Annotated in this window: 48 protein-coding genes, 1 pseudogene and 1 riboswitch; of the genes and pseudogenes, 32 read left to right on the top strand and 17 right to left on the bottom strand. The window is 72.0% G+C overall.

Annotation, left to right across the window (positions count from 1 at the left end; genetic code table 11):
- The first annotated feature begins 58 nt into the window (after positions 1 to 58).
- The 7 genes from ACFPFQ_RS23565 to ACFPFQ_RS23595 all read left to right on the top strand — a co-directional run bounded on the left by ACFPFQ_RS23565 (position 59) and on the right by ACFPFQ_RS23595 (position 5788).
- Positions 59 to 709 (top strand): riboflavin synthase, encoded by a 651-nt coding sequence (locus ACFPFQ_RS23565; RefSeq protein ID WP_379622353.1) that lies wholly within the window; start codon positions 59 to 61, stop codon positions 707 to 709.
- Complete coding sequence (locus ACFPFQ_RS23570; RefSeq protein ID WP_379622355.1) at positions 706 to 2010, top strand: bifunctional 3,4-dihydroxy-2-butanone-4-phosphate synthase/GTP cyclohydrolase II; 1305 nt, start codon at positions 706 to 708, stop codon at positions 2008 to 2010. Before ACFPFQ_RS23565 ends, ACFPFQ_RS23570 begins: the two co-directional genes overlap by 4 nt.
- 31 nt (positions 2011 to 2041) lie before the next feature.
- Complete coding sequence (gene ribH, locus ACFPFQ_RS23575) at positions 2042 to 2524, top strand: 6,7-dimethyl-8-ribityllumazine synthase (RefSeq protein WP_379622357.1); 483 nt, start codon at positions 2042 to 2044, stop codon at positions 2522 to 2524.
- A gap of 56 nt (positions 2525 to 2580) precedes the next feature.
- Positions 2581 to 2985, top strand: a complete 405-nt coding sequence (locus tag ACFPFQ_RS23580; protein WP_379622446.1) for a PH domain-containing protein — start codon at positions 2581 to 2583, stop codon at positions 2983 to 2985.
- 73 nt (positions 2986 to 3058) lie between these two features.
- The gene (locus ACFPFQ_RS23585) at positions 3059 to 3964 is read left to right on the top strand and encodes a crotonase/enoyl-CoA hydratase family protein (RefSeq protein ID WP_379622359.1); all 906 of its coding nucleotides are present in this window, start codon (positions 3059 to 3061) and stop codon (positions 3962 to 3964) included.
- Positions 3965 to 3994: 30 nt separating this feature from the next.
- On the top strand, positions 3995 to 5011 hold the full coding sequence (locus ACFPFQ_RS23590) for a dihydroorotate dehydrogenase (protein WP_379622361.1): 1017 nt from the start codon (positions 3995 to 3997) through the stop codon (positions 5009 to 5011).
- A gap of 69 nt (positions 5012 to 5080) precedes the next feature.
- Positions 5081 to 5788: an HAD-IA family hydrolase gene (locus ACFPFQ_RS23595; RefSeq protein WP_379622363.1), complete on the top strand. Its 708-nt coding sequence runs from the start codon at positions 5081 to 5083 to the stop codon at positions 5786 to 5788.
- 32 nt (positions 5789 to 5820) lie between these two features.
- Here ACFPFQ_RS23595 and ACFPFQ_RS23600 read toward each other — a convergent pair whose 3' ends face one another.
- Positions 5821 to 6561: a DUF2786 domain-containing protein gene (locus tag ACFPFQ_RS23600; protein WP_379622365.1), complete on the bottom strand. Its 741-nt coding sequence runs from the start codon at positions 6559 to 6561 to the stop codon at positions 5821 to 5823.
- Positions 6562 to 6811: 250 nt separating this feature from the next.
- Between ACFPFQ_RS23600 and uvrC the strand changes: the two genes are divergently transcribed.
- The 9 genes from uvrC (at position 6812) to ACFPFQ_RS23645 (ending at position 15783) form a co-directional block, all read left to right on the top strand.
- Entirely contained in the window at positions 6812 to 8854 is a 2043-nt protein-coding gene (gene uvrC / locus ACFPFQ_RS23605; protein ID WP_379622367.1) for an excinuclease ABC subunit UvrC, read from the top strand.
- Positions 8851 to 9732: an RNase adapter RapZ gene (gene rapZ, locus ACFPFQ_RS23610; protein ID WP_379622369.1), complete on the top strand. Its 882-nt coding sequence runs from the start codon at positions 8851 to 8853 to the stop codon at positions 9730 to 9732. Before uvrC ends, rapZ begins: the two co-directional genes overlap by 4 nt.
- Before the next feature lie 50 nt (positions 9733 to 9782).
- Positions 9783 to 10796, top strand: coding sequence for a gluconeogenesis factor YvcK family protein (locus ACFPFQ_RS23615; protein ID WP_379622371.1), 1014 nt, complete (start codon positions 9783 to 9785; stop codon positions 10794 to 10796).
- Between the two features lie 44 nt (positions 10797 to 10840).
- A complete protein-coding gene (gene whiA, locus ACFPFQ_RS23620) occupies positions 10841 to 11824 on the top strand; it encodes a DNA-binding protein WhiA (RefSeq protein WP_379622373.1) in 984 nt (327 codons plus the stop codon).
- A gap of 201 nt (positions 11825 to 12025) precedes the next feature.
- Entirely contained in the window at positions 12026 to 13039 is a 1014-nt protein-coding gene (gene gap / locus ACFPFQ_RS23625) for a type I glyceraldehyde-3-phosphate dehydrogenase (RefSeq protein ID WP_379622375.1), read from the top strand.
- A complete protein-coding gene (locus ACFPFQ_RS23630) occupies positions 13036 to 14208 on the top strand; it encodes a phosphoglycerate kinase (protein ID WP_379622377.1) in 1173 nt (390 codons plus the stop codon). Before gap ends, ACFPFQ_RS23630 begins: the two co-directional genes overlap by 4 nt.
- Before the next feature lie 14 nt (positions 14209 to 14222).
- Positions 14223 to 15008, top strand: a complete 786-nt coding sequence (tpiA, locus tag ACFPFQ_RS23635; RefSeq protein ID WP_379622448.1) for a triose-phosphate isomerase — start codon at positions 14223 to 14225, stop codon at positions 15006 to 15008.
- A gap of 187 nt (positions 15009 to 15195) precedes the next feature.
- On the top strand, positions 15196 to 15432 hold the full coding sequence (secG, locus tag ACFPFQ_RS23640) for a preprotein translocase subunit SecG (RefSeq protein ID WP_379622379.1): 237 nt from the start codon (positions 15196 to 15198) through the stop codon (positions 15430 to 15432).
- 9 nt (positions 15433 to 15441) lie between these two features.
- The gene (locus ACFPFQ_RS23645; protein WP_379622450.1) at positions 15442 to 15783 is read left to right on the top strand and encodes an RNA polymerase-binding protein RbpA; all 342 of its coding nucleotides are present in this window, start codon (positions 15442 to 15444) and stop codon (positions 15781 to 15783) included.
- Positions 15784 to 15865: 82 nt separating this feature from the next.
- On the opposite strand, the gene ACFPFQ_RS23650 is transcribed toward ACFPFQ_RS23645, so the two are convergent.
- Together ACFPFQ_RS23650 and ACFPFQ_RS23655 are read right to left on the bottom strand one after the other, a co-directional pair.
- Positions 15866 to 16471: a hypothetical protein gene (locus ACFPFQ_RS23650; RefSeq protein ID WP_379622381.1), complete on the bottom strand. Its 606-nt coding sequence runs from the start codon at positions 16469 to 16471 to the stop codon at positions 15866 to 15868.
- 152 nt (positions 16472 to 16623) lie between these two features.
- Positions 16624 to 16821, bottom strand: coding sequence for a hypothetical protein (locus ACFPFQ_RS23655; protein ID WP_379622383.1), 198 nt, complete (start codon positions 16819 to 16821; stop codon positions 16624 to 16626).
- Positions 16822 to 16825: 4 nt separating this feature from the next.
- Between ACFPFQ_RS23655 and ACFPFQ_RS23660 the strand changes: the two are divergent.
- Positions 16826 to 17032 (top strand): annotated as a pseudogene (locus ACFPFQ_RS23660) (hypothetical protein); the annotation flags it as partial.
- Between the two features lie 70 nt (positions 17033 to 17102).
- Here ACFPFQ_RS23660 and ACFPFQ_RS23665 read toward each other — a convergent pair.
- Positions 17103 to 17591 carry a glutathione peroxidase gene (locus ACFPFQ_RS23665; protein ID WP_379622385.1) on the bottom strand — a complete coding sequence of 163 codons (489 nt, stop codon included), beginning with the start codon at positions 17589 to 17591 and terminating at the stop codon, positions 17103 to 17105.
- Between the two features lie 144 nt (positions 17592 to 17735).
- Here ACFPFQ_RS23665 and ACFPFQ_RS23670 point away from each other — a divergent pair, with 144 nt between their 5' ends.
- Together ACFPFQ_RS23670 and ACFPFQ_RS23675 are read left to right on the top strand one after the other, a co-directional pair.
- Positions 17736 to 18533 (top strand): SAM-dependent methyltransferase, encoded by a 798-nt coding sequence (locus ACFPFQ_RS23670; protein ID WP_379622386.1) that lies wholly within the window; start codon positions 17736 to 17738, stop codon positions 18531 to 18533.
- A gap of 135 nt (positions 18534 to 18668) precedes the next feature.
- Entirely contained in the window at positions 18669 to 19928 is a 1260-nt protein-coding gene (locus tag ACFPFQ_RS23675) for a TrpB-like pyridoxal phosphate-dependent enzyme (protein ID WP_379622388.1), read from the top strand.
- 12 nt (positions 19929 to 19940) lie between these two features.
- Here ACFPFQ_RS23675 and ACFPFQ_RS23680 read toward each other — a convergent pair whose 3' ends face one another.
- Both ACFPFQ_RS23680 and ACFPFQ_RS23685 read right to left on the bottom strand, forming a co-directional pair.
- Entirely contained in the window at positions 19941 to 21281 is a 1341-nt protein-coding gene (locus ACFPFQ_RS23680) for an FAD-dependent oxidoreductase (RefSeq protein WP_379622390.1), read from the bottom strand.
- Between the two features lie 11 nt (positions 21282 to 21292).
- The gene (locus ACFPFQ_RS23685) at positions 21293 to 21757 is read right to left on the bottom strand and encodes a hypothetical protein (RefSeq protein ID WP_379622392.1); all 465 of its coding nucleotides are present in this window, start codon (positions 21755 to 21757) and stop codon (positions 21293 to 21295) included.
- Between the two features lie 54 nt (positions 21758 to 21811).
- Between ACFPFQ_RS23685 and ACFPFQ_RS23690 the strand changes: the two genes are divergently transcribed.
- Positions 21812 to 22420, top strand: a complete 609-nt coding sequence (locus ACFPFQ_RS23690) for a PadR family transcriptional regulator (RefSeq protein WP_379622394.1) — start codon at positions 21812 to 21814, stop codon at positions 22418 to 22420.
- A gap of 48 nt (positions 22421 to 22468) precedes the next feature.
- Here the strand turns inward: ACFPFQ_RS23690 and ACFPFQ_RS23695 are convergent, their stop codons facing one another.
- The 7 genes from ACFPFQ_RS23695 to tkt all read right to left on the bottom strand — a co-directional run bounded on the left by ACFPFQ_RS23695 (position 22469) and on the right by tkt (position 30945).
- On the bottom strand, positions 22469 to 22933 hold the full coding sequence (locus ACFPFQ_RS23695) for a hypothetical protein (protein WP_379622396.1): 465 nt from the start codon (positions 22931 to 22933) through the stop codon (positions 22469 to 22471).
- A complete protein-coding gene (pgl, locus tag ACFPFQ_RS23700; protein ID WP_379622398.1) occupies positions 22882 to 23643 on the bottom strand; it encodes a 6-phosphogluconolactonase in 762 nt (253 codons plus the stop codon). The genes ACFPFQ_RS23695 and pgl overlap by 52 nt, the downstream gene beginning before the upstream one ends.
- A complete protein-coding gene (gene opcA / locus ACFPFQ_RS23705; protein ID WP_379622400.1) occupies positions 23640 to 24608 on the bottom strand; it encodes a glucose-6-phosphate dehydrogenase assembly protein OpcA in 969 nt (322 codons plus the stop codon). The genes pgl and opcA overlap by 4 nt, the downstream gene beginning before the upstream one ends.
- A gap of 25 nt (positions 24609 to 24633) precedes the next feature.
- Positions 24634 to 26184 (bottom strand): glucose-6-phosphate dehydrogenase, encoded by a 1551-nt coding sequence (gene zwf, locus ACFPFQ_RS23710; RefSeq protein WP_379622402.1) that lies wholly within the window; start codon positions 26182 to 26184, stop codon positions 24634 to 24636.
- Positions 26185 to 26265: 81 nt separating this feature from the next.
- Positions 26266 to 27711 (bottom strand): glucose-6-phosphate isomerase, encoded by a 1446-nt coding sequence (locus ACFPFQ_RS23715; RefSeq protein WP_379622404.1) that lies wholly within the window; start codon positions 27709 to 27711, stop codon positions 26266 to 26268.
- Positions 27712 to 27732: 21 nt separating this feature from the next.
- Positions 27733 to 28848, bottom strand: a complete 1116-nt coding sequence (tal, locus tag ACFPFQ_RS23720) for a transaldolase (protein WP_379622408.1) — start codon at positions 28846 to 28848, stop codon at positions 27733 to 27735.
- A gap of 9 nt (positions 28849 to 28857) precedes the next feature.
- Positions 28858 to 30945, bottom strand: coding sequence for a transketolase (gene tkt, locus ACFPFQ_RS23725; protein ID WP_379622410.1), 2088 nt, complete (start codon positions 30943 to 30945; stop codon positions 28858 to 28860).
- Between the two features lie 309 nt (positions 30946 to 31254).
- On the opposite strand from tkt, the gene ACFPFQ_RS23730 reads away from it, so the two are divergent.
- A complete protein-coding gene (locus ACFPFQ_RS23730) occupies positions 31255 to 32223 on the top strand; it encodes a heme o synthase (protein ID WP_379622452.1) in 969 nt (322 codons plus the stop codon).
- An 86-nt stretch (positions 32224 to 32309) separates the two neighbouring features.
- On the opposite strand, the gene ACFPFQ_RS23735 is transcribed toward ACFPFQ_RS23730, so the two are convergent.
- Both ACFPFQ_RS23735 and ACFPFQ_RS23740 read right to left on the bottom strand, forming a co-directional pair.
- A complete protein-coding gene (locus tag ACFPFQ_RS23735; RefSeq protein ID WP_379622412.1) occupies positions 32310 to 33977 on the bottom strand; it encodes an AMP-binding protein in 1668 nt (555 codons plus the stop codon).
- Between the two features lie 32 nt (positions 33978 to 34009).
- Positions 34010 to 34627, bottom strand: coding sequence for a TetR/AcrR family transcriptional regulator (locus ACFPFQ_RS23740; protein ID WP_379622414.1), 618 nt, complete (start codon positions 34625 to 34627; stop codon positions 34010 to 34012).
- 66 nt (positions 34628 to 34693) lie between these two features.
- Here ACFPFQ_RS23740 and ACFPFQ_RS23745 point away from each other — a divergent pair, with 66 nt between their 5' ends.
- The 7 genes from ACFPFQ_RS23745 to ACFPFQ_RS23775 all read left to right on the top strand — a co-directional run bounded on the left by ACFPFQ_RS23745 (position 34694) and on the right by ACFPFQ_RS23775 (position 44840).
- Positions 34694 to 35845, top strand: a complete 1152-nt coding sequence (locus tag ACFPFQ_RS23745; RefSeq protein ID WP_379622415.1) for an acyl-CoA dehydrogenase family protein — start codon at positions 34694 to 34696, stop codon at positions 35843 to 35845.
- Positions 35846 to 35853: 8 nt separating this feature from the next.
- The gene (locus tag ACFPFQ_RS23750; protein ID WP_379622416.1) at positions 35854 to 37440 is read left to right on the top strand and encodes an AMP-binding protein; all 1587 of its coding nucleotides are present in this window, start codon (positions 35854 to 35856) and stop codon (positions 37438 to 37440) included.
- Positions 37441 to 39039: an acyl-CoA carboxylase subunit beta gene (locus ACFPFQ_RS23755; protein ID WP_379622418.1), complete on the top strand. Its 1599-nt coding sequence runs from the start codon at positions 37441 to 37443 to the stop codon at positions 39037 to 39039.
- A gap of 5 nt (positions 39040 to 39044) precedes the next feature.
- Positions 39045 to 41012: a biotin carboxylase N-terminal domain-containing protein gene (locus ACFPFQ_RS23760; protein WP_379622420.1), complete on the top strand. Its 1968-nt coding sequence runs from the start codon at positions 39045 to 39047 to the stop codon at positions 41010 to 41012.
- On the top strand, positions 41009 to 42508 hold the full coding sequence (locus tag ACFPFQ_RS23765) for a class I adenylate-forming enzyme family protein (protein ID WP_379622422.1): 1500 nt from the start codon (positions 41009 to 41011) through the stop codon (positions 42506 to 42508). Before ACFPFQ_RS23760 ends, ACFPFQ_RS23765 begins: the two co-directional genes overlap by 4 nt.
- A complete protein-coding gene (locus ACFPFQ_RS23770; RefSeq protein WP_379622424.1) occupies positions 42505 to 43251 on the top strand; it encodes an enoyl-CoA hydratase/isomerase family protein in 747 nt (248 codons plus the stop codon). The genes ACFPFQ_RS23765 and ACFPFQ_RS23770 overlap by 4 nt, the downstream gene beginning before the upstream one ends.
- A gap of 36 nt (positions 43252 to 43287) precedes the next feature.
- A riboswitch (ZMP/ZTP riboswitch) is annotated at positions 43288 to 43379 on the top strand.
- Positions 43380 to 43400: 21 nt separating this feature from the next.
- Positions 43401 to 44840, top strand: a complete 1440-nt coding sequence (locus ACFPFQ_RS23775; protein ID WP_379622426.1) for a glycine hydroxymethyltransferase — start codon at positions 43401 to 43403, stop codon at positions 44838 to 44840.
- Here ACFPFQ_RS23775 and ACFPFQ_RS23780 read toward each other — a convergent pair.
- Entirely contained in the window at positions 44813 to 45433 is a 621-nt protein-coding gene (locus ACFPFQ_RS23780) for a TetR/AcrR family transcriptional regulator (RefSeq protein WP_379622428.1), read from the bottom strand. The genes ACFPFQ_RS23775 and ACFPFQ_RS23780 overlap by 28 nt on opposite strands.
- A gap of 93 nt (positions 45434 to 45526) precedes the next feature.
- Between ACFPFQ_RS23780 and ACFPFQ_RS23785 the strand changes: the two genes are divergently transcribed.
- Genes ACFPFQ_RS23785 through ACFPFQ_RS23795 form a run of 3 tightly spaced genes read left to right on the top strand, consistent with a single transcriptional unit; the run spans position 45527 to position 47555 of the window.
- Positions 45527 to 46429, top strand: coding sequence for an AurF N-oxygenase family protein (locus ACFPFQ_RS23785; protein ID WP_379622430.1), 903 nt, complete (start codon positions 45527 to 45529; stop codon positions 46427 to 46429).
- Positions 46430 to 46434: 5 nt separating this feature from the next.
- On the top strand, positions 46435 to 47271 hold the full coding sequence (locus ACFPFQ_RS23790) for an SDR family NAD(P)-dependent oxidoreductase (RefSeq protein ID WP_379622432.1): 837 nt from the start codon (positions 46435 to 46437) through the stop codon (positions 47269 to 47271).
- A gap of 2 nt (positions 47272 to 47273) precedes the next feature.
- Positions 47274 to 47555: a DUF4873 domain-containing protein gene (locus tag ACFPFQ_RS23795; RefSeq protein WP_379622434.1), complete on the top strand. Its 282-nt coding sequence runs from the start codon at positions 47274 to 47276 to the stop codon at positions 47553 to 47555.
- A gap of 242 nt (positions 47556 to 47797) precedes the next feature.
- On the opposite strand, the gene ACFPFQ_RS23800 is transcribed toward ACFPFQ_RS23795, so the two are convergent.
- The gene (locus tag ACFPFQ_RS23800; protein ID WP_379622436.1) at positions 47798 to 48238 is read right to left on the bottom strand and encodes an SRPBCC family protein; all 441 of its coding nucleotides are present in this window, start codon (positions 48236 to 48238) and stop codon (positions 47798 to 47800) included.
- A gap of 157 nt (positions 48239 to 48395) precedes the next feature.
- Here ACFPFQ_RS23800 and ACFPFQ_RS23805 point away from each other — a divergent pair.
- On the top strand, positions 48396 to 49422 hold a 1027-nt coding region (locus tag ACFPFQ_RS23805), incomplete at its 3' end, for an aromatic amino acid lyase (RefSeq protein WP_379622438.1).

Below are 49422 nucleotides of genomic sequence, written 5' to 3' on the forward strand. Positions count from 1 at the left end.
CGCGTGGTTGCACATGAATACCGGTGTCGGGCCGGGTGGTCGGAAGGGGAACGCGGAGATGTTCACGGGAATCGTCGAGGAGATCGGCGAGGTCCTCGCGGTGCGGGAGAGCGCGGAGGTGGTGGTGCTCACCGTGCGCGGCCGGCTCGTCACCTCGGATGCCGCGCACGGCGACTCGATCGCGGTCAACGGTGTCTGCCTCACCGTGATCAACCCGGACGGCAGCGACGACGGCACGTTCACCGTGGAGCTCGTGCCCGAGACGCTCAAGCGCTCGAGCCTGTCGGCCACCACCACCGGCGCCAAGGTCAACCTCGAGCGGGCGATGCCCGTGAACGGGCGGCTCGGCGGCCACATCGTGCAGGGCCATGTCGACGGTGTCGCGGTGCTGATGTCGCGCTCGCCCGCCGACCGCAGCGACGAGCTCGTGTTCAGCCTCGCCCCGGATCTCGCCCGCTACGTGGTGGAGAAGGGCTCCATCACCGTGGACGGCGTGTCGCTGACGGTGGCGGGAGTGACGAGCGACACGTTCACTGTGGCGCTCATCCCAACGACGCTCGCTCATACGACGCTCGGAATCCGGCAGCCGGGAGATACCGTCAACCTGGAGGTCGATGTCGTCGCGAAGTACGTCGAGCGGCTGACCTCCGGGTACCTGCAGCGCACCGTGCGGGCTGCAGAGGCCGACGAGGAGGCCCCAGTCAAGTGAATGCACCCGTGGACAGCCGGTTCGGTGACTTCGTGTCCATCGAACGAGCGCTCGAGGACCTGCGCGCCGGCAAGCCGGTGGTCGTCGTCGACGACGAGGACCGCGAGAACGAGGGCGACCTGATCTTCGCTGCCGAGAAGGCAACGCCGGAGCTGGTGTCGTTCGTCGTGCGCTACACCTCGGGCTACGTGTGCGTGGCGCTCACCGAGAGCGAGTGCGACCGCCTCGACCTGCCGCCGATGCACCACACCAACTCCGACTCGTTCCGCACGGCCTTCACCGTGACGGTGGACGCGAAGGCCGGCATCAGCACGGGCATCTCGGCGGCCGACCGGGCCCACACCATCCGGCTGCTGGCCGATCCCGCCGCTGGGCCCGGCGACCTCGTGCGCCCCGGCCACGTGTTGCCGCTGCGCGCCCGCGAGGGCGGGGTGCTGCGCCGGCCCGGCCACACCGAGGCCGCCGTGGACCTCGCGCGGCTGGCCGGGCTCTCCCCGGCGGGCGCGCTCTGCGAGATCGTCTCGCAGAAGAACGAGGGCGACATGGCCCGCGCCGACGAGCTCGGCGTGTTCGCGGCCGACCACGACCTCGCGCTCATCACCATCGCCGACCTGATCGCCTACCGCCGCCGCATCGAGAAGCACGTGGTGCGCGTGGCCCAGGCCCGCATCCCCACCGCGCACGGCGAGTTCATCGCCTACGGCTACGACTCGCTGCTCGACGGCATCGAGCACATCGCGATGGTGCGTGGCGACGTCGCCACCCCGGAGAGCACCGGCGAGGACGTGCTGGTGCGCGTGCACTCCGAGTGCCTCACCGGTGACGTGCTCGGCTCGCTGCGCTGCGACTGCGGCCCGCAGCTCGACGCCGCGCTGGCCAAGGTGGCCGAGGAGGGTCGCGGCATCGTGCTCTACATGCGCGGCCACGAGGGCCGGGGGATCGGCCTGCTGCACAAGCTGCAGGCCTACCAGCTGCAGGAGGCAGGCGCCGACACCGTCGACGCGAACCTGGCACTGGGCCTGCCCGCCGATGCCCGCGACTACGGCATCGGCGCGCAGATCCTCGTGGACCTCGGTGTGAAGTCGATGCGGCTGCTCACCAACAACCCCGACAAGCGTGCCGGGCTGGAGGGCTACGGTCTCACCATCACCGGACGGGTGCCGCTGCCGGTGCGGGCGAGCCAGGAGAACCTGCGCTACCTCCGCACCAAGCGCGACCGGATGGGCCACGACCTGCCCGACCTGGGCGACGGCGCGGCCACCGACGCGGGCACCCCGGTGGCGGACGGTACCGGTACGTGACGCTGGAGGACGACATGAACGGGCGTGCAGGGTGAGCGGGGAAGGTCGCCCGGACGTCGCGGAGGCTCCTGATGCCTCCGGGCTGACGCTGGGGATCGCGGCGGCCACGTGGCACGCCGACATCGTGGACGCGCTGCTGGAGCGGGCCGTGGCCACCGCAGGCGAGGCCGGGCTGGCTGAACCGACCGTGGTGCGCGTGCCCGGCACGGTGGAGCTGCCGGTGATCTGCCAGGAGCTCGCCCGCACCCACGACGCCGTGGTGGCGCTGGGCGTGGTCATCCGCGGTGGCACCCCGCACTTCGAGTACGTGTGCGACGCCGTCACGGCGGGGCTGACGCGCGTCTCGCTCGACGAGCGCACCCCGGTCGGCAACGGCGTGCTCACCTGCGACACCCACGAGCAGGCCGTGGCGCGGTCGGGTGTGCCCGGCTCGTCGGAGGACAAGGGTGCCGAGGCGTGCCTCGCCGCGCTGCAGACGGCACTGGCCCTGCGGGTGCTGCGGGTGCAGCTGTGACCAGCCCTGAGTCGACCAACCCCGCGGCGCCGGTGGTGGTGCGCCCGTTCAAGGTCATGATCCTGGCGTGGGCAGGCGCGGTGATCACCGTGGCGCTGTTCACCGTGATCGCGGTGCTGCTGCGCAACAGCGACACGGGTGTGTACTTCCGGTTCGCCGACCAGGTGTCGCTGGTGGTGATGGGCCTGCTGATCGCAGGCGGGCTGCTGCTCATGGCCCGCCCGCGGGTGCGCGCCGACGCCACCGGCATCGAGGTGCGCAACGTGCTGAGCAGCCGCCGCATCGAGTGGGTGGACGTGCGGCGCATCGCGTTCCCCGACGGCGCCCCGTGGGCCCGGCTGGACCTGCCCGACGACGAGTACCTGCCCGTGCTCGCCATCCAGGCCGTGGACGGCACCCGGGCCGTGGAGGGCATCCGCAAGGTCCGGGCGCTGCACGCCGCGGCTCGCGCCGAGCACTGAAGCGAAATCCCGAGCACCGATACCTCGAGCACCGATACCTCGAGCACCGGAACCCCGAGCCGAACGGACGAGCATGGCCGACGCCGCACCCGCACAGGTCACCACCGAGCTGACCGACCGGGTACTGACGATCACGCTGAACCGCCCCGATCGGCTCAACGCCTTCACCGCGCAGATGGCGGTGGAGCTGATCGCCGCGTTCGACCGCGCCGACGCCGACGACGAGGTGCGCGCGGTGGTGGTCACGGGCGCCGGGCGCGGCTTCTGCGCGGGGGCCGACCTGGCCGGCGGCGGCGCCACGTTCGACTACGAGCGCCGCGACCCGGAGCGGGCCGGTTACGAGACCCTCGACCCGGAGCGTGACGGCGGCGGACAGGTCTCGCTGCGGATCTTCGAGAGCACGAAGCCCGTGATCGGCGCGATCAACGGCGCGGCCGTGGGCGTGGGCGCCACCATGACGTTGCCGATGGACGTGCGGCTCGCGTCGAGCGCGGCGCGGATCGGGTTCGTGTTCGCCCGCCGCGGGATCGTGCCGGAGGCGGCGTCGAGCTGGTTCCTGCCGCGGCTGGTGGGCATCAGCCGGGCCGTGGAGTGGGCGATGACCGGGCGGGTCTTCGACGCCGCCGAGGCGCTGGCCGGTGGGCTGGTGCGCTCGGTGCACGAGCCCGACGACCTGCTGCCCGCCGCGTACGCGTTGGCCGCGGAGATCGTGGAGAACACCGCGCCGGTGTCGGTGGCGCTGGCCCGCCAGCAGATGTGGCGGATGCTCGGCGCCGACCACCCGATGGAGGCCCACCGGGTGGACTCCCGGCTGATGATCGAGCGTGGCCGCGGTGCCGACGCCGCGGAGGGGGTGAGCGCGTTCCTCGAGAAGCGCGCCGCGCAGTTCCCCGACCGGGTGTCCTCGGACATGCCCACGGCCTACCCGTGGTGGGCCGAGCGCAAGTTCACACCCCTTCCCGACGGGCGCAGCGGCTGAGCGGGCCGCGGCGCACGTAGCATCGTGGTCGTGCTGCGAGCCCGTGAACAGGCCCATCGGAACGGCGAGAGCGTGCGGCTCGGTGACATCGTGCTGCGCAACCGGCTCGTCACCTCGTCGAGCCTGCTCGGCTACGGGGTGTCGAGCTCCAACTTCTACGGCATGAGCCCGATCGCGAAGTTCGTGTCGCTCGCCGAGTTCGGCGCCGTGACCACCCGCACGCTGACGGTGGAGCCGCGCGAGGGCCACTTCACCACGCGGGAGGACTGGGCCCCCCACGAGCTGCCCGGCCTGCTCAAGCGCTACGGCACCGTGCTGCGGGGCACCGACGGCGGTTGGATCAACGCCTTCGGCTGGTGCAACGTGGGGATCGAGGCGTACCTGCGCGACTACTACCCGCGCACCCGCGACCAGCGCGTGATCATCTCGCTCGGCGGGTTCTCCGCCGAGGAGTTCGTGACGCTCGTGGATCGGGTCAACGAGGTGGTGCCGGCGGGTGACATCGCCGCCGTCGAGTTCAACGTCTCGTGCCACAACGTGAACTTCGACTTCACCACGATCCTGCAGGACGTGCTCGACGAGGCTGTGCCGCGCAGCAACCACCCGGTGATCCTCAAGCTCTCGCCCGACTACGACTACCTGCGCAACGCCCAGCAGGCGGCCGCCGCAGGTGTCTCGGCACTCACGGCGATCAACACGGTGAAGGCGCTGCGGCTCGACCCCCGCACCGGCAAGCCGCTGCTGTCGAACCGTTACGGAGGGCTCTCGGGGCGCGCGATCAAGCCGATCGGGCTGCGGGTGGTGTCGGAGCTGCGCGAATCCGGCGTGACGTTGCCGATCATCGCGACGGGCGGCATCCGCAGCGTGGACGACTGCCGCGAGTACTTCTGGGCCGGCGCCGACGCGGTGAGCCTCGGCAGCGCCACCTGGCTGGCGAGCTACCCCGGGTACGCCCTCGCGCCGCTGCGCGGGCTGCACGTTCGGCGCGTGCTGAACGCCGTTCGGCGCTACGGTGTGCAGGCGTCTCACTCCGTAGCGTTGCGCTGAGGAACGATCTTCACCCGTACGTTGGCGCCGGCCTCCCGGTCGGCCCACAACAGGTGAGGGGGGTGGCGGGTGCACCCGGACGTCCGACCCGATCCGACGCGGGCTCCCGGCCGCCGTCCGCGCGTGGTGCTGTTCGACGTGTTCGAGACGATGTTGCAGGTGGACGCGCTGGCGAGCCGGTTCGTGGATGTGGGACGACCGGCGCACGAGTGGGAGCTGTTCTTCACCCGCACGCTGCGTGACGGCATGGCGCTGACGCTCACCGGCGCCGCCCCACCGTTTGCCGAGGTGGCGCGGGCGGCCCTGCGCACGACGGTGGACCACACGCTGTCCGACGCCGCACTCGACCACGTGCTCGACGGCTTCCAGCACCTGCCGCCGCACCCCGACGTGGAGCCGGCGCTGGTGGCGCTCGCGCGCGCCCGGATCCCGGCCCACGCCTTCACCCACGGCACGGCGGCCACGGCCTGCGCCGCCCTGGACAGCGCTGGCCTGCGCACCTACCTGCGGGGCGTGTTCTCCGCCGAGGAGATCCGCTCGTTCAAGCCGCCCGCCAAGGTCTACCACTGGGCCTGCCGCCAGGTGGAGATGCCGGCCGAGCGCGTGGCACTGGTGGCCGCGCACTCGTGGGACGTGCACGGCGCGATGCACGCCGGGCTGATCGGCGGGCTCGCCACCCGGCTGGAGGGTGCGGTGCCGGCGGTGGTGGCCACCCCGCACGTGTCGGCGCACCGCCTCGACGATGTGGTGGCGCAGCTGCTCGCCCTCCCCGTGTAGCGCTGTGTCCCCGTGGGCGGGGTGGGGCCTGGTCACGCTCCCACCGCCCGCAGCCGCCGCGGGGGCACGCGCTCCTGCCCGATGTCGGCCTGGCGCCCCGCCGCCGTGCCCGCGGGGAAGCCGGAGCCCGTGAGCGACTGGCGGCGCGCGGCCCCCAGCGAGGGGAACGCCTCGGTGAAGGCCTGCTCCACCCGGGTGGACCGATCGGCGAGCACCAGAGCCACGGAGCGTCCGCCCGCGGGCGAGCTGGGGTGCGCCCGGCGCGACTCGGCCTCCGCGCGCGCGAGCGACTCCGCGGCATCGAGGCGCCGGTGCACCTCGACGGCGAACCCGTGCAGCCACGAGCGCCGGTAGGCGGCCACCGACTCGCCTGCCCGGTGTGGGCGCTGGCGCGCGAGCTGGGACCCGGCCTGCAGGAGCAGCGACGTGTAGAGCAGCTCCACCCGCTCGCGGTCGCTGGCGAACCCGATGACCGTGACGGCCTCCACCCGCCCGCCCCATGCCGCGTGCATCACCGACCGGCAGCGCAGCGCCGCGGCGATCCAGGCCAGCAGGCGGGCCTTGCCGCCGCTGTAGGGATCCTCCATCGCGATCCGCAGCGCGCCGACCTCGTCCTGCTCCGGCCGGGCGTCGGCCAGCAGTGCGGCGTCGATGCCGTGGCGCGCCATCAGCTCGACGGCCTTGTCGGTGTAGGTGGCGGCCTCCTCGGCCGTGGCGGCCCGATCGGCCTTCGCGAGCAGCTTGCGGACCGTGTCGAGCTTGTCGGCTCCCATCGGTGACCTCCCGGGTCGAGCGGCGTGCGGAACCTTGAATCGAACGTGTGTTCGTACGGGGGATTCCTATCATCGGGCTCCGACAGGACGCGGGAGAACGCTCCCGGCGCGCCGGGACCGTTCCGGGTGAAACGGGAGCCACCCGGTGACACCGGCACGTGTCACGCGCCACTACACCAGCGTGACGGCGCGCCGTCTGCCTGGGTCCCCGGCTCGGCGTGTCGGGGGTGCGTCCTACCCTGAAGGGGCCATGCCGGATCCCTCCACTTATCGCCCAGCGCCCGGGTCGATTCCCGAGGCGCCAGGCGTCTATCGCTTCTCCGATCAGCACGGTCGGGTCATCTACGTCGGCAAGGCCAAGAGCCTGCGACAACGGCTCAACTCCTACTTCGCCGACCTGTCCGGGCTGCACCCGCGCACGCGCCAGATGGTCACCACCGCGTCGCACGTCCAGTGGACCGTGGTGGGCACCGAGGTCGAGGCGCTGCAGCTCGAATACAACTGGATCAAGGAGTTCGACCCGCGGTTCAACGTCCGCTACCGCGACGACAAGACCTATCCCGTCCTGGCCGTCACGATGCACGAGGACTACCCGCGGCTGCACGTCTACCGTGGCCCCCGCAAGAAGGGCGTGCGCTACTTCGGGCCCTACGCCCACGCGTGGGCCATCCGCGAGACGCTCGACATGCTGCTGCGCGTCTTCCCGGCCCGCACCTGCAGCTCCGGGGTGTTCCGCCGCCACGGCCAGATGGGCCGCCCGTGCCTGCTCGGCTACATCGACAAGTGCTCGGCGCCCTGCGTCGGGCGGGTCGATGCGGAGGAGCACCGCGACATCGTCGAGGACTTCTGCGACTTCCTCGCCGGCCGCACCGACCACCTGGTGCGCCAGCTCGAGCGCAAGATGACCACGGCGGCCGAGGGGCTGGAGTTCGAGCGGGCCGCGCGGCTGCGCGACGATATCGGGGCGCTCAAGCGCGCCATGGAGAAGCAGGCCGTGGTGCTGGGCGACGGCACCGACGCCGATGTCGTCGCGTTCGCCGAGGACGAGCTGGAGGCCGCCGTGCAGGTCTTCCACGTCCGCGGCGGGCGCGTCCGTGGCCAGCGCGGCTGGGTGGTCGACAAGGTCGAGCCCACCGACACCGCGCAGCTGGTGGAGCGCTTCCTCACCCAGTTCTACGGCGAGCAGGCTGGGCTCGCCGGCTCGGCCGACGACGCCAACCAGCCGGTTCCCCGGGAGATACTCGTGCCCGAGCTGCCTGCGGAGCTCGCTGCGCTCACCGAGTGGCTCGAGACCCTGCGGGGCTCGAAGGTCCAGATCCGGGTGCCGCAGCGCGGCGACAAGCGGGCGCTCGCCGAGACGGTGGCGCGCAACGCCGCCGAGGCGTTCACCCAGCACAAGCTGCGCCGGGCCGGGGATCTCACCGCCCGGTCGGCGGCGCTGCAGGAGATCCAGGACGCGCTCGGGCTCGACTCGGCGCCGCTGCGCATCGAGTGCGTCGACGTCTCCCACGTCCAGGGCACCAACGTCGTCGCGTCGCTGGTGGTGTTCGAGGACGGGCTGGCCCGCAAGTCCGACTACCGCCGCTTCGAGATCCGCGACGGTGCGGCGGGCGGCGACGTCGCGTCCATCGCCGAGGTGGTGCGCCGCCGGTTCCGCCGGTACCTCAGCGAGACCGCTGATGACCCCGCGCCCGACTCCGGGTCCGATTCCGAACACGAGGTCGACGCCGTCCCGCAGCACCGCCCCGGCATCGATCCCGACACCGGACGCCCCCGGCGCTTCGCCTACCCGCCCAACCTCCTCGTCGTCGACGGCGGGCAGCCCCAGGTGGAGGCGGCCGCCGACGTGCTGGCCGAGCTGGGCATCACCGACGTCGCGATCTGCGGGCTGGCCAAGCGCCTGGAAGAGGTCTGGTTGCCTGCCGAACCCGACCCCGTCATCCTCTCGCGCACCAGCGAGGGGCTGTACCTGTTGCAGCGGATCCGGGATGAAGCGCACCGCTTCGCCATCACCTACCACCGCCAGCGTCGTTCGAAGGGCATGACCAGCTCCGCGCTCGACGCCGTTCCGGGGCTAGGTCCGGCGCGCAGCGCGGCGCTGCTGCGCCACTTCGGATCGGTGCGCAAGCTGCGCGCCGCGAGCGCCGACGAGATCGCCGCACTCCCCGGTTTCGGGCAGCGCACCGCCGCCGCCGTGCTGAGCGCGCTCGGCGGTCCCGACGCCGGCGGCCCCGACCATGGCGCTGGAGATCCCGCCACTCCAGAGCCTGCACCCGACGGGAGCGTCCAGTGACCGAAGACGATCGCACGGGCATCGAGGTGGCACTGGTCAGCGGCCTGTCCGGCGCCGGGCGCAGCACCGCAGCGAAGGTGCTGGAGGACCTCGGCTGGTTCGTGGTCGACAACCTCCCGCCCGAGCTGATCGCCACGATGGTCGACCTCGGCGCCCGCGCGCGTGGCGAGATCACGCGCATCGCGGTGGTCATGGACGTGCGCAGCCGGGCGTTCTCGGCCGACCTCGGCGCCGTCATCAAGGACCTCGACGCGCGCGGTTACAAGCCGCGCCTGCTGTTCCTCGAAGCCACCGACGCCGTGCTGGTGCGCCGCTTCGAGCAGGTGCGGCGCAGCCACCCCCTGCAGGGCGACGGCCGCCTCGTCGACGGCATCAACGCCGAGCGCGAGCTGCTGCGACCGCTGCGCGAGTCGGCCGACCTCGTCGTCGACACCTCCGCCGTGGCCGTCCCGCAGCTGCGCGCCACCCTGGAACGCACCTTCGGGGGCGAGTACCAGCAGGTCACCCGCATCACCGTGCTGTCGTTCGGCTACAAGTACGGCCTGCCGATGGACTCCGACCTCGTCGTCGACGTCCGGTTCCTGCCCAACCCGTTCTGGATCCCGGAGCTGCGCGAGCTCACCGGCCGCGACGAACCGGTGCGCGACTACGTCCTGAGCCAGGACGGCGCAGGCGAGTTCATCGACCGCTACCTGGAGCTGCTCTCACTCGTCGGCGCCGGCTACCGCCGCGAGGGCAAGCGCTACCTCACCGTCTCGGTCGGCTGCACCGGTGGCAAGCACCGCAGCGTCGCCATCAGCGAGGAGATCGCCCGACGCCTCGCCGACGCCGACGGCGTCACGGTCAGCGTCGCCCACCGCGACCTGGGGCGCGAATGACGGCGCCGCGACCTGGGGCGCGAATGACGGCGCCGCGACCTGGGGCGCGAATGACGGGCCCGCGCGCGGTCGCGCTCGGCGGCGGCCACGGCCTGCACAGCACCCTGTCGGCGCTGCGTCTGATCACCGACCGGCTCACGGCCGTGGTCACCGTAGCCGACGACGGCGGCTCGTCGGGCAGGCTGCGTCGTGAGCTGGGCCTGCTGCCCCCCGGCGACCTGCGGATGGCGCTCGCCGCGCTCGCGGCCGACGACGCCTCCGGTGCCTTGTGGGGCACGCTCGTGCAGCACCGGTTCGGCGGCACCGGGGCACTGGCCGGGCACGCCGTGGGCAACCTGCTGCTCGCCGGGCTGATGGACACCCTCGGCGACCCGGTCGCGGCGCTCGACGAGGTGGGCGCGCTGCTCGGGGCCCGCGGGCGGGTGCTGCCGATGAGCTGCGCCCCGCTCGACATCGAGGCCGAGGTCATCGGGCTGGGCGTGGATCCGCTGGAGCGCCACCGGATCCGCGGGCAGGTCGCCGTGGCCTCCACGCCGGGCCGCGTCCAGCAGGTGTGGCTGCGCCCGGACGAGCCGGTGGCGTGCCCGGAGGCCGTGCAGGCCGTGCTGGACGCCGACGTGCTGCTGCTGGGTCCGGGGTCCTGGTTCACCAGCGTGCTGCCCCACCTGCTCGTTCCCGACCTGCGCGACGCGATCCTGGCCAGCCCGGCCCGGCGCGTCGTGGTGCTGAACCTCGCCCCCGAACCGGGGGAGACCGCCGGGTTCTCACCCGAGCAGCACCTGGCCGTACTCTCGCAACACGCGCCGGCCCTGCGGGTCGACGCCGTCCTCGCGGACGTCGCCGCTGTGCCGGTACCCGACCGGCTCCAGCGAGCGGCCGCAGCGATGCTCTCCCCGGGCGGGCGGGTCCACCTGGCCCCGGTCGCCGTCGCAGATCCGGCGGTGCCGCGCCACGACCCGGCGGCACTGGCCGCAGCACTCGTTGCGGCGCTCTCCGAGCTCGGTCCGGCGCCCGTCGTCGGCCCGTCCGGTGGGGCGAAGGCCGCCGCCGAGAGGAGGACGTGAACCATGGCTCCCACTCCCGTGTCCCACTCCCGGAGGTCGATCCGATGGCGATGACAGCTGCGGTCAAGGACGAGCTGTCACGGCTGGTCATCACGAAGCCGTGCTGCCGGCGAGCGGAGGTCGCGGCGCTGCTGCGGTTCGCCGGCGGGCTGCACATCGTCGGTGGCCGCGTCGTGATCGAGGCCGAGGTCGACACCGGCTCGGTGGCGCGTCGCCTGCGCCGCGACATCCACGAGCTCTACGGCCACACCTGCGAGGCACACGTCATCACCGCGGGCGGGCTGCGCCGCAGCGCCCGCTACGTGATGCGCGTCGTGCGCGACGGTGAGGGCCTGGCCCGCCAGACCGGGCTGCTCGACGCCCGCGGCCGGCCGGTCCGGGGCCTCCCGCCGCCCGTCGTGTCCGGTGGCGTCTGCGACGCCGAGGCGGCCTGGCGGGGCGCGTTCCTGGCCCACGGCTCGCTCACCGAACCCGGCCGCAGCTCCGCGCTGGAGGTCACCTGCCCCGGCCCGGAGGCCGCGCTGGCACTGGTCGGCGCCGCGCGCAGGCTCGGCGTCACGGCGAAGGCGCGCGAGGTCCGTGGTGCCGACCGCGTGGTCGTGCGCGACGGCGACGCCATCAGCGCGCTGCTCACCCGCATGGGCGCCCACGAGAGCGTCATGGCGTGGGAGGAGCGGCGGATGCGGCGCGAGGTGCGCGCCACCGCCAACCGGCTCGCCAACTTCGACGACGCCAACCTGCGCCGCTCGGCCCGCGCGGCCGTGGCCGCGGCGGCCCGGGTCGCCCGCGCGCTGGAGATCCTCGGCGACGACGTCCCGCAGCACCTGCTCGCCGCCGGTCGGCTGCGCGCCGAGCACACGCAGGCATCGCTGGAGGAGCTCGGCCAGCTCGCCGAGCCGCCCATGACGAAGGACGCCGTGGCCGGGCGGATCCGGCGCCTGCTGCACATGGCCGACAAGCGCGCCGCGGATCTCGGCATCCCCGACACCGAGTCGGCCGTCACCGCGGAGATGCTCGAGGAGGGCTGATCCGGGGCGCCCCCGGTACGGGCCGCGCCCCCCGCCGGGGTGGTTCCGGTGAGGGAAATCATCGAGGTGTATCGATTCCGAAGCCAGGTCGATTCGAAGCGGATTCGGACGCTAGGGTTGTGCCCAAGGCCCCGTCGACGATGACCGGTCGTGAACCGACCTTGGGGCATTCCGTGGTGACACCATCGAGGAGGCACGAGCGTGACTGTGCGCGTGGGCGTGAACGGTTTCGGACGGATCGGGCGCAACTTCTGGCGGGCGGTGGACGCGCAGCGCGTCGCCGGTACCAGTGACATCGAGATCGTGGCGGTGAACGACATCACCGACAACGCGACGCTCGCGCACCTGCTCAAGTACGACTCGATCCTGGGCCGGCTGCCCTACACCGTGTCCTCGACCGAGGACGAGATCATCGTCGACGGCAAGGGTTTCAAGGGTCTCGCCGTGCGCGACCCCGCCGAGCTGCCGTGGAAGGACCTCGGCGTCGACGTCGTGGTGGAGTCCACCGGCATCTTCACCAAGCGGGAGGCGGCGGCCAAGCACCTGGAGGCCGGTGCGAAGAAGGTGGTGATCTCCGCGCCCGCCACCGGTGAGGACCTCACGGTCGTCAAGGGTGTCAACGATGGTGACTACGACGGGTCGCAGGACATCGTGTCCAACGCCTCGTGCACGACGAACTGCCTGGCGCCGATGGCGAAGGTCCTCGATGACCTGGTGGGGATCCAGACGGGTCTGATGACCACGATCCATGCCTACACCCAGGATCAGAACCTGCAGGACGGCCCGCACAAGGACCTGCGGCGGGCGCGGGCGGCGGCGATCAACATCGTGCCGACCTCGACGGGTGCGGCGAAGGCGATCTCGCTGGTGCTGCCGCACCTGAAGGGCAAGCTCGACGGGTTCGCGTTGCGGGTGCCGATCCCCACGGGCTCGGCCACCGACCTGACGGCGATCGTGGGTCGGGAGACCACCGCCGAGGAGGTGAACGCGGCGATGAAGGCGGCCGCGGAGGGCCCGCTGAAGGGGATCCTGCTCTACACCGAGGACCCGATCGTGTCGTCGGACATCGTGACCGATCCGCACTCCTGCATCTTCGACGCCGGGTTGACCAAGGTGATCGGCAACCAGGTCAAGATCGTGGGTTGGTACGACAACGAGTGGGGTTACTCCAACCGGCTCGTGGACATCACGGCGCTGGTGGCATCGAAGCTGTGAAGACCGTCGACGACCTGATCAACGAGGGCGTCGAGGGGCGCACGGTGCTGGTCCGCTCGGATCTCAACGTGCCACTCGACGGGGATCGCATCACCGACGACGGCCGCATCCGGGCGTCGTTGCCCACCATCCAGGAGCTCTCCGGCGCGGGCGCGCAGGTGATCATCGTCGCGCACCTGGGCCGGCCCAAGGGCGGGCCGCAGCCGGAGTTCTCGCTCGCCCCGGTCGCGGCGCGCCTCGGCGAGCTGCTCGGGGCTCCCGTGCGGATCATCGAGCTCGCCAAGGGCACCCCGGATCTGGCGGCCGGCGACGTCGTCCTGCTGGAGAACATCCGGTTCGACCCGCGCGAGACCAGCAAGAACGACGACGAGCGGGCGGAGCTGGCCCACGAGCTGGCCGAGCTCACCGGCGACGACGGCGCGTTCGTCTCGGACGGGTTCGGGGTCGTGCACCGCAAGCAGGCATCGGTCTACGACGTGGCGCAGGAGCTGCCCGCCTACGCGGGCGGGCTGGTGCTCGCCGAGGTCGAGGTGGCCCAGCGGCTGACGAGCGAGCCGCAGCGGCCCTACGCCGTGGTGCTCGGCGGCTCCAAGGTCTCGGACAAGCTCGCGGTGATCGAGGCGCTCCTGCCGAAGGTCGACGCGCTGCTGGTCGGCGGCGGGATGTGCTTCACGTTCCTCGCCGCCCAGGGTTACGGCGTCGGCTCGTCGCTGCTGGAGCGCGACCAGATCGGCACCTGCCGGGCGCTGCTGGAGTCGGGCAAGATCGTGCTGCCCAGCGACGTGGTGGTGGCCGACGCGTTCGCCGCCGACGCCAAGACCGACACGGTGGCGATCGACGCGATCCCCGACGGCTGGATGGGCCTCGACATCGGCCCGGCGTCGGTGGCCGAGTTCGCCGAGGTGCTCGGGCGCGCGAAGACGGTGTTCTGGAACGGCCCGATGGGCGTGTTCGAGCTGGCTCCGTTCGCCGAGGGCACCCGCGGCGTGGCGCAGGCGATCGTCGACGGGGACGCGTTCAGCGTCGTCGGTGGCGGCGACTCGGCCGCGGCCGTGCGCGCGCTGGGCCTGCCGGAGGACGGCTTCTCGCACATCTCGACCGGCGGCGGCGCGTCGCTGGAGTACCTGGAGGGCAAGTCCCTCCCCGGCCTGGTCGTCCTGGAGCAGTAGAAATGGCAGCACAAGTGGCGAAGAAGCCACTCATCGCCGGCAACTGGAAGATGAACCTCACGCACCTCGAGGCCATCGCCCTGATGCAGAAGTACGCCTTTGCGTTGCCGGAGAAGTACTACAAGAAGGTCGACGTCGCGGTCCTGCCGCCGTTCACCCACATCCGCAGCATCCAGACCATGATCGACGGTGACGGGCTGCTGATGGTGCACGGCGCGCAGGACATCTCGCCGTTCGACTCCGGTGCCTACACCGGTGACGTCTCCGGCGTGATGCTCGCGAAGCTGGGCTGCAAGTACGTCGTCGTCGGGCACTCGGAGCGCCGGGAGATCCACGGCGAGACCGACGCGCTGGTCGGCAAGAAGGTCCAGGCGGCCATCCGCAACGGCATCGCTCCGATCCTGTGCGTCGGTGAGGGCCTCGACGTGCGGGAGTCCGGCGAGCACGTCGCGCACTGCACGGCGCAGCTCGCGGCCGCTCTCAAGGGCATCACGGCGGAGCAGGCGAAGGACCTCGTCGTCGCCTACGAGCCGGTCTGGGCCATCGGCACCGGCCGCGTGGCGAGTGCGGCCGACGCGCAGGAGGTCTGCGCGGCATTGCGCCAGACGCTGGCCGCGCTCTACGACGAGTCGTTCGCCGCGGGTGTGCGCGTGCTCTACGGCGGCTCGGTCAAGGCCAAGAACGTGGGCGAGATCGTGGCCGAGAAGGACGTCGACGGTGCCCTCGTCGGGGGCGCGAGCATCGACGTCGAGGAGTTCCCGCAGCTGTGCGCCATCGCGGCGGGCGGGCCCCTGCCGTAACGCGCCACCCCCTTCCGTCGAGAACGTGGTTGCCGTGATCATCAGGCCCTGTTGATCACCGTAGGTGCGTTCTCGACGGGACGGCTGGTGTGACCCCGGTCAACGTTGCGGCCCGGCACGGGTATCGTGGGTTCTCCCGAGCGGCGCTTCGGCCCGCTCCGCATGTGTGACGACGAATGAGGATGGGATGCAACTCGCCCTGCAGATCGTACTGATCGTTTCCAGCGTTCTGCTGGTGCTGCTGATCCTGCTGCACCGAGGTCGCGGCGGCGGTCTGTCCACCCTCTTCGGCGGCGGCGTGCAGTCCAGCCTGTCGGGCTCCAGCGTGGTCGAGAAGAACCTCGACCGCTTCACGCTGTTCGTGGGCGCGATCTGGATCATCGCTATTGTCGGCACCGGTCTGCTCGTCAAGGTAGGGGTGTAAGAGATGGCCATGTCTGGCGGCAACGCTATTCGCGGCACCCGAGTCGGTGCCGGCCCCATGGGGGAGTCCGAGCGCGGCGAGACCGCTGCGCGCGAACGCATCTCCTACTTCTGCGCGAGCGGGCACGTCACCACGCCCTCGTTCGCCGCAGAGGCCGACATCCCCGATTCCTGGGACTGCCCGCGCTGCGGTCTCCCGGCCGGTCGCGACGGTCAGAACCCGCCGGCCGCGCCGCGCACGGAGCCGTACAAGACGCACCTCGCCTACGTGAAGGAGCGCCGCAGCGACGCCGACGGCGCGGCCATCCTCGAAGAGGCGCTGGGCAGGCTGCGGGCCTCCCGCGAGCTGTAGCTCCACCCGCTCCACGCGAGCCCCGGCCGATCCGATCGGTCGGGGCTCGCGTGCGTCCGGGCCACCGTCCGGGCCACTGGGACTACTTGAGGATGCCGAGCTGCTGGCCGATCCCCACCACGAGCCGGGCGGCCGTGGTGCCCGCCGGCACGGCCGACGCCGACACCGTGACGGCGCGGTTGTCGCGCACCACCCCCGCGTAGACGCTGCCGCCGGCGAGCCGGCACACGAAACCGTCGTTGCCGGGGCCGGGCGCGCGGGAGCCGGTTTCGCAGACCTCGGCGATCGTGTCGAGCTCGGCGGCCGGGTCACCGGTGAAGCGGGTGACGTCGACGGCGACGAAGTCGGGCCCCGGCAGCACGCCCGAGCCGCCCGCCGGCGAGGCAGCGACGGTGGGGGCGGGCGCCGCAGCGGGGTCGTAGACGCAGCGGGTGTCGCTCGCGGTGGAGGGGTCGGCGGTCCAGGCCACCCCGGTGGTGACGGCCAGCGCGGCGGTGTCGAGCATGCACGCGGCCGGGGGAGCGGGCGTCGCCGCGGCCTTCGGCGCCGCGCCGTTGCCGTCGACGCCTGCGGTACAGCCCGCGATCACGGTCGCGCCCGCGATCAGGGCTGTGATCAGGGCCGGCACCCGGGCCGTGCCGCGGGCTGGCGCCCGGGCTGGGCCCCGGCGGCTCCGTTCGTCCTCCACGGGATCACCATGCCACGATCGGGTCCCGAACGTGGATGTGGATCACAGCTCCAGCGGTGGGAAGGCGACGGGGCGCAGCTCCTGCCAGGCGCCGCCGGGCCACGGCCGCCCCGATCCCGCTCGCACCGCCGGTGACGAGCACCACCCGCGGATCAGACATCGGCGGTCCGCGGCGACGTCAGCCCGATCCGCCGCCCGTAGGCCTTGCCGAGGACCTTGGCCAGCGCCGGCGTGACGACGATGAGCACGACGCTCAGCACGGGCACCAGGTCGACGGGCAACGTGAACGCCATGACCACCCGCAGCGCCGAGTCGAGCAGCAAGCCCGCACCCCACAGGCCGGTCACCACGCGGATGCCGTGGCGGAACCGCGGATCGGCCACCCAGCGGTGGTCCCAGTCGGAGACGGGTCCCGAGCTGCTGGCCGCGCTGCTGGAGCACCGGCCCGACGTCGCGGTGGTCGACGTGCGGCTGCCACCGACCCACACCGACGAGGGCCTGCGCGCCGCGCTCGCCGCCCGCCGCGAGCTGCCCGGGCTGCCGGTGCTCGTGCTGTCGCAGTCCGACGACGACAACCGCCGCGTGCTGGCGGTGCTGGCCTACCTGCAGCGGGAGACCTGAGCCCCCGGCCTCACCTCGGGAGGGCGGCCTCGATGCCCTGCACGACCTCGTCGGAGGTGGGCTCGGTGCGCGGGCGGAACCGGTGCACCACCGTGCCGTCGGTGCCGATGAGGAACTTCTCGAAGTTCCACTGCACGTCACCCGCGGTGCCCTCGGCGTCGGCGGTGGCGGTGAGCTCCTCGTAGAGCGGGTGCCGGTCGGGGCCGTTGACGTCGACCTTCTCGGTCATCGGGAACGTCACACCGTAGGTGGTGGAACAGAAGCTCTGGATCTCCTCCGCGGTGCCCGGCTCCTGGCCCCGGAACTGGTTGCACGGCACGCCGAGCACGGTGAGGCCCCGGTCGCCGTAGCGCTGCTGCAGCTCCTCCAGCCCGGTGTACTGGGGCGTCAGCCCGCACTTCGAGGCGACGTTCACCACGAGCACCGCGCGACCGCGCAGCGCCTCCAGATCGAGCGGGGAGCCGTCGAGTGCGGCGATCTTCGCGTCCTGCAGCGTCATGGTTGCAGCGTAGGCTCCGCGGCGATCGGCGGACCGGGCGTCGCTGCGTCGTCGGTCACGTCCGGTCGGCAGCGGGGCGGGTTCTGGCGGCGGGTTCACCCGGATAGGGTCGGGTCGACGAGCAGCAGTATCGAGGAGGACGCGTTGACCGACGAGCAGATCCCCGACATCCGGTCCGATGTGCCACACGGCGCCCGGATCTGGAACTACTGGCTCGGCGGCAAGGACAACTACGCGGCCGACCGCGCGGTGGGTGACGCCGTGCTGGCGGCCTTCCCGCAGACCAAGGCCTACGCGGTGGAGTCGCGCCGGTTCCTGGTGCGGGCGGTGCGCCACCTCGCGGGCGAGGCCGGCATCCGGCAGTTCCTCGACATCGGCACCGGCCTGCCGACGATGCAGAACACCCACGAGGTGGCCCAGGGCATCGCGCCGGAGTCGCGCATCGTCTACGTCGACAACGACCCGCTGGTGCTGGCACATGCCCGCGCGCTGCTCGTCAACACCACGCCGGAGGGCGTCACCACCTACATCGACGCCGACTACCGCGACCCCGCGAAGATCATCGCAGGCGCCCGCGACGTCCTGGACTTCACGCAGCCGATCGCGGTGCTGTTCATGGGGGTCTTCGGTTACCTCAAGGAGGCCGCCGATGCCCGCGCGGTGATCGCCGGCATCATGGACGTGGTCCCCTCCGGCAGCTACATGGTGCTGTGGGACGGCACCGACACGAGCGAGGCCGTCATCGCCGCGAGCAAGGCGCAGGCGGAGATGGGCTCGCCCTACGAGCTGCGCACCGTCGCGGAGATCGAGGGCTGGTTCGCCGGCTTCGAGCCGGTCGAGCCGGGCATCGTCACCGTCACGCGCTGGCGCCCCTCCCTTGCCCCCGTCGGCGGCGAGGTGGTCCCGATCGACGCGTACGGCGGCGTGGCCCGCAAGCCGTAGCGGTGTGCCTGCAGACCGACGTCGCATGCCGTCGCCGGTCCTCGCACACGCTCCACACCCTGCGAGGACGGGTCGCGGTGTGCGAGGTGGGGGCGGGGCTACCGCGCCGTGACGGGGGCCACTAACGTGCCGCGAATGACGCGTTGGACGATGGCGCCCGACAAGATCCCCACCTCCTGGTTCAACGTGGTGCCCCACCTCGCGAACCCGCCGCAGCCGCCGCTGCACCCGGGCACGCGCGAGCCGGTCGGCCCTGACGACCTGGCGCCGCTGTTCCCGATGGCGTTGATCGGGCAGGAGGTCAGCGCCGAGCCCTGGATCGACGTCCCCGGCGAGGTGCTCGACATCCTGCGGCTGTGGCGTCCGACGCCGCTGGTGCGGGCCGTCCGGCTGGAGAAGGCGCTCGGCACGCCGGCGCGCATCTACTTCAAGGACGAGTCGGTGTCGCCCTCGGGCAGCCACAAGACCAACACGGCCGTGCCGCAGGCGTTCTACAACAAGCAGGAGGGCATCACCCGCATCTCCACCGAGACGGGCGCGGGGCAGTGGGGCACGGCGATGGCGTTCGCGTGCGCCCAGTTCGACCTCGAACTCAAGGTCTACATGGTGCGGGCCTCCTACGACCAGAAGCCCTACCGGCGCATCGCCATCGAGACGTGGGGTGGCTCGGTCGTCCCATCGCCGGTGGACGAGCCGGATCACCCCGGCTCGCTGGGGTCTGCGATCTCCGATGCCGTGCGTGACTGCGGGGGCCGCGCCGACACCCACTACGCGCTGGGTTCGGTGCTCAACCACGTGCTGCTGCACCAGACGGTGATCGGTATCGAGGCCAAGGAGCAGCTGGAGCTCGCGGGGGAGCGGCTGCCCGACGTCGTGATCGCGCCGTGCGGCGGCGGGTCGAACCTCGGTGGGATCGCCTTCCCGTTCGTCCCCGACACCGGCGTGCGGCTGCTGGCCGTGGAGCCGCTGTCGTGCCCGACGCTGACGCAGGGCCGGTTCGAGTACGACTTCGGCGACACGGCGGGCCTCACGCCGCTGATGGCCATGTACACGCTCGGCCACGACTTCGTGCCGCCGTCCATCCACGCGGGCGGGCTGCGCTACCACGGTGACTCGCCGCTGATCTCCCAGCTCGTGCGCGACGGCCGGATGGAGGCCGTCGCCTACCCGCAGGGCAAGGTCTTCGAGGCCGCGGTGCAGTTCGCCCGCACGGAGGGCAAGATCCCGGCTCCCGAGTGCGCCCACGCCGTGCGGGCCGCGATCGACGAGGCGCTGGCCGCGAAGGAGACCGGCGAGGAGAAGGTGATCCTCTTCAACTACAGCGGCCACGGCTTCCTCGACCTGTCGGCCTACGACGACTACAACAACGGACGCCTGCCCGACGAGCAGGGCTGACGCTCCGGGGGATCACTCGAGCCGGTCGTGGCCGCGGTCGGCGCTCGTCGCCGCGGCCATCTTCCGCTTGAGCGGGGGCAGGTGGTTCACCAGCCGCATGCCCGTGCGCATCCCCGCCAGCGCGAGCCGGCCGCCGATGCCGGACCGGTAGATCGCCGCGTCGGCGTCGAAGCGCTCGAGGGACTTCGCGACGAGGTCCCAGGCATAGCCGTGCATCTGCTGCTCGTAGGCGCCGACGGCGTCGAGCACGGTGCGCTCCCCGCGCTCGGCCGCGATGAGCCCCTCGGCGAGGATCCGGGCGTCGCGCAGCGCCGTGTTGGCGCCGACACCCAGCCCGGGGGTCATCGTGTGGATGGCGTCGCCGATGAGCGTGACGGTGCTGCTCGCCCACGGCGGCACCCGGTCGGTGGTGCGGATGTTGAGCGGGAAGCAGGTGCTCGGATCCGACCCCGCGACGAGCGCGCGCAGGTCCGGGTGCCAGCGCTGCGTGCGGTCGAGCATGATCGCGTGCAGTGCGGGCCCGTCGAGGCTCATGAAGTCGGCGGGCAGCCTGCGGCGGTGGGAGGAGAAGCCGAGCATGATGTAGTCGCGCGTGTTGTCGAAGTTCAGCCCGGGCCAGGCGCGCAGGAGGTCGGCGTCGTTGCCGCCGATGCCCTGCTTGACGCCGTCGGCGTCCCACGGGAACTCCATGACATGGATGATCATGCCGTCGCCGCCGGGCGCGGTGACCATCGAGACGCCGCGCAGCACCTTCGGCGGCAGCAGCGCGCGGGTCTGCTCGGTGAGCGGCAGCTTGGCGGTGATGCCGAAGAGATCCGTCTCCTGCAACGTGGCGTGCGGCAGGTACTGCCGGCGCACCGGTGAGCCCGTGCCGTCGGCACCGACCAGCACGTCGCCGGTGGCGGACGTGCCGTCGGCGAAGTGAGCGGTGACCGTGCCGTCGGCGTGCTGCTCGTAGCGGGTGAACTTCTTGTCGAAGGAGACGATGTCCTCGATGCCGGTGAGCAGCACCTGGCGCAGCGTCATGCGGCTCACCGAGCGCTCGGCGCCGGGGTCGTCGGCTGCGGCGGTGTCGAAGCCGCCGAGGCTGAGCAGCTCGCCGTACTGCTCGGTGTACATCGAGAACCAGTTCGGGGTGATGGCGGTGGTCGCGACGAAGGTGTCGAACAGCCGCTCGGGCAGGCAGGCGTGCAGCGCCCGCGAGCCGTCGGGCGAGATGCCGACGCGGTAGCCGAACAGGCCGTCGTTGCGGGTGCGGTCGCGCTCGTACACGGCGACGCTCACCCCGGCGGTGCGCAGTGCCTGCGCGAGGCAGAGGCCGCCGGTGCCGGCGCCGATGATCAGGACATGCATGGCGGTGCTCCTCAGATCGCGGTGCGGGTGGGGTCGTCGACGGTGGGCATGACGCCCTCGCGGTGGGCGCGGCGCACGTCCTCGACGTAGGCGCGGGAGAACAGCGCCGACAGGATCGCGATGCCGCCGCGGTGGATGCGGATCTCGCCGCTGGCGACCGAGCCGGTGAGCCGGATCTGGCGGGCGCCCTTTCCGGCCGGCCGCTCCCCGTCCTTGACGCGGCCGCGGCCGGTCCAGGTCAGGTCCCAGGTCTCGACGGTGGCATCGCTCGGCACGAGCAGCTTGACCATGGCGTGGTCGACGTCGAGGTGGATCTCGATGGGGTCGGCGGGCTCGCCGATCTGCGGGGAGCGCAGGTCGAGCACGACGGCGCCGCGCCGGGCGCGAACGTCGAATCGGCTCGCGGTGGTCCAGTGGCCCAGGTGCTTGGCGACGCTGTGGTCGGCGTGGATGCGGACGGTCTCGGTGTTTGCCATGGGCGAATAGTGGCATAGAAACTAGTCGTCATGCAACTAGTGTAGGTTCAGGTGGTGTCGACGACGTTCCGACGATCTCCCCTCGCCCTCACGATCCTGGGCGTGCTCGAGACCGGCCCGCTGCACCCGTACGGCATCCAGCAGCTGATCAAGCAGTGGGGCAAGGACCAGGTCGTCAACGTCGGGCAGCGCGCCACGCTCTACAAGATGATCACCAGGCTCGTCGAGGCCGGGCTCATCGCCGTGCAGGGCACGGGCCGCGACCAGCTCTACCCGGAGCGCACCACCTACGAGATCACCGACTCCGGGCGCGCGGCATCGCGGCAGTGGCTCGACGAGATCCTCTCGACGCCGCGCAACGAGTACCCCGAGTTCCCGGCGGCGCTGTCGTTCCTCGCGCTGGTGACACCGCAGACCACGCGCACGCTGTTGCAGGCGCGGCGGGAACGGCTCGCCCAGCGGGTGGCGGAGCTCGACGCGGCGATCGTCACCGAGACCGAGGCGTACGGCCTGCCGCGGGTGACGATGCTCGAGTCGGAGTACGTCCGTGCCGTCACCGATGCGGAGCTGCGCTGGGTGGACGCGATCGTCGAGGGCCTCGGCGACGGAACGCTGGCCTGGAGCGACGCCACCTTCGAGGCGATCCCGCGGCTGCCCTCCTGACCCCGCCGTCCGGGGTCGCCGCTGCCCCCGTACGGCGCCGGGGAAGTACTACGAGTGCAGCAGCCCCAGCAGCGTGCCCGGTCCCACGGTGGTGGCTCCGCAGGCCTGCACCCGCTCCCGCAGCCCACGATCCGCGGTCACCACCGTGACGGGACCGGTCAGCTCAGCCGCCAGCGCCGCGATCGCGCTGTCGCCGTCGTGCTCGGCGCGATGCACCCGCAGCCGCGGGTGCTCGGGGATCGCGGCGGTCCGGGCCGCACCTTCGAGAACGAGGTGCACCACGCCGTCCGGGCTCACCAGCGTCGCGAGCCCGCCACCGTCCAGGGCAGCGACGAGCCGCGCGGCCAGCCGGGTGGCGGCCCCGGCCCGGTCGCGCCACCAGCCGTCCGGGCGGGAGCCGACGACGTTGGCGGCGTCGGCCACGAGATGCCCGGCGACGAGCTGCACTCCTCGTAGCCGGGTCAGGCCCGGTGCCCCGGAAGCTCGCTCGCTGCCGCCCGGTCGATCAGCCACAGCGTCCGCTCCGCGCCGACCGCGCCTGCGACCGGGACGTCCACCTCGGCGGCACCGCCCAGCGCCGCTGCCACGGCCGGAGCCTTGCCCGCGCCCGCCGTGACCAGCCACACCTCGGCGGAGCGGCGGATGGTGGCCAGTGTCAGCGACACCCGGGTGGGCGGTGGCTTCGGGCAGTCGTGCACGTCGACGACGGTGCGGGTGGTCTCGTGCACGGCGGGGGAGTCGGGGAACACCGACGCGGTGTGGCCCTCCTCGCCCATCCCGAGCAGCACGACGTCGAACAGCGGATCGCGCGGGGAGCCGGCGAGCAGTGCTGCGTAGTCGGCGGCCGCGGCCTCGGCGCCGTCCGGGCCGGTGCCGGTGTCGGCGCCCATCGGGAACACCTTCGCCGGGTCGACGGGCACATGGTCGAGCAGCGCGGCCCTGGCCTGGGTCTCGTTGCGCTCCGGGTCGCCCGGCGGCAGGAACCGCTCGTCGCCCCAGAAGAACTCCACCCGAGCCCAGTCGACGGCGTCGCGGGCCGGCGCGGCGCGGATCTGCTCCAGCATGCCGATGCCCACGCCGCCGCCGGTCAGCGCGATCCGTGGCGTGCCGCCCGCGGCCTGCAGGTCGGTGAGCCGCGTGATGAGCCGCGCCGCCGCGGCCGCCGCGAGCACGTCGGCGCCGGAATGGATCACGACCCTGGCCCCGTTCACGGCCCCGCTCATGATGAGGTCACGTTCAGCGCCGGCACCTTGATGGGGGTGCGGCCCCGTCCGATGGAGCTGACACCGCCGAGCGCTTCCCCGTAGATCTCGTCGGGGTCGAGCCTGCGCAGCTCCTCGGCGAGGCAGTCACGCACCTCACGACGGGCCAGCGCGACGAGCCGGTCGGGCTGGCCCGGCTGGCGCAGTGCCCCCGTCTTGCCGTCGGGACGGACGAGCTCCACCGGGCCGGACGCGCGCTCCAACCGCACCGACACCAGGCCCGGCCCGCTCTGCGCAGGCGACCGCTTGACCTTCGTGCCCAGCCGCACCTGCAGCCAGCCCGCCATCAGGTCGGTGGACGGCGAGACCGCCTCGCCCGCCACCACGGCGCCCGTGACGGGCTCGTGCGGCGGGTGGTCCAGCGCCGTGGCGAGCAGGGCGCGCCACGGCGTGAGCCGCGTCCACGTCAGGTCGGTGTCGCCCTCGACGTGGTGGGCGCGGCGCTGCTCGAACGCCTTGAGCGGGTTCTTCGACGCCAGCGCGTCGGTGATGCGACGCTGGGCGAGGCGGCCCACGGCGTCCTGCGACGGGTTGGCAGGCGCCTCACCGGGCCACCAGGCCACCACCGGGGCGTCGGGCAGCAGCAGCGGCATGACCATGCCGGCACCGGCGTCATCGGCGGCGAGCGCGCCGTAGCCGCGCAGCACCACCACCTCGCTGGCGCCGGCGTCGCCGCCGACACGGATCTGCGCGTCGAGCCGCGCCGCGGCCTTGCGCTGCCCGCGCGCCAACACGATCACGCGGCAGGGGTGCTCGCGGCTGGCCGCGTTGGCCGCGGCGATGGCGTCCTCGATGGCGGCACCGTCATCGGTGATCATCACGAGCGTCAGCACGCGGCCCAGCGCGAGCACGCCACCGTGCTCGCGCAGCTCGACGATCTTCTTGTTGACCGCCGAGGTGGTGCTCGACGGGAGGTCGACGATCATGTCCAGCTCCTGGTGTCGTTACTGGTCACGGCCGGCGCCACGTGCGACCGGTGCGGGCGAGCATCGCGTTGGCCGACTCCGGGCCCCATGACCCCGCGGGGTAGGGATCCGGACCGTCCTTCTGTGCCGCCCAGTGCTCGATGACCGGGTCGAGGATCTCCCAGGACCGCTCCACCTCGTCGTTGACGGGGAACAGGCTCGGCTCGCCCAGCAGCACGTCGAGGATCAGCCGCTCGTAGGCCTCGGGGGAGGCCTCGGTGAACGCGGTGCCGTACCCGAAGTCCATCGTGACGTCGCGCACCTCCATGGTGCTGCCCGGCACCTTGGACCCGAACCGCATGGTGACGCCCTCGTCGGGCTGCACCCGCACCACGAACGCGTTCTGGCCGAGCTCCTCGGTCATCGTCGCGTCGAAGGGCAGGTGCGGGGCCCGCTTGAAGATCACCGCGATCTCGGTGACGCGGCGGCCCAGCCGCTTGCCCGTGCGCAGGTAGAACGGCACGCCCGCCCAGCGGCGGGTGTCGATCTCGCAGGTGATCGCGGCGTAGGTCTCGGTGCCGGACTCGGGGTTGAACCCCTCCTCCTCCTTCAGCCCCGGCACGAGCTCGCCGCCCTGCCAGCCGCCGTCGTACTGGCCGCGGGCAGTGGTCTCGTCCAGCGGCCCGATGAGCTTGGTGGCGTTGAGGACCTTGATCTTCTCCGCGCGCAGCTCGTTGGAGGAGAAGGACGTGGGCTCCTCCATCGCGATGAACGCGAGCAGCTGCAGCAGGTGGTTCTGGATGACGTCGCGGGCGGCGCCGATGCCGTCGTAGTACCCGGCGCGCCCGCCCAGCCCGATGTCCTCGGCCATCGTGATCTGCACGTGGTCGACGTAGTGGGAGTTCCAGATCGGCTCGAACAGCTGGTTGGCGAAGCGCAGTGCCAGGATGTTCTGCACCGTCTCCTTGCCGAGGTAGTGGTCGATGCGGAACACCGAGTCCTCGGGGAACACGTCGTTGACGATCGCGTTGAGCTCGATCGCGCTCTTGAGGTCGTGCCCGAACGGCTTCTCGATGACGACGCGGCGCCACTGGTCACCCGGCTGCGCCGACAGTCCGGAGCGCGCGAGCTGCTTGCACACCACCGGGAACGCGCCGGGCGGGATCGACAGGTAGAACGCGTGGTTGCCGTTGGTGCCGCGGATCCGGTCGAGCTCCTCGACGGTCTGTTCGAGCCGGTCGAACGCGTCGTCGTCGTCGAAGCTGCCCTGCACGAAGCGGAAGCCCTCGGCGAGGCGATCCCACACCGACTGGTTGAACGGCGTGCGCGCGTGCGCCTTCACGGCCTCGTAGACGACCTGGCCGAAGTCCTGGGTCTCCCAGTCGCGGCGCGCGAACCCGGTGAGCGCGAAGCCCGGCGGCAGCAGTCCGCGGTTGGCGAGGTCGTAGATGGCGGGCATCAGCTTCTTGCGTGAGAGGTCACCGGTCACACCGAAGATCACCAGGCCACACGGGCCCGCGATCCGCGGCAGCCGCTTGTCGCGCGCGTCGCGCAGCGGGTTGCTCCACGCCTGCGCGCCGGTCGTGTCGGCACTCATCGCTCTCCCTGGTCGTGCATGTCTGGTGGCGGTTCGGTGGTGGCGGTGCTCGGGGTTCCGGCGGCGATCATTGCAGCCGGGTCACAGCTCCTGCACGGCACGCACCAGCGTGACGAGCCCGACCACCCGGTCGGTGAGGTGCAACCGCAGCACGGTGGCGCCGTCGCGGGTCAGTGCGGCGGCGTCGGCACGCGCGCTGGCCTGCTGGAACGCACTGAAGGGGTCGCCACCGGGATCGTCGCTGCCATCACCGTCACCGTCCGATCCGGTGACCTGGCAGACGGCCGTGGCCGTGGCCAGCGCCCGCTCGGCCCACCCGAACGCGGTGATCCGCCCGGTGCGCCGCGTCAGCTCGGGGCGCAGCAGCGCGGCCGAGGCGTCGTCGTGGCGGTCGAGGTAGGCGTGCACGGCCACGCCGGGATGCGCCTCGCCCGCTGCGAGCAGGGCTCTCAGCGCGTCGGCGACGGTGGCCGTGCCCGGGGGCAGCCAGTCGCCGAACACCTCGACCATGCCGTCGGTGAAGGTGGGCCGGTCGGCGGTGGCGGTGGGTGACCCGGACTCGGGCGGGGCCGGGGTGTCGCCGGTCAGGTGCGCCGCGGCCGCCACGGCGTGCTGCCAGAGCAGCATCTGCGCGGCGGGGGAGCCCGCGGTGACGATGTCGGCGCCGCTGTCGTCGCCGCCACCGTCGTCGAAGGCGATGGTGCGCTCGGCCCACCCGGGTGCGCCTGGCGACTCGACGACCACGGGCAGCAGCGCCCGGCCGAGTCCGGCGGCCAGCAGCCCGGCCACCCACTCGGCCAGCGGCTCCCGGCCGTCCAGTGCGACGACCGGGGTGTCGGCCAGCAGGGCACCGAGCGTGACGGCCGGGTCGGACGCCTCGTCGGTGCCGAGCAGCGCGCGCGTGTCGGCGGCGTCGGCGAGCACCGCCTCGACGTCGGCACCCGCCAGCCCGGCCGGCACCAGCGCGAACGCGGTGAGCGCCGTCCAGGGACCGGTGACCCGGGCGGGGCCCAGCACCACGACCGCGCCGTCGGCGCGGGCGATCAGCGGGCTGTCGGGGGTGGCCACCAGCACGGTCTGGTCGGCGGGGTCGAGGCCGTCGGCCCGCATCGCACCCGCGACGGTGTCCCAGACCAGCTCCAGTCCCGCTGTCGGCGCGCCGTCGGGCGCGCTCACCACGAGGACCGTGGATTCCAGGTCACCCGCGAGCGCCTCGGCGACCTGCACCGGGTCGGTGCCGTCGAGCACGGTCAGGCGCGCGCCGGGCCCGGCCAGCACCTCGGCCGCGACCCCGGTGCCGCCGGTGCCGGCGAGGACGACCCGGCCGAGGCCGGCCACCCGCAGCCGTTCCCGCAGCGCACTGATCTCACCGACCAGCGGCCGCGCGCCCCGGGCGGCGTCGACCCAGCCGGGGTCGACGCCGCCGGGCCGGCGCTCACCCGCGGCGGTGCGGGACGCGACGGCGTCGGCCACCAGCCGGGCCACCGCGTCCGCGGACGGGATGACGGTGGTGGAAACGCCTGTCATCGTGCTCCTGTCCCTGATCTCCTACTTGGCGGCGTCGAGCTGGCCCTTCACGGAGTCCAGCAGCTCCGCCCAGGACTTCTCGAACTTGTCGACGCCCTCGTCCTCGAGCACGAGGAACACGTCGGTGAGGTCGACACCCGCCGCCGCAACGGCGTCGAAGACCTCCCGGGCCGCCGGGCCGGTACCGGTGACGGCGTCGCCACCCGCGACCAGCTCGCCGTGGTCGGCGAACGCCAGCATCGTCTTCTCCGGCATCGTGTTGACGGTGTCGGCGACGACGAGCTCGGTGACGTAGAGCGTGTCGGAGTAGTCGGGGTTCTTCACCCCGGTCGAGGCCCACAACGGCCGCTGGACCTTGGCACCCTTGGCCGCCAGCGCCGCCCAGCGCTCGCCGGCGAACACCTCCTGGTAGGCGGCGTAGGCCAGCCGGGAGTTCGCGACACCCGCCTTTCCACGCAGCGCCAGCGCCTCCTCGGTGCCGATCTTCTCGAGGCGCTTGTCGATCTCGGTGTCGACGCGGGAGACGAAGAAGCTCGCCACCGACGTGATGCCGGCCAGGTTGTGCCCGTTGGCCGCGGCCTGCTCGAGACCGTCGAGGTAGGCGTCCATCACGGCGCGGTAGCGCTCGACGGAGAAGATCAGCGTGACGTTGACGCTCACGCCCTCGGCCAGCGTGCGGGCGATCGCCGGCAGGCCGGCCTCGGTGGCCGGGATCTTGACGTACAGGTTGGGCCGGTCCACGGCCTTCCACAGGTCCAGCGCCTCGGCGACGGTCGCGTCGGTGTCGCGCGCCAGCAGCGGGCTGACCTCGAGCGAGACCCGCCCGTCGACCCCGCCGGTGGCCTCCCACGTGCTGCGGAAGACATCGCAGCCCTGCTGGACGTCGGACACCGTGATCTCGCGGACGGCGTCCTCGAGCGCCGCGCCGCGGGCGGCGAGCTCGCGCACCTGCTCGTCGTAGGCCTCGCCGTGCGACAGCGCACCGGCGAAGATCGTGGGGTTGGTGGTGACACCGACGACGTGCTTGTCGGTGATCAGCGACTGCAGGTTGCCGCTGCGCAGGCGCTCGCGCGACAGGTCGTCGAGCCAGATGGAGACGCCTGCTCCGGCGAGGTCGCCGAGTCGGTCGGTGCTCATGAGTTCCTCCTAGGAGACGGTGGCCAGGCTGCGCCGGGCGGCGGCGACGACGTTCTCGGTGGTGAAGCCGAACTCGCGGAACAGCGTTGCGGCGTCGGCGCTGGCCCCGAAGTGCTCGATCGAGACGTTCTCGCCCGCGTCACCGGTGAACCGGTGCCACGGCATCGCGATTCCCGCCTCGACGCTGACCCGCGCCTTGACCGCCGCCGGCAGCACCGACTCGCGGTAGGCGGCGTCCTGCTCGTCGAACCACTCGATGCACGGCATGGAGACGACCCGCGTGGGCACACCGTCGGCCTCCAGCGCCTCGCGCGCCGACACGGCCAGCTGCAGCTCGGAGCCGGTGGCGATGAGGATCACCTGCGGGGTGCCGGAACTCGCGTCCGCGAGCACGTAACCGCCCTTCGCGACGCCCTCGGCGGACGTGCCCGCGAGCACCGGCAGGTTCTGCCGCGACAGCGCGAGGCCCTTGGGGCCCTCCGGGCGCTCCAGGGTGGCGCGCCAGGCGTAGGCGGTCTCGTTGGCGTCACCGGGGCGCAGCATCGCGAGCCCCGGGATGGCGCGCAGCGCCGCCATGTGCTCGATCGGCTGGTGGGTGGGGCCGTCCTCACCCAGGCCGATCGAGTCGTGCGTCCAGACGTAGATGACGCTGGACTTCATCAGCGAGGCCAGCCGGACCGCGCCGCGCATGTAGTCGCTGAACACGAGGAACGTGCCGCCGTAGGGCCGGGTGGGCCCGTGCAGCGCGATGCCGTTGAGGATCGAGCCCATCGCGTGCTCGCGGATGCCGAAATGCAGCGTGCGGCCGTAGGGCTGCGCCTTCCACGACTTCGTCGCGATCGAGGTGGGCCCGAACGAGTCGGCGCCCTCCATCGTGGTGTTGTTGCTCTCGGCGAGGTCGGCCGAGCCGCCCCACAGCTCCGGGAGCACATCGGCGAGCGCGCCGAGCACCTCACCGGAGGCCTTCCGGGTGGCGAGACCCTTGGGGTCGACGTCCCAGGTGGGGAGAGCCTTGTCCCAGCCGTCGGGCAGCGTGCGGCCGATCATCCGGTCCAGCAGTGCCTTGCGCTCGGGCTCGCGCTCGGCCCAGGCGTCGAACGTGACGCTCCACTCCTTGCGCAGCGCGGCACCGCGGGCGCCGACCTCGCGGGCGTGGGCGAGCACGTCGTCGTCGACCTGGAAGGTCTGCTCCGGGTCGAAGCCCAGCGCCTTCTTGACCCCGGCGACCTCGTCGGGGCCCAGCGCCGAGCCGTGCGCCTTGCCGGTGTTCATCTTCGTGGGCGCGGGGTAGCCGATGATCGTGCGCAGCAGGATGAACGACGGGCGCGCCGTCTCGGCCTTGGCGGCGGCCAGCGCCTCGAGGATGCCGCTGACGTTCTCGCCGCCCTCCACCACCTGCACGTGCCAGCCGTAGGCCGCGTAGCGCGCCGCGGTGTCCTCCGACAGCGCGATGGTGGTGTCGTCCTCGATGGAGATCTTGTTGTCGTCGTAGACGAGCGTGAGGTTGCCCAGCTGCTGGGTGCCCGCGATCGACGACGCCTCGGAGGTGACGCCCTCCTCGATGTCACCGTCGGAGGCGATCACGTAGATCTGGTGGTCGAACGGGCTCGCGCCGGGTGCGGCGTCGGGGTCGAACAGCCCGCGCTCGCGGCGCGCGGCCATCGCCATGCCCACGGCGGAGGCGAGGCCCTGCCCCAGCGGCCCGGTGGTGATCTCGATGCCCGGGGTGTGGCGGTGCTCGGGGTGGCCCGGGGTCTTGGAGCCCCAGGTACGCAGCGCCTTGAGGTCGTCGAGCTCCAGGCCGTAGCCGGAGAGGAAGAGCTGGATGTAGAGCGTGAGGCTGGAGTGCCCGCAGGACAGGACGAACCGGTCGCGGCCGATCCAGTCCTCGTCGCTCGGGTCGTGGCGCAACACGCGCTGGAACAGCGTGTACGCCAGCGGCGCGAGGCTCATCGCGGTACCGGGGTGGCCGTTGCCGACCTTCTGGACGGCGTCGGCGGCGAGCACCCGTACGGTGTCGACGGCGCGCTTGTCCAGATCGGTCCAGTCGGCGGGCACGATGGCTCGGGTCAGGGTCTCGATGTCGGTCTCGGCCACAACACTTCCCTTGGCTCTCGGGTGGGGGCCCTGCTCTGCTGGGTGTTCCAGGCGGCCACATTCGGTGCTTGCTGATCGTGCTCGCTACAGCGGTCCGGCTCTCCGGCCAGCCTAGTCACCGTCTGCTCTGGACGTGCGAGCGACGGCCGGATGATCACCGGTCGGGAGTACCGGGCCCGGCCGCCACCGTGCCCGCTCCCCGGATCCACCCCCGAGGTCGCCCCACGAACCCCCCGGCTATCATCGACGCGTTGTAGAACTGACGTCGTCCGACGCCCACCACATGCGGATGCGAGGTTGCCGGTGACCGTGCCCGTGTCCCACAAGGGACCCACGCAGGAGCCGCACGTCCCGGGTCACCGGGGTGCCCTGCAGCGGGTGCGTGCCACCGTCGGGGCCTATCTCGGCCTCACGAAGACCCGCATCATCGAGCAGTTGCTCGTCGTCACGGTGCCGGCCATGTTCCTGGCCCAGCGCGGCAGGGTGGGCGGGGGAATGCCGGACGTGTGGCTGATCCTCGCCACGCTCGTCGGCGGCGCGCTCGCCGCGGCCAGCGCCCACGCGCTCAACTGCGTGGTCGACGCCGACATCGACGCGGTGATGAAGCGCACGTCGCGCCGCCCGCTGGCGAAGGGGCAGGTGCCCCCGCGCAACGCGCTGATCTTCGGGCTTGCGCTCGGGGTCATCAGCTCGGTGTGGCTCGGGCTCACCACCAACTGGCTCGCGGCGGCGCTGTCGGTCGCGGCCATCGCGTTCTACGTGCTGGTCTACACGATGCTGCTCAAGCGGCGGACGTCGCAGAACATCGTGTGGGGCGGCGCGGCGGGGTGCATGCCGGTGGTCATCGGCTGGGCCGCGGTCACCGGCGACGTCGGCTGGCCGGCGTGGGTGATGTTCGGCATCATCTTCTTCTGGACGCCGCCGCACTTCTGGGCGCTCGCCATGCGCTATCGCGAGGACTACGCGTCGGCGGGGGTGCCGATGCTGCCCGTCGTCGCCACGGCGGCGCAGGTGTCGTTCCGGATCGTCGTCTACTCGTGGGTGATGGTGGCCGCCACGCTGGCGCTGCTGCCGGTCACGTCGTGGATCTACGCCGCCATCGCGGTGCTGGGCGGCGCGTGGTTCCTGTACTCGGCCCACCGGCTGCACGCGGGCGTCGCCCGGGGTGTCGAGCCGCAGCCGATGAAGCTGTTCCACCTGTCGAACATGTACCTGTGCGGCCTGTTCGCCGCGATCGCGGTCGACGCGGCCATCGGCCTGCCGGTTCTGTTCCACTGAGGCCCTGCGGCCGGCGCCATCCCGTCGAGAACGACGTTGCCATGATCAAAAGGGCTTTCTGATCATGGCAACGTCGTTCTCGACGGTCAGCTGTAGTGGGCGGCGTGCTCGACCCGCAGCTTGTACTTGAGCACCTTGCCGCCGACGGTCTCGGGGAGGCTCGCGGCGAACACGATCGCCTTGGGCCGCTCGAAGCCGCCGAGCCTGTCGCGGCAGAAGTCCAGCAGCGCGGCCTCGGTCGGGGTGGCTCCCTCGCGCGGCACCACCACCGCGGTGACGGCCTCGCCCCAGCGCTCGTGGGGCAGCCCGATGACCGCGGCGCGCAGCACGTCGGGGTGCGACAGCAGGACCGCCTCGACCCGCATGCTGGAGACGTTCTCGCCGCCGGTCTTCACGATGTCCTTGTAGCGGTCGACCATGATCCGGAGCCCGTCGTCGTCCGGGGTGGCCCCGCTCTCCTTGACAACGCTGTCGCCGGAGTGGAACCAGCCGCCGCGGAACGCCTCGGCCGTCGCCTCGGGGTTGCGGTAGTAGCCGGCCGTGACGACGGGTGAGCGGTAGACGGCCTCGCCGGGCTCGCCGCGCACGGGCGTCCCGTTCTCGTCGACGACGTCGGAGGCCAGCAGCGGGCTCGGCACCCCCACGTAGTTGACGGCGGGCGCGGTGCGCTGGTGCACCTCCGGCCACTTCGACGGCCAGAAGCGGTGGCACGCGATGGCCTCGGTCTGCCCGAAGATCCCCAACGTGACCAGCTCGCCGCCGCAGCGCTTCTCCAGCCCCGCCACCAGCGCGGGGGCGAGCGCGCCCCACCCGTAGACGAGCACCTGCAGGGCGTCCACGTCGAGCTCGGGGCGCGCGTCCAGCTCGGCGGCCAGCGCGGCCACGAACTGCGGTGATCCCGCCCAGAGCGCCGTGCTGTGCTCGGCGGCGAGCGCGTCGGCGACCGGACCGGGTACCGGGCGCCGCCCGATGAGCACCGAGCCGCCGGACAGGAACGCGGAGAACGTGAAGATCTGGTCGCCGATGTGGTAGATGATCGGCAGGAAGACCGCCAGCTTCAGATCGCTCTCGTGGCGCAGCCCGCGGGTGAGCGACAGCGCGAAGTTGAGCGCCGCCAGGTGCGTCATGGAGTGCGAGAGCATCGCGCCCTTGGGTAGGGCGGTGGTGCCCGAGGTGAACAGCAGCTGCCAGATGTCGTCGCCGTGGATCTCCACCTCCGGCTCGGTGGCCGGGTGCCCGGCCAGTAGCTCGGAGAACGACATGCTGCCCGCGATCGGGCCGCCACCGATCGTGATGGTGGCGCCCACGCGCAGGCCCGTCGCGTCGAAGGCCGCCTGCGCCTGGGGCCACAGCTCGGCGTCGACGATCGCGAAGCCGGGCTCGGTGAGCTCGATCAGGTGGGAGACGACGTCGGGGGCGAGGTTCGGGTTGAGCGGGACGGCCACCATCCCGGCCTTGGCGATACCGACCTTGGACAGGTAGGCCTCCACCGAGTTCTCGCAGAACAGCAGCACCCGGGCACCGGGTTGGAGGCCGGCCGCGGCCAGCGCGTGGGCCAGCCGGTTGGCGGCCTCGTCGGCCTCCCGGTAGGTGACGCGCGCGAAGGCCTCGTCACCGTAGGCGCCTGCCCAGCCGGCCACCGCGACCTTGTCGGGATAGCTCCAGGTCAGCCGCTCGAACACGTCGCCGACGGACGTGCGCTCGAAGCGATGCACCGCGCGCCGGCCGCGCAGGGTGGTGACGTCGATGTCCATGCGTGCCAGCATTCGTGACGGCAGTCACGGAATCAAGCCTTAGTCACCAGCAATTCACTCGGAGCGGCCGTGACGCCGAGGCAGGCATGGGCCATCGTGTCGAGCAGTTCGGTGAGCCGGTCGGTGGCGAGCCCGCTGCGGAAGAACAGCGTGGACTGCACCGCGCCGATGGCGGCGTGCACCGCGAGGCGCAGCTCGCCGTCGGCGAGGTCGCGGCGCAGCGGGGCCAGCACGTGCACCCAGTCCTCGAGGTAGTGCCGCTGCAGCCGCCGCAGCCTGCGCCGCTCGTCGTCGGGCAGGTTGTGGATCTCCCGGTGGTAGACCGCGAGCACGTCCCGATCCTGGATCGCGACGCGAATATGGTCTCTGATCAGCGCGGACAGTGACGCTCGCTCGTCGGCCCCCGTGGCGAGGACGGCCTCGGCGCCTGCCTGCAGGCGAGCCATGATCTGATCGAGCAGCGCGATGAGGATGGCTTCCTTGCTGTCGAAGTGGCGGTAGATCCCCGACCCGACGATGCCGGCCTCGGCGCCGATGTCGGCCATCCCGACCGTGTGGAAGCCGCGCCGCGCGGCCAGCTCGGCTGCCGCCGTGAGGATGCGCTCCCTGCGGTCGGGGTCGCGCTGGCGCCGCGGCTTCGTGCTCTCCATCTGGTCAGCATGGCATCTCGGCAGTAGGGTCGTCACCAGTGAACGGCGAATCACTTTGGAGCCAGTGTGGACTTCCTCGACAGTGACGAGCATCGCGACCTGCGGTCCGCGGTGGGCTCGATCGCGGCGGGCTTCGGCGGTGAGTACTACGCGGAGCACGCCCGAGCGGGCGAGCCCTGCCACGAGCTGTGGACCGCGCTGGGCGATGCCGGGTTCATCGGCGTCAACATCCCCGAGGAGTACGGCGGCGGCGGTGGTGGCCTCGCCGATCTGACGATCGTGTGCGAGGAGATCGCGGCCCAGGGCACGCCGATCCTGCTGCTGCTCGTGTCGGCGGCCATCTCGGCGGAGGTCATCGCCGAGTTCGGCTCCGAGGAGCAGCGCAAGGAGTGGCTGCCGGGCCTCGCGAGCGGGCGCACCCGGGTGGTCTTCGCGATCACCGAGCCGAACGCGGGTTCCAACACCCACCAGCTCGCCACCACGGCCGTCCGATCCGGCGACGAGTGGGTGATCAGCGGCGAGAAGTACTACATCTCCGGCGTCGACGAGGCCGAGGCGCTGCTGCTGGTGGCACGGACGGGCCGCGGCGAGCAGGGGGCCGCGAAGCTGTCGCTGTTCCTGGTGCCCACCGACGCACCGGGGATGCAGAAGATCCCGTTGCCCGTCGACGTGATGCTGCCGGAGAAGCAGCACACGCTGCGCTTCGACGAGGTGCGCGTGCCCGCGTCGGCGCTGGTCGGCGAGGAGGGCGCCGGGTTCCGGCAGGTCTTCCACGGCCTCAACCCGGAGCGGATCACCGGCGCGGCACTGTGTGTGGGCATCGCCCGCTACGCGCTGGACCGGGCGTCGCGCTACGCGAAGGACCGGCAGGTCTGGAGCGCTCCGATCGGCGCGCACCAGGGCGTGTCGCACCCGTTGGCGAAGGCCAAGATCGAAACCGAGCTGGCTGCGCTCATGACGCACAAGGCCGCCTGGCTGCACGACCGCGGCCTGCCGGCGGGCGAGGCGTCCAACATGGCGAAGTACGCGGCAGCCGAGGCGGCGCTCGCCGCGATCGACGCCGCCATCCAGACCCACGGCGGCAACGGCGTCGCCAGCGAGTTCGGGCTGCTGCCGTACTGGGGACTGGCGCGGCTGCTGCGCATCGCGCCGGTGAACCGCGAGATGATCCTCAACTTCGTCGCCCAGCACAGCCTGGGCCTGCCCCGGTCCTACTAGGAGCCCCGATGGACCTCACCGAGAACCTGATCCAGCGGATCAACGTCGGCGACATGCTGACGCGCACGGCCGCGCTGCGTCCCATCCGGCTCGCGGTCGTCGACGGCGACCGCCGGTGGACCTACGCGGAGTTCAACGCGTGGGTCAACCGGCTCGCGCACGGCCTCACCGGTCGCGGCTACGTCCGGGGCGACGCGCTGGGCCTCGCGTCGGCCAACAGCGCCGAGTTCCTGGCCGTCTACTTCGCGTGCGCCAAGCTCGGCGTCGTCTGCGTGCCGATGAACCTCGGCTGGCGCCCCGACGAGGTGGCCTACGTGCTGGGCCACTCGCAGGCGCGCGGGATCGTGGTGGAGAGCCAGCTCGTCGACGCGATGCGCGAGGGCATCGCGAAGGTCTCCGACGTGGCCGACGTGATCGTCGCGCCTGGCACCGGGGCGGCCTACACCGTCGAGCCCGCCGACCGGCACTGGTCGACGCTCGACGCGCTGCTCGCCGACGACGCGTCCGAGCCGCAGGTGGTGGTCGAGGACGCCGACGGGCTGAGCTACCTCTACACCTCGGGCACCACGTCGTTCCCCAAGGGCGTGGTCGGCAGCCACAAGGCCATCTACATGGGATCGATGTCGGGTGCGCTGGAGTCGGGCTGGAACGCCGAGGACCGCTTCATCGCGATGATGCCGATGTTCCACACCGCCCAGCTCAACGCGTTCTGCACCCCGGCGGTGCTGGTCGGTGCCACCCTGCACGTCTCCCGCGGCTTCGACCCGGCCGCATTCCTCGACACGATCGAACGCGAGCGGATCACGCAGGTGTTCGGGCTCCCGATGATGTTCCGGGCCGCGCTGGAGCACCCGTCGTTCGCCGGCCGCGACCTGTCGTCGTTGAAGCGGGCCGTCTACGCGATGGCCCCGATGCCCGACGCGCTGATCCGCGCCTGCCTCGACGGGTTCGGCTGCGACTTCGCGCTGCTGTTCGGTCAGACCGAGATGAGCCCCGTCACCACGCTGTTCCGGCCCGAGCACCAGCTCACCCACATCGGCGCGGTGGGCACCCCGATCACCGGCGTCCAGGTCGCGATCATGGACGCCGACGGCGCGCTGCTGCCCGCGGGCGAGCAGGGCGAGATCGTCTACCGTGGCCCGTCGACGATGAACGGGTACCTGCGCAACCCCGAGGCCACCGCAGCCGCGTTCGCGCACGGCTGGTTCCACTCCGGCGACGTCGGGCGCTTCGACGACGACGGCGTGCTGTGGTTCGCCGACCGCTACAAGGACGTGATCAAGACCGGCGGCGAGAACGTGGCGTCGATCGAGGTCGAGAAGGCCGTCTACGCGGCCGACGCTCGCGTCGCCGAGGTCGTGGTGGTGGGACTGCCGCACGAGCGCTGGAGCGAGGCGATCACAGCCGTGGTCGTGCCGAAGGCGGGGGAGCGGATCGACGAGGTGGAGCTGCTCGCCGCGGTGAAGCAGCGGCTCGATGGCTACAAGGTGCCGAAGGCGGTGATCGTGGTCGACGAGCTGCCCAGGACGTCCACCGGCAAGATCCAGAAGAACGTGGTCAGGGATGCCCACGCGACGCACTACGGGAGTTCGTGAATGCCGGTACTGAGATCAGCGATCGACACCTCCGCAGCGGAGTTCGTCGCCAACCGCACGGCCCAGCTCGCGGTGCTCGACCAGCTCGACGAGCAGCTGCGCCTCGCGATCGACGGCGGCGGCCCGCGCTACCAGCAGCGCCACCGCGACCGCGGCAAGCTGCCCGCCCGCGAACGCATCGAGCTGCTGCTCGATCCGGATGCACCGTTCCTGGAGCTCTCGGCGCTCGCGGCGTGGGGCACGGAGTTCACGGTGGGCGCCAGCGAGATCACCGGCATCGGGGTGGTCTCCGGCGTCGAGTGCGTGATCATCGCGCACGACCCGACCGTGCGCGGCGGCGCGATGAACCCGTTCTCGCTGAAGAAGACGTTGCGAGCGCTGGAGATCGCCCGGCTCAACCGGCTGCCCGTGATCAACCTCGTGGAGTCCGGCGGCGCCGACCTGCCCACCCAGGCCGACCTGTTCGTGCCGGCCGGGCGGATCTTCCACGAGCTCACCGAGCTGTCGTCGATGGCCATCCCGACCGTCGCGCTGGTGTTCGGCAACTCCACCGCGGGCGGGGCCTACGTGCCCGGGATGTGCGACTACTCGGTGCTCGTCGACCGGCAGGCCAAGGTCTTCCTCGGCGGCCCGCCGCTGGTGAAGATGGCCACCGGCGAGGACGCCGACGACGAGTCGCTCGGTGGCGCCGAGATGCACAGCAGGGTCTCGGGTCTGTCGGACTACTTCGCCGTCGACGAGCACGACGCCATCCGGCTGGGTCGCGAGATCATGTCGCGGATCAACTGGCGCAAGCTCGGGCCCGCGCCCGCGCTGAACCCGGCGCCGCCGCGGTACGACCCAGACGAGATCCTCGGCATCGTCTCCAGCGACATCAAGGTGCCCTTCGACCCGCGCGAGATCCTCGCGCGCACCGTCGACGACTCGGACTTCGACGAGTACAAGCCGCTCTACGGCACCTCGCTGGTCACGGGCTGGGCCTCGATCCACGGCTATCCGGTGGGGGTGCTCGCCAACCATCGCGGCGTCCTGTTCAGCGAGGAGGCGAAGAAGGCCTCGGAGTTCATCCTGCTGGCCAACCAGACCGACACCCCGCTGGTCTTCCTGCAGAACACCACCGGCTACATGGTCGGCACCGACTACGAGCAGGGCGGCATCATCAAGGACGGTGCCAAGATGATCAACTCGGTCACCAACAGCGCCGTGCCGCACCTGACGATCAACATGGCCAGCTCGTTCGGTGCCGGCAACTACGGGATGTCGGGGCGGGCCTACGATCCGCGGCTGATGTTCGCCTGGCCGGGAGCGAAGCTGGCGGTGATGGGCGCCGCCCAGCTCGCCGGCGTGATGTCGATCGTCGGGCGGGCCTCGGCGTCCTCGCAGGGCAAGCCGTTCGACGAGGCCGCCGACGCGCAGCGCACCGCCACCATCGAGGCCCAGATCGAGGCGGAGTCGCACGCGTTCTTCGTCACCGCCCGGCTCTACGACGACGGGCTCATCGACCCCCGCGACACCCGCAGCGTGCTGGGGATGTCGCTCTCGGCCGTCCACTCGACCACCGTCGCCGGCCGTCGCGGCTTCGGCGTCTTCCGGATGTGAGCCGCATGCCTCTCCAGAAACTCCTCATCGCCAACCGCGGCGAGATCGCGCTGCGGGTCATGCGCACAGCGCACGCGCTCGGCATCGCGACCGTGGCCGTGTTCTCCGACCCCGATGCCGACGCGCCGTTCGTCGCGTTCGCCGACGAGGCCGTGCGGCTGCCGGGATCGGCGCCGTCGGACACCTACCTGCGGGGCGACCTCGTCATCGCCGCCGCGCAGGCCACCGGTGCGGACGCGGTGCACCCGGGCTACGGGTTCCTGTCGGAGAACGCCGGGTTCGCGCGCGACTGCGCCACGGCCGGGCTGACGTTCGTCGGACCCTCACCCGAGGCCATCGCCTCGATGGGCTCGAAGCTGGAGGCCAAGGCGCTCATGGAGGCCGCCGGGGTGCCGGTGCTGCCCGGCGCCACGGTCACGCCCGACACCGACCTCGCCGCCGTGGCCGCCGACATCGGGTTCCCGGTGCTGGTCAAGGCCGCGTTCGGCGGCGGCGGTCGCGGCATGCGTGTGGTCCACGCCCCCGGCGAGCTCGCCGACGCCGTCGACGGGGCGCGCCGCGAGGCCGCGTCCGCGTTCGGCGACGGCACGGTGTTCCTGGAGCGGTTCGTGGTCGACCCGCGCCACGTCGAGGTGCAGATACTGGGCGACAACCACGGCACCGTGGTGCACCTGTTCGAGCGGGAGTGCTCGATCCAGCGGCGCTACCAGAAGATCGTGGAGGAGGCCCCGTCCCCGGCGGTCGACGAGGCGCTGCGGGCGGAGCTGGGGGCGGCGGCCGTCGCGGCGGGCAAGGCGATCGGCTACGCCGGTGCGGGCACCGTGGAGTTCGTGATGGATGCCAAGGGCGCCTTCCACTTCCTGGAGGTCAACACGCGCCTGCAGGTGGAGCACCCCGTCACCGAGCTGATCACCGGGCTGGACCTGGTGGAGCTGCAGTTGCGGGTGGCCGAGGGCGAACCGCTTCCGGCGTCGGTCACCGGCGCCCGCATCACCGGCCACGCCATCGAGGTGCGCCTCTACGCCGAGGACGTGGCGGCCGGGTTCCTGCCGGCCACCGGCACGCTGCACCGCTTCCGCGTGCCCGACGGGGTGCGCGTCGACTCCGGGGTCGTCGACGGTTCGGTGGTCGGCACGCACTACGACCCGATGCTCGCCAAGGTCATCGCCCACGGTGCCACGCGCGCCGACGCGGCCCGCGCGCTGGCGCGGGCGCTGCAGCGGGCGCAGCTGCACGGCGTCACCACCAACCGTGATCTGCTGGTCGGGATCCTGCGCGAGCCGGAGTTCCTCGCGGGCGGCACCGACACCGGCTACCTGACCAGGCACGATCCGGCGCAGCTCGGGGCCGGGGTCGATGCCGCACCGCACGCGCTGGCCGCGGCGCTGGCGCGGCAGAGCGTGCACCGCAGCGGTGCGCGGGTGCTCCCGGAGATGCCGTCGGGGTGGCGCAACGTCCGTTCTGCACCGCAACGGGTCAGCTACCTGGTGGGCGAGCAGCAGATCGACGTCGGCTACCGGATCGGACGCTCCGGTATCGAGGCCACCGTGGACGGCGAGCCGCTCGGCGCCACCGTCACGCTGGTGTCGGCGGCCGCCGACTCCGTGGTGCTGGAGATCGACGGGGTCCGGCGCCGCTACGGCGTGCACACCGTCGACGGGGTCGCCTACGTGGACGGGCCCGAGGGCAGCGTGGCGCTGGCCGAGGTGCCGCGCTTCGCCGACCCCAACGCCACCGCGCACGCCGGCTCGCTGCTCGCGCCGATGCCCGGTGGGGTGGTGCGGGTGCTGGCCGAGGCGGGTGCCACCGTCACGGCCGGGCAGCCGCTGGTGGTTCTCGAAGCGATGAAGATGGAACACACTGTCGCGGCACCGGTGGCCGGGCAGGTGGTCGAGGTGCACGTCCGTCCCGGGGACCAGGTGGTCACCGGTCAGGTGCTCGCGGTCGTAGCCGACCCGGAGGAGACGTCATGAACATCGCGACGCTGTTGCGGCGCTCCGCCGCCGATCACGCCGGCCAGGTGGCGCTGCGCCTGGACGACACCGAGATCGGCTACGCGCACTTCGCCGACAAGGCGGCCCGCTTCGCCGGCTACCTGCTCGCCGAGGGGCTGGCGCCGGGTGACCGCGTCGGCTTCTTCCTGCCCAACACGCTCGAGTACCTCATCGGGATGTTCGGCACCTGGCAGGCAGGCGGCGTCGGGGTGCCGCTGAACTACATGTTCCCCGAGGCCGCGCTCGCCCACGCGATCACCGACTCCGGCGCCACCCACCTGGTGGTGCTGCCCGGCGACGTCGACCGGCTCAAGGCCCTGCTGGGCGATCGCGCTCCGGTGCTGCTCACCACCGGCGACGGCGGCGGGTTCGCGGCGGCCGTCGCCGAGCACGCGCCGGTGCACCACGTCGTCCCCCGCCGCGACGGTGACGATGCGCTGATCATGTACACGTCGGGTTCGACCGGCGTGCCCAAGGGCGTGCGCCAGACCCACCGCAACACCGTCGCGCACTGCGACGCCGCGATCGACCTCTACGAGCTCACCGGCGACGACCACGTGCTCAACTGCATGCCGCTGTTCCACGTCGGCGGCCTGCAGCTGGCGAGCCTGACGATGCTGCTGCGCGGCGGGCAGATCACGTTCATGGCCAAGTGGGACCCGCTCGTGTGGCTCGACCTCGTGCAGCGGCTGCGGCCCACCTACGGCGGCCTGATCTCCACGATGATGATCGACGTCGGGAACCGCACCGTCGGCTCGCCGGTGGTGCTCGACTCGTTCCGCGTCTGCATGTTCGGCGGCTCCCGCACGCCCACGGCGTCGATCCAGCGGCTGGCGGCCGGCACCGGCATCCAGGGCATCGAGATCTACGGGCAGACCGAGCAGAGCGGGCTGGTCGTGTCCTACGCACCCGACGACACGCGCCGTCCCGACTCGATGGGCAAGCCGCTCGAGCAGGTCGTGCAGACCCGGCTGGTGCCGCCCACCGGCGGTGCCGACCTCGAGCCGGGCTCCGACGACGTCGGCGAGCTGTGGGTGCGCGGCGACGCGGTGAGCCCGGGGTACTGGAACCTGGATCTGGCCGAGAAGCGCGTGGACGGCTGGTTCCGCACCGGCGACCTGATGTCGCGCGACGCCGACGGCTACCTCTACTACGTCGACCGGATCGACGACATGATCGTCTCCGGTGGGGAGAACATCTTCCCGCAGATGGTGGAGGAGCACCTCGCCAACTGTCCCGACCTCGCCGAGGTGGCCGTGATCGGCACGGCGCACGAGCGCTGGGTGGAGCAGGTCACGGCGGTGGTCGTGCCCAACCGCGCGGGTGTCACCGTCGAGGACATCGCCGCCTACTGCGCGGGCGACCCGAACCTGCGGGGCATGCACCGGCCGCGGCGCATCGAGATCGTCGACGCGCTGCCGCGCACGGGCAGCGGCAAGCTCAACCGGCCCGAGCTGCGGAAGCAGTTCCCATGAGCGTGGTGTACAAGGTCGACAACGGGGTGGCCTGGCTGACCATCGACCGGCCCGAGGCGCGCAACGCGCTGAGCAAGGCCGTGCGCGACGGGCTCTGGGACGGCATCCGGACGTTCAACGCCGACGACTCCGCCGCCGTGCTGGTGCTGACCGGCACGGGGGAGAAGGCGTTCTGCGCGGGCGGGGACCTCAAGGAGATGGCGGCGTCGGCGCTGCAGGTGCCGCCGCCGGACTTCCTGCCCCAGTTCGGCCGCAACGTCGACGTGCCCAAGCCGACGATCGCTGCGGTCAACGGGGTGGCGTTCGCGGGCGGTTTCCTGCTGGCGCAGCAGTGCGACCTCGTGGTCGCCGCCGATCACGCGACGTTCGCCGTGTCCGAGGTGAAGGTGGGTCGCGGCTCGCCGTGGGCGGCGCCGTTGTCGTGGCTGGTGCCGCCGCGTGTCGCCATGGAGATCCTGCTGACCGGCGACCCGCTCACCGCCGAACGCGCGCTCGCGCACGGCCTGGTCAACCACGTCGTGCACCTGGCCGACCTGCATGACCACACGCAGGCACTCGCCGAGCGGATCGCGGCCAACGCGCCGCTGTCGGTGCGGGCGGCGAAGCGCACCGCCTACCTCTCGGCCCCCGTGGTGTGGGACCGGGCCGAGGAGATCTGGGAACCGGTGTACCTGTCGGCCGATGCGCAGGAGGGCCCGACGGCGTTCCGGGAGAAGCGGCGCCCGGTCTGGCAGGGCCGGTAGCGCGGGGGAGAGCGGGTCGGGCGTTGCGCTAGCATTTGGCCGGGCCGTTACTGGCGTGCAAGAGATGGATCACCATCGGGGACCGGCCCGGTCACCACGACCCGTTGCCGTGCGCCTGGGCCTTCCCTGAGTTCGAGGAGGCCACAGCCATGTCCGCACCTTCCGCATCGGCGGCGTTCAACGCCAGCCTGGACGTCGTGCGCGCCGTCGAGCCGCGCATCGCGCAGGCCATCGCCGACGAGCTGAGCGCGCAGCGCGAGTCGCTCAAGCTGATCGCGAGCGAGAACTACGCCTCGCCCGCCACGCTGCTGGCGATGGGCAACTGGCTGTCGGACAAGTACGCCGAGGGCACCGTCGGTCGCCGCTTCTACGCCGGCTGCCAGCAGGTGGACACGGTCGAGGCCATCGCGGCCGAGCACGCCCGCGAGCTCTTCGGCGCCGACCACGCCTACGTCCAGCCGCACTCGGGCATCGACGCCAACCTCGTCGCGTTCTGGGCGATCCTCGCCCAGCGGGTGGAGGCCCCGGCGCTGGCGGCCGCCCAGGCCCGCCACGTCAACGACCTCACCGAGCAGGACTGGGAGACGCTGCGCCGCGAGCTGGGCAACCAGCGGATGCTCGGCATGTCACTGGACGCGGGCGGGCACCTCACCCACGGCTTCCGCCCCAACATCTCCGGCAAGATGTTCCACCAGCGCAGCTACGGCACCGACCCGGCCACCGGCCTGCTCGACTACGACGCGCTGCGCGAGACCGCCCGCGAGTTCCGGCCGCTGATCCTCGTCGGCGGCTACTCGGCCTACCCGCGGCGGGTCAACTTCGCGCTCATGCGCGAGATCGCCGACGAGGTCGGCGCCACGCTGATGGTGGACATGGCCCACTTCGCGGGGCTCGTGGCGGGCAAGGTGCTCACCGGTGACTTCGACCCGGTCGCCCACGCCCACGTCGTCACCACCACCACGCACAAGACGCTGCGCGGCCCCCGCGGCGGCATGGTGCTGTGCACCGACGAGCTCGCCGAGCACGTCGACCGCGGCTGCCCGATGGTGCTCGGCGGCCCGCTGCCGCACGTGATGGCCGCCAAGGCCGTTGCGCTCGCCGAGGCGCGCACCGCCGAGTTCCAGGACTACGCCCAGCGCGTCGTCGACAACGCCGTCGCGCTGGCCGAGGGCCTCCTGCGCCGCGGCGCCCGGCTCGTCACCGGCGGCACCGACAACCACCTCGTCCTCATCGACGTCTCTGCGCACGGTCTCACCGGCCGCCAGGCCGAGTCGGCGCTGCTGGACTCCGGGATCGTCACCAACCGCAACTCGGTGCCGCAGGACCCCAACGGCGCCTGGTACACCTCCGGCGTGCGCATCGGCACCCCGGCACTCACCACCCGCGGGCTGGGGGTGTCCGAGATGGACGAGATCGCCGAGCTCATCACCACGGTGTTCACCCACACCACCCCGCGCAGCGACGCGGCGGGCAAGGCGTCCAAGGCCACCTACGAGCTCGACGCGTCGGTGGCGGCGAAGGTCGCCGAGCAGGCGACCGGCCTGCTGGCGGGCTTCCCGCTCTACCCCGAGGTCACGCTCGGGGGCTGACCGCCCACGGGTGTCAGGGCCGGCAGCAGCAGCTCGGCCAGGAACTCCGCGACATCGCCCGGCGGGTCGGTGAGCACCAGTGACAGCGTGATCCGCACGAGCCACTGGGTGAGGATCACCGGGTCCCGCCGGGCGATGTTGCCGGCGCTCATCGCCAGCGCGACGAGCGGCACGATGGCCGTGGTGGCCTGCTCGGTGAACCGCAGGCTGTCGCTGGCGAAGAACGCGCCGATGACGTCGCGCTCGTCGGCGAGGATCTTCGCCAGCACCGGGTGCGCCCTGGCCTCCGCCACCACCGCGGCGATCAGCTCGATCACCGACCGCGGCCCGATCGGCCAGCTGATCCGCTCGGGGAGCGAGTTGATCACCCGGCTGCCGTCGCGCACCGTCAGCAGCATCGAGAGCTGCTCGATGGTGCCGACCTGCCGGTAGACGGTGGTGCGGTTGACGCCCAGCTCCTGCGCCACATCCTGCACCGACGTGCGGCGGATGCCGTAGCGGGCGAAGCAGCGCGACGCCGCGTCGAGGTAGGGGTCCAGCGCCGGCGGCGGCACCGGGGGCAGGCCCTGGATCGTGAAGACCGGTGATTCCACGGGTTCCCCTTCGGCCGGCACTTGCCATCCGATGCAACAATAGAGCAAAGTTGTTGCATCGTAGCTACTCCGGTCGGTCGAAGGGGAGGGCCCATGACGACGACGTCGGCTCGCGACAGGACAGCAGCCAGGCTCCTGAAGTCCTCCGCCGCCCGCTCCTACGACCCCGACGTCGACATCGACTGGTCGGAACCGGCGTTGCCCGACAAGTACTTCCTGCCCGAGCACCGCGTCTCGCTCTACGGCACGCCGCTGTGGGAGCGGCTCTCGCCCGAGCAGCGCCGCGAGCTGGGTAAGCAGGAGATCCTCTCGATCACCAGCTTCGGCATCTACGCCGAGGTCGCGCTGATGCACCTGCTGCTCAAGGTCGCCACGCTGCGCGACCCGACGAGCAGCCACGCGCAGTACGCGCTCACCGAGGTGGCCGACGAGTGTCGCCACTCCACGATGTTCGGCATGGCGATCAGGCACTCCGGCGTCGAGGCGTTCCGGGTGCCGCGGTGGTTGCGCAGGCTCACCGACCTCGCCGCGATCCTGCCCATCGGCCCGGCCACCTACGGCGGCACGCTGCTGGTGGAGGAGCTGCTGGACCGGTTGCAGCGCGAGAGCCTCGCCGACGAGAGCGTGCAGCCGATGATCCGGATGGTGAACCGGATCCACGTGCTCGAGGAAGCGCGCCACATCTCCTTCGCCCGCGCCGAGGTGCTGCGGATGGTGCCGCGACTGGGCGCCGTCGCGCTGGCCGTCAACCGGGTGGCGCTGGGGGCCGCCGCACCCGCGCTCGTCGGGATCCTCATCAACCCGAGGGCCTACGCGGCCGTCGGGCTCGACCCGAAGGCCGCCCGCGCCGCGGCCCGGGCCAACCCGCACCACCAGGAGACCCTGCACTGGATGGGTGAACGGATCGTCGAGTTCCTCCGCGACTCCGGGATGATCCACGGCAGGCTCACCACAGCGCTCTGGCGACGTTCACACCTCCTCGGATCGGCGGCCTGACCTCCATGAAGGACTTCTCCGACAGGGTTGTCGTGATCACCGGCGCCGGCTCGGGCATCGGCCGGGCGCTGGCGATCGAGCTGGCCGGGCGCGGTGCCCGGCTGGCACTCTCCGACGTCGACGCGGTCGGCGTGGGCGACACCGTCGCGCGCTGCGAGAAGCTCGGCGCCACGGCCCGCGACTACCACCTCGACGTGTCCGACCGCGCCGCGATGCTGGCCCACGCCGACGAGGTGGTCAGCGACTTCGGCCGCGTCAACCTCGTGGTCAACAACGCCGGTGTGGCCGTGATGGCCAGCGTCGCCGACACCACCTGGGACGACCTGGACTGGATCGTCGGCATCAACTTCTGGGGCGTCGTGCACGGCACGAAGGCGTTCCTGCCGCACCTCATCGCGTCCGGTGACGGGCACCTGGTCAACATCTCCAGCGTCTTCGGCCTGATCGGCGTGCCGACGCAGAGCGCCTACAACGCCACGAAGTTCGCCGTGCGCGGCTTCACCGAGGCGCTGCGGCAGGAGATGCTGATCGAGAAGCGCCGCGTCGGCGTCAGCTGCGTGCACCCGGGCGGTATCCGCACCAACATCGCCCGCGACGCCCGTGCCCAGCACATGAACGCGGCCGAGCGCGACTCGGAGTTCCTGAAGATCGCCCGCACCACCCCGCCGGAGGCGGCCCGCACGATCATCCGCGGCGTCGAGCGCAACCGGCCCCGCATCCTCATCGGCGCCGACGCCCACGTCATCGACGCGCTGCCGCGCATCCTCGGGCCCGGCTACCAGCGGATCCTGACCAGCGGCGCAGGTATCGCGAAGCGGTTCGGCATCGACCTCGGGCTGTAGCGGTGGAGCCGGGGTACAGCGGTCCCGCCACCGTGCTCATCGCCGAGCGCGAGGTGGCCGTGGCGGTCGTGCTCCGCGGCCACTTCGAGCCGATCGATGGGTTCTACCACTGGTACGGCCGGGTCGCGACGAACGCGGAGCTGGCCGGGCTCGTCACCGGCAACCGGGCGAGCGTGGTGCTGCGCACGCCGGAGGGGGAGCAGCCCGCGGAGCTCACGGACCCCGACCTCTGGCAGCGGTTCCGCATCGGCGGGCTGAGCACACCGCCGTTCACGGAACGCTGACGGCGGTGCCGGGTCGCCGGTCCCCGTTGCAGGAAAGCCACTTTCCCGCAACGACGTTGCGGCAAAGTGGCTTTCCTGCCATCGCCCGCCGCTCGCTGCACCCCGACCAACCCGCCGCGTGGCGGGGGCGAGCGGTGCCCCCCGCAGGTGACGGCGCCAACGGTTTGGCCTCGGCGCCGATGTTGGGACGTTGGCGCGGTGGCCGATGGGTTGGCGCGGTGGGCCTTCCCGCAACGCGCGCCCTACGCCCGGGCCTGTGCCTCCACCGCCGCGGTCATGGTGTCGATCAGCTCGTCGCCGAGCCGGTCGAACTCCTTCTTCATGAACGGGTCGACGAGCCGGGCGAGGCCGTGGAAGACGACGTGGGCGTGGTAGGTGATCGTGGTGCCGCCCTCGACCGGGACGAACGAGATCGTGTCGGTGGAGGTGGCCGTCTTGTTGTTGCCGACGAAGACCAGCTGCTGGGGTTCGGCCTTCTCCAGGCGGTAGACCAGCGTCGTCTCCTTGCCGCGGAACACCGAGACGTTGCGCCACTCGCTGCCGATGTCGATCGGGCCGGCGGCGACCGGCACGCACGTGACCGTGCCGGGATCCCACGACTCGGCGTGGGCGAAGTCCTTGAGGTAGTCGACGACGGCGGGTAGCGGTGCGCGGACGGTGAGGGTGCGGGAGACGTCGACCATGGACACAGTCTGAGGCCATCGGGCGTCGCCCGCGACTCGAGCGCCGGATGACGGACGGACCGCTGATCACTCGTCCGAGCACAACTGTCCGGGATACCGGACGCAGATGGGCGCGCCGGGATGGTGCCGACAGCGGTCCGGGGTGTTCTGTGTCGGTGTGCCCACAACCACCGTCGCCACCACCGTCACGGTCGGAACCGGACCGCTGTGCCGCGCCGACGTCGTCGCTGTCGCACGTGGCGGCGCGGCGCCGGTGCTGGCGCCGGAATCGCAGCGGGAGATCAGCCGCTCGCGCGCGGTGATCGAGGCGCTGGCCGACGACGTGGTGCCCCACTACGGCGTCTCGACCGGGTTCGGGGCACTGGCCACCCGCCACATCCCGGTCGAGCGCCGCGCCGACCTGCAGCGCAGCCTCGTCCGCTCCCACGCAGCCTGCTCCGGGCCGGAGGTGGAGCGCGAGGTCGTGCGCGCCCTGATGCTGCTGCGCCTCTCGACCCTGGCGACGGGCCGCACCGGCGTCCGGCTGGAGACGGCGAGCACCTACGCCGCGCTCGTCGCCGCCGGGATCACGCCGGTGGTGCGCGAGTACGGCTCGCTGGGCTGCTCGGGCGACCTCGCACCGCTCGCGCACTGCGCGCTCGCGCTGATGGGGGAGGGTGAGGTCCGCGACGCCGACGGCGTGCTGCTCCCCGCCGCCGCCGCGCTGGCCGCCGCCCGCATCGCGCCGGTGTCGCTGCGCGAGAAGGAGGGCCTCGCGCTGATCAACGGCACCGACGGCATGCTCGGCATGCTCGTGCTCGCCTGCCACGACCTGCGCCGCCTGCTGGTCACCGCCGACCTGACCGCCGCCATGAGCGTCGAGGCGCTGCTGGGCACCGATGCGCCGTTCGCCGCCGATCTCGCCGCGCTGCGCCCGCACCCGGGGCAGGCCGACAGCGCCGCCAACCTGCGCGCGCTGCTCACCGGCTCCGCGATCATGGCCAGCCACCGCACCCCCGACTGCACCCGCGTGCAGGACGCCTACTCGCTGCGCTGCGCGCCGCAGGTGCACGGCGCCGCCCGCGACACGCTCGGGTACGCCGAGACCGTCGCCGACCGGGAGTTGGCCGCGGCGATCGACAACCCGGTGGTCACGCTCGACGGGCGGGTGGAGAGCAACGGCAACTTCCACGGTGCCCCGGTCG

It is taken from the genome of Pseudonocardia sp. GCM10023141 (genome assembly GCF_042653605.1).

Excerpts from the sequence above, each read along its gene's own strand:
- ACFPFQ_RS23760 (WP_379622420.1), top strand. The coding sequence starts at position 39,045 with ATGCCTCTCCAGAAACTCCTCATCGCCAACCGCGGCGAGATCGCGCTG.
- ACFPFQ_RS23615 (WP_379622371.1), top strand. The coding sequence starts at position 9,783 with ATGACGGGCCCGCGCGCGGTCGCGCTCGGCGGCGGCCACGGCCTGCAC.
- ACFPFQ_RS23715 (WP_379622404.1), bottom strand. The coding sequence starts at position 27,711 with ATGACAGGCGTTTCCACCACCGTCATCCCGTCCGCGGACGCGGTGGCC.
- ACFPFQ_RS23740 (WP_379622414.1), bottom strand. The coding sequence starts at position 34,627 with ATGGAGAGCACGAAGCCGCGGCGCCAGCGCGACCCCGACCGCAGGGAG.
- ACFPFQ_RS23775 (WP_379622426.1), top strand. The coding sequence starts at position 43,401 with ATGTCCGCACCTTCCGCATCGGCGGCGTTCAACGCCAGCCTGGACGTC.
- ACFPFQ_RS23785 (WP_379622430.1), top strand. The coding sequence starts at position 45,527 with ATGACGACGACGTCGGCTCGCGACAGGACAGCAGCCAGGCTCCTGAAG.
- ACFPFQ_RS23600 (WP_379622365.1), bottom strand. The coding sequence starts at position 6,561 with ATGGGAGCCGACAAGCTCGACACGGTCCGCAAGCTGCTCGCGAAGGCC.
- tal (WP_379622408.1), bottom strand. The coding sequence starts at position 28,848 with ATGAGCACCGACCGACTCGGCGACCTCGCCGGAGCAGGCGTCTCCATC.
- ACFPFQ_RS23790 (WP_379622432.1), top strand. The coding sequence starts at position 46,435 with ATGAAGGACTTCTCCGACAGGGTTGTCGTGATCACCGGCGCCGGCTCG.
- ACFPFQ_RS23735 (WP_379622412.1), bottom strand. The coding sequence starts at position 33,977 with ATGGACATCGACGTCACCACCCTGCGCGGCCGGCGCGCGGTGCATCGC.
- ACFPFQ_RS23585 (WP_379622359.1), top strand. The coding sequence starts at position 3,059 with ATGGCCGACGCCGCACCCGCACAGGTCACCACCGAGCTGACCGACCGG.
- ACFPFQ_RS23750 (WP_379622416.1), top strand. The coding sequence starts at position 35,854 with ATGGACCTCACCGAGAACCTGATCCAGCGGATCAACGTCGGCGACATG.
- ACFPFQ_RS23685 (WP_379622392.1), bottom strand. The coding sequence starts at position 21,757 with ATGGCAAACACCGAGACCGTCCGCATCCACGCCGACCACAGCGTCGCC.
- ACFPFQ_RS23755 (WP_379622418.1), top strand. The coding sequence starts at position 37,441 with ATGCCGGTACTGAGATCAGCGATCGACACCTCCGCAGCGGAGTTCGTC.
- secG (WP_379622379.1), top strand. The coding sequence starts at position 15,196 with ATGCAACTCGCCCTGCAGATCGTACTGATCGTTTCCAGCGTTCTGCTG.
- pgl (WP_379622398.1), bottom strand. The coding sequence starts at position 23,643 with ATGAGCGGGGCCGTGAACGGGGCCAGGGTCGTGATCCATTCCGGCGCC.
- whiA (WP_379622373.1), top strand. The coding sequence starts at position 10,841 with ATGGCGATGACAGCTGCGGTCAAGGACGAGCTGTCACGGCTGGTCATC.
- opcA (WP_379622400.1), bottom strand. The coding sequence starts at position 24,608 with ATGATCGTCGACCTCCCGTCGAGCACCACCTCGGCGGTCAACAAGAAG.
- ACFPFQ_RS23680 (WP_379622390.1), bottom strand. The coding sequence starts at position 21,281 with ATGCATGTCCTGATCATCGGCGCCGGCACCGGCGGCCTCTGCCTCGCG.
- ACFPFQ_RS23770 (WP_379622424.1), top strand. The coding sequence starts at position 42,505 with ATGAGCGTGGTGTACAAGGTCGACAACGGGGTGGCCTGGCTGACCATC.
- ACFPFQ_RS23645 (WP_379622450.1), top strand. The coding sequence starts at position 15,442 with ATGTCTGGCGGCAACGCTATTCGCGGCACCCGAGTCGGTGCCGGCCCC.
- ACFPFQ_RS23800 (WP_379622436.1), bottom strand. The coding sequence starts at position 48,238 with ATGGTCGACGTCTCCCGCACCCTCACCGTCCGCGCACCGCTACCCGCC.
- ACFPFQ_RS23580 (WP_379622446.1), top strand. The coding sequence starts at position 2,581 with ATGATCCTGGCGTGGGCAGGCGCGGTGATCACCGTGGCGCTGTTCACC.
- ACFPFQ_RS23675 (WP_379622388.1), top strand. The coding sequence starts at position 18,669 with ATGACGCGTTGGACGATGGCGCCCGACAAGATCCCCACCTCCTGGTTC.
- uvrC (WP_379622367.1), top strand. The coding sequence starts at position 6,812 with ATGCCGGATCCCTCCACTTATCGCCCAGCGCCCGGGTCGATTCCCGAG.
- ACFPFQ_RS23665 (WP_379622385.1), bottom strand. The coding sequence starts at position 17,591 with ATGACGCTGCAGGACGCGAAGATCGCCGCACTCGACGGCTCCCCGCTC.
- ACFPFQ_RS23765 (WP_379622422.1), top strand. The coding sequence starts at position 41,009 with ATGAACATCGCGACGCTGTTGCGGCGCTCCGCCGCCGATCACGCCGGC.
- zwf (WP_379622402.1), bottom strand. The coding sequence starts at position 26,184 with ATGAGTGCCGACACGACCGGCGCGCAGGCGTGGAGCAACCCGCTGCGC.
- ACFPFQ_RS23565 (WP_379622353.1), top strand. The coding sequence starts at position 59 with ATGTTCACGGGAATCGTCGAGGAGATCGGCGAGGTCCTCGCGGTGCGG.